Consider the following 57,671-nt stretch of genomic DNA (forward strand, 5'->3'; position numbering starts at 1 on the left):
CCAATAGATTGAGTCGTTGATCTCCAGCGTCAAATAGCCGCTGTACTGGTTGGCTTCCAGGGTGGCCAGGTAACCGCGCAGGGGCAGGTTGCCGTCACCGCAGATAAAATGCCCCGAGGGGTTTCCATCCGCAAAGTGAATATGCCGCACTTTGCCGGGCAGGCGGTCAAAGAAATCCTGCAACTCATCCCCCACCACCGCCATCGCCACCAGGTCCACACAGCATTGGAGAGCTGGCGAAGACACTTCATTGAGCATCCGCACCATATCGTCGCAGGTGGTCAGCAAATTGGATTCATACGGTTGAAGCTGTTCAATCACCAGGGAAACGCCCATTTTCTCAGCCCGCGCGCACAATTCCCCCAACGAATCCACCGAACGCCGCCAGGCATCTTCGCGCGGCTCGTCCAACAGGCCCCAGCCTGAGGTGATGAACACCCGGTCGGCGCCGAACAAGAGTGCATCTTCCATCGCACGGGTAAAGTAATCCAGCGACTTTTTACGGTAGCCCGCCTCGCGCCCGGCGATATTGATGGGATAATTCAACTGCTCTGGCGTCAGCATCACCACCTGCATCCCGCGCGCCTCGATCTGGCGGCGCATGGCGCGGATGTGCGCCTCGGCTTCGGCTCTCGTCTCAAAACAGTCGTAGCTGTAATGCGGCGCGCCAGCCCAAAGCTCGATGTTCTTCAACTGACAGCGCTCCATCGAGGATAAAAAATACTCAAACGAGGTATGCCAGTATTGAACGCTCATCACCGAGATGTTATCCATCGAAAGGGGGATCATTTTCAGCCTCGCGCAGATCCATAGATAAGTCGTGATGTTTGTTGTAATCGAGATAATCCAAGTATAGCATGGTATAAAAATTAAGTCAACTCATCTATTAACCCTTTTCCTCAATTCAACATTACACTCAGGCAGGTTTGAACTGACATTCATCATCAATTGGTATAAATTAGTGGCATTTGCCCCAATCAATACTATAATATTGGTAAATCACTTCAAAGGAGCTTCGCAATGCCTAAAAAATTGGTCTCAGTAGACGCCGTACAGGTTGAAAATTATAAGATCGAAACCCGCGCTCGCCAACACGTCGCCATCGTGGATCAGCCCCCCGCGGGCGGCGGCAGCGACGCCGGCCCCACCCCCCTGGAATATCTGTTCATCTCCCTGGCGGGCTGCGTGGTCACCATCGGCACCATCATCGCCAGGCAGCGCCACCTGCCCGTGCGCAAGATTGAAGCGCATGTCGAAGGCGAGCTGGATACGGATGTGTTGATGGGCAAGAGTACCGAAGTCCGCGCCGGTTTTAGCGGTGTGCGCGTGGTCGCCAAAATTGACGCCGACATGACCCAGCAGGAAAAAGAAGCCTTCCTGCATGAAATTGACGCGCGCTGCCCGATTTCGGACAACGTTTTCAACACCACCCCCATCGAACTGATCGCGGAGTAAATGCATGTCCCCCGCTGCGGCTGACCGGCCCTCCCCCTCCTCCCTCACCCCGGCTGAATTCCTGGTCGGGAAGCGCCTTCGCGAACTGCGCACGCAGCGCGGTTATTCACTGCGCGCCCTGGCCGACCGCAGCGGGCTGAACATTAACACCCTCAGCCTGATCGAGAACGGCAAAACCTCCGCCTCGGTCAGCACCTTGCAGCAGCTTGCCCGCGCGCTGGCGGTGCCCATCACCGCCTTTTTTGAAGAGGAACCCACCGAAAAGCACGTGGTCTTTACCCCCGCCAGCCAGCGCCCCCAGGCCGAATTTGGCCGCACGCAGATGCAGAACCTGGGCAAAGATCTGGCGGGGCACGCCGTTCAGCCCTTCCTGGTCACGCTCTCAACCGGCACAGGCAGCGGCGACCGTATGATCGTCCACACCGGGCATGAATTTGTCTTCTGCCTGTCCGGCAGCATCCATTATCGCATTGACGGCGAGGACTACCTTTTGCACAGCGGCGACAGCCTGGTGTTTGAAGCCCATCTGCCCCACTGCTGGGAAAACACCGGCGGCGAAACCGCCCAGCTTCTGCTCATCCTCTACCCCGCCGATGAGCGCGAAGAAGTGGGCGGGCGGCATTTTTCACCCGAAACCATGAAGAAGGAGTTGTTCATGAAAATCGCTGTCATTACCGATGATGGCAAAACCATCAGCCAGCATTTTGGCCGCGCCCCCTACTACCTGGTGCTCACCATCGAAGGCGGGCAGATCGTATCGCGCGAAATGCGCAGCAAATTGGGCCACAACCAGTTCAGCGCCGAGGCTCACGTCGAAGATCACCAGCACGGCCCCGAACACGGCACGGACGCCGCCTCGCACAACAAACACGTCAGCATGGCTGAAGCCATCTCCGACTGCAAGGTGCTGCTGTGCGGCGGCATGGGCATGGGGGCCTATGAGAGCATGCGCCGCTTGAACATCCAGCCCCTGGTCACCGACCAGAGCGACATTGACGCCGCCGTTCAGGCCTTTATCGACGGCAAATTGATGGACCACACCGAACTGCTGCACTAGCAGCACCGCCCCACCCAGGCCCTGCGGAACCACCTGCGGGGCCTTTTTCTTTTCCCCCGCCTCGTCATCAGAAAACCGCTGCCTCCGCGCGGGAACCGCCGACCTCACGGACCCGAACCGTGCATACTACGCGGCTTTTCTCAGGGGGATTAGCAGAAAAGCCCCCCTCCCCCGCCCCGGCTAATGCTGGCAGTTCGGGCAGGTATACACACTGCCGCCCATGTAGGCCTCTTTGACAATCGCGCGGCCGCAGGCCGGGCAGGGCGCGCCCGCGTTTTTCGCCGACATCACCGTCAAGTAACCGCCGGGGATACCGTACAGGTCCTTTTCGGTGTCCCGCCCGCGCAGACGGCTCATCTCGGCCAGGGTGCTCATCAGGCTGACGTACAGCTTCTGGGCCTCCTCCTCCGTCAGGCTGCTGATCTTGCGCCGGGGCAAAAGGCGCGCCTTCCACAAAATGTCCTGCAGAACGCCGTTGCCCAGGCCGGGGATGCGCTGTTCGGTAGCCAAAGCAGCCTTGGCGCTCAGCTTCTGCACATCCGGGCCGGCCAGCAGCTGCATAAAATAGGCCTGCGTGAACTGTTCCGGCTCCAGCGGGGAGGGCTTTTCCAGCGCGATGCGGTAATAGGGGTTGTCAAAGGTCTCGCGGCGGTCCCAGGCGTACAGCCCGCCGTACATCTGCACCGAAGCCGAAAGCGCGCTGCCGTCATCGAAGGTGAGCAGCAGTTGGTGTTTACCGGGCACAGGGCCGGCCGCCGGATGCAGGCGCAGGTTCACGCCGTCATGAAACAGCAGCAGCGCGCGCTGGGTGTGCAATTCCAGCATGCCGCCGTGCGCCGCCGCCGAAACCAGTGTGTCGCCTTCCAGCAGGGGCGCGTATCCGGCCGGGTCGCCGTGATACCAGGCGAATTTGTGCGCCGCGGCGCCCGCAAGCACCGTCACCACCCGGCGCCCCGTCAGCTCTTCACGGATCTGATGCCCCAGCGTGGCTGCCTCAGGGATCTCAATCATAGGAAATCTCCTTCGCGCTGTGCATTTCAATAAAAACATCCACAACGCACGGGTCCAACCGTTTTCCAGCCTGCTCCCGGATATACGCCAGGGTTTTTGGAACAGACCAGGCCTCGCGGTAGGGCCGGTCGGAGGTCAGTGCGTCGAACACATCTACCACCGCGAATATGCGCGCCGCCAGAGGGATTTCTTCGCCCTTCAGCCCGCGCGGGTAACCCTCGCCGTCCCAATTCTCATGGTGACAGTAAGGGATGTCCAGGGATGGGCGCAGATATTCAATCGGGTAAAGCATCTCATGGGCCAGATCCGGGTGCCGGCGCATGATTTTCCATTCCTCCGGGGTCAGCGCGCCCGGTTTCAGCAAAATTTGATCGGGCACACCCAGCTTTCCAATATCGTGCAGCAGTGCGCCGCGGCGGATATGCACCAATTGATCCTCGTGGATGTCAAAGCGCTCCGCAAGGCGCAGCGTCATCTCTGTCACCCGCTGGGTATGGTTCTCTGTCTCCTTATCCCGCAAGTCCATCGCTTTTGACCAGCCTTCAATGGTCAGTTCATAGGCTTCCAGCAATTCCTGGTGAGAATCCTGGATGTTGTCGTACAGCTGAATGGTATGGATGGCGACGGCCGCCCGGGCGGCTACAATTTCCATAAAGCGCAGCCAATTGGCATTTGGAATCAGCCTGCTGCTGTGCATAATTTCCAGGACCCCAATTAACTGAGAATCGGCGATCAAAGGGATGCCGTAATAATCCAGAAAACTTTTCGGGATAAATTCCTCTTTCAAAAAAGGTGGAGTATCCCGATCATCCAGGTTCTTATGTAATAATTGCCGGTCCAGGGCCACTTTTCCGGCCAGACTCTCACCCAGCTCCAGCCGCATTTGTAAAATATCGGGGGACAGATAGCCCACCTCAGCCGCACACGCCAACATCTGGCTTTTGGGGTCAAATAAAAGCAGCACAGCAGCGTCCACTTTCAGGCTGAGGGTCACTTGTTCCAGAATAACGGCATAGGTTCTTTCGGGCTCAAGGTGGGAGATCACCGCCGAATCGATGATGGCCAGGGTAGACAGCTCATCCACTTTCTGTTGAATTTCTGCAAAATACATCGCGTTTTGGATGTTCAGCCCGATCTGGTTGGCGATGGTGCTCAGCCATTCCAGGTCTTCGGGCAGAAAAGCGTTTTCATTCGGGCTTTGCAGTTCGATCAGTCCAATCACCTGATCATTCGCCAGCATCGGCAGGCTGCAAGCCGAACGAATCTCCTGTGCGCCGGAAACACGCAGAGCAGCCAGGGTCTTGCGAGTCTTGGTTAAGTTGCCAGTGGTGATCGGCCTTCGCTCTTGAATGGCCTTTAAGGGAATCTCATTAATCGGTGTGTCTTTCAATTTCAGGATCTGGTGGGAGTTCAGGTCAAGCTCAACGTCATCCAGGTTGGCATAAACGGCCTTAAGCTCATGGGTCTCGGCATCCATCAAGGTCACAGCAAAAAAAACGAGATCCATCATCTGTTTCAAGGTGCGCTGTGAGATGCGAAAGATGGTAGGCAAATCGCGTGTATTCGCCAGCTCGCGCCCGAACGCGGCAATTTGTGTCTGGCGCTGGAGGAGGGTTAACACTCTGGCTTCGGTTTGTTTTCGCTGGGTGATATCTTGTTTAATACCGATAAATTTTAGAATTTTCCCATCCGAGTCGCGTACCGGCGAAATGGTCTGCTCTTCATGATACAGACTGCCGTCTTTGCGTTTGTTCACCAGCTCACCCCGCCAAACCCTTCCCGCCAGAATGGTTTCCCACAACTGCTGGTAGAATCGCGGGTCCTGGTTTCCAGATTTTAGAATTTGCGGAGTGCGGCCGACAGCTTCCTGAAGGGTATAGCCGGTCAAGGTAGTAAACGCCGGGTTCACCCATTCGATCTTGCCGCCAGGGTCTGTAATCATGATGGCGTTGGCGGTGGAGGCCAGCGCGGCCGCCTGCAGTTGAATCTGGGCCTGGGCCTGTTTGCGCTCGCTGATATCGCGCGCCACCCAGATCACATCCTCATCCGACATGGGGGAGACAGAGGTTTCAAACCAAACAGGCCGGTTCTCAATCTGCAATTCATATTCAATGTAGTGGGTTTTCTGCGTATCCAGCACCTTATGGATCACGCTGAGAAATTCCACAGCCTGATCGGTTGGGAATACATCCAGCAGCCGCCTCCCCAGCAGTTCCTCCGCCGGCCGCACCAACAGGTCTGGTTGGGTGGGTGCGATCTTACAATAAACCCCTTCGCGGTCAATCACGATCACCACATCGCGCATGGAAGCAAACAAAGCCCGCAGCTCAGCTTCGGAAGCAGCCAAAGCCGCCGCGGCTTTCTGATACTCCTCCTGCAGCCGTTTCTGCTCCAGCGCGTTTTTCACCGCCTGACCCAGGCGGTCCATACGGTCTTTTTTGAGATAATCAGCCGCGCCCTGCCGCATCACCGCCACAGCGGTTTCTTCACCAATCCCGCCCGACACCAAGATAAAGGGAACTTCTAGACCGCTTTCTTTTAGCAGCTGGAGTGCGCGCAGCCCGCTGAACTGCGGCAAATTCCAATCCGAAAGAATCAGGTCACACGGGGTTTCCAGCGCCTTCAGAAAATCCGTCTCGTTCTCCACCCGCCGCCAATCCACCGAAAAGCCCTCATGGCTGAGGTTCATGAGCATCAAATCGGCATCATCGGGGTTGTCTTCCACAATCACAACCCGCAGTTTGTCGGTGAGGGGGTTTGTTTTTCTGTTGGTGCGGGCCAAGTTCGAATCCACAGCGCTACCTCAATGGTGGTGTTTGATTGACAATCAGCCAGTAGAGACCCAATTGCTGAACAGCTTCAGCAAATCTTCGAAATTCAATCGGTTTGCGCACATAGCTGTTGGCGCCCAGGCGGTAGCTGGAGAGGATATCCTCCTCTTCGCTGGAAGAAGTCAGAATGACCACCGGCAGCATCTGTGTGCGCAGATCGGAGCGAATACGCCTTAACACATCCAGGCCGCCCAGTCTGGGCATTTTTAGATCCAGCAGGATCACCTGCGGCAGGTCATTCACCCCAAGGCCAGGCGATTTATTGCTGCCGAAGAGATACTCCACCGCCTCAACACCGTCGTGCACCACCACAACCTCATTGGCAATATTGCTTTGTCGCAAAGCCATCAAGGTCAGTTCTTCGTCATCAGAGTTGTCTTCCACCAACAAGATGTATCGTTTTTTCATGCTTTTTCTCCCCCTAGCGTAAAGTAAAATGTCGTCTCATGGTTCACTTCCGACTCACACCAGATTCGACCGCCGTGGCGGTTGATAACCCTGCTGACGGTGGCCAACCCAATGCCAGTTCCAGGAAATTCCTGCTCGCTGTGCAGCCGCTGAAACGGCACAAAGAGTTTATCTGCATAAGCCATATCAAAGCCCGCCCCGTCATCGCGAATGAAATACACGGTTTCATCCGCATGACCGTCCACCCCAAATTGGATGTGGGCCTGTTCACACCGGCTGGTAAATTTAAACGCATTCCCCAGCAAGTTTTCCAGCGCTATCGTCATCAGGCTCGCGTCCGCCCGAACCAGCAGATCGGGCGCAATCTCAAACGCCACCTGCCGCTGCGGGTTTTGCTCGGCCAAATTCTCCGCGATCTGCCTGGCAATCTGGCTGAGGTCTATCACTTCGCGTTTCATTTCTCGGCGGGAGACGCGCGAGAGGTGCAGCAAATCCTCGATCAACTGCCCCATGCGGCGCGTGGCTCCCTGAATGCGCGTCAGGTAATGCTGGCCTTGCGCATCCAGCTGATCCTGATAATCCCGCAGCAAACCGCTGCTGAAGCCGTCCAGCGCGCGCAAGGGGGCGCGCAGGTCGTGTGAAACCGAGTAGGCAAACGCCTCTAATTCTTTGTTGGCGGCTTCCAACTGCGCGGTGCGATCCCGCACGCGCTGCTCCAATTCACGATTCAACCGCTGCACCTTCTCTTGCGCCAGCCGCTGGTCTTCCACCACGCTGAGCAGCGCCAGACGCAGTTGATTCGATTCTTCAAAAAGCCGCTGCAGTTCAGCATTGGCTGCCTGAAACTGCTGCGTGGTTTGAATGTTTTCTGTAATGTTCAGCGAGAAGGTTAAGATCTGGGTAATATTGCCGCGCTCATCCCGCAGCGGCGCGGCATGGATCAGGTAATCCTGACCCTGAAAGCTGCCCTCAAAATGGATCGTCTTGCCATCCAGCACCTGCCGGTATTCTCCGGCGAGGGATTCACCCAGCTCTGGCCCCAGCACCTCAAAGATGGTTTTGCCCACCAGCATCTCATTCGTCAGGCCCGCCTTTTGCAGCCCTTCACCAAAATTGGACACGTAGCGAAACTCGCGGTCGATGATATGGATGATGGCAGACGGAAGATTCTCCATGATGGCATTTTTCTGCTCTTCGCTGGTGCGCAGAGCTTCTTCGGCCCGTTTGTTTTGGATCACCTTCCAAACCCCATCCATCAGCAGGGTCAGCTGCAGGACGTCGGCTTCATCGTAATCCTCTTCTTTGTTGGCCACCCCCACCACCGCCACAATTCGCTCTGCGCTGAAAACCGGCAGAGTCATAAACTTGAGCAGCCTCACATGCCCGGCTGGAACCCCCTTTTTGAGGGGATGGGCAGCCTGAAAATCGTTGAGAACAATCGCCCTGCGCTGACGAACCGCCTCGCCCCAAATGCCGGTTTTATCCAGTTCGTAGCAGGTTTGCGGTTCAATCACCTCACATGCGTCCATGACCTCTTTGGACCAGGTGTTTAGCACAAATTCTTTCCGTTCTTCTGAATAATGATAGATGTATCCAATTTTGCTCTCGGTCAGCCGCATCGCCTGCTCCAGGGCAAAATCCAAAAATTCCTGCACCGATTCAACCGGCTTTTGCAGAATTTCTACCAGAGATCGCAGGCGAACTTCTGAGCGCTGCAAATCGTGTGCAAGCCGCTGACGGCGCAGACGGTTGACCATCAGCAGCCCCAATGCCATGGTGCCAACTGGATAGATGAGCAGAACCGGCAGGGTGATGGCGGCTAAGGTGGAGAGCGCGGTTTGCAGCGGAAGGGCAAACGTGCACAGCAGCATGGCGATATGAACTGCCCAGCCAAAAAGATATAACTCACGCCAGGTCAGTGTATCCAGCGGTTTATGCCGCCAGCGCCGCCAAAGAATGCCCATCGTGCCGGTAACCAGGATCACACTGACCCCCATCGGCACTCCCACCCCCCCTTGCAGAATGCGAAAAACAGCCAGCATGCCCATCGTGACCAGGGTGGGAAGTGTGCCGAAGAACAGCCCGGCAATCCCCAGCAGCACCGAACGGGTGTCAAAGAAAAGACCAGGTGCCAGCACCCAGGGGGGCAGCATTAAAACAATACCTAATCCTCCCAACAACAGGCCAATTAATACTTGCCAGATCTTTCGCTGGCTGAGTTGCCTGCGCTCCAGGCCCAAATCAAACAAAAAAGCCGTCGCCAGCAGCAGCGCCCCGTTCTGAATGAGGTCAAGATAGGAGGTTGTCATGTTGGCTCTCTCCCGAGTCTGGGCTGTGGTAGCGCGGCGGCTGTCCCATTTGAGTCAGCAGCTCGTTGACCTCACGTTTCAACTCCAGGACGCGGCCCTCGCGCCCCAGGGTGGCCTTTTGCCAGCGTTTCAATTCATTCAGCTGCTCATTGATTCTCATTTCTGCCTGCTTGCGAACGGTGATATCCTGGGCATGGACAGCAATATCTTCACCCATCGAGACGATGACCAGGCGCAGCCATTTCGGCCTTGAGAAATTGTCTCCCACATAGACATCTTCAATGATTTCAGGATTCCCAGTAAGGGCCGTATGAATATACGCCTGAAAAAAGGAGGTGCCCCGATACGTTGGAAAAAGATCCAGAACCCGTTTGCCGATGACTTCCTGCGGATCCCTTCCGTTGATCCGTGCGATGACCTGGTTTTCATAAATCCATGTGAAGTCAATAATCTCGCCTTTGTCGTTTTTCAGAGGATGAAGGATGGTAAACCCATCCGGAGACATTTCCTGCGCAACGCGGAAGCGTTCCTCACTGGCCTGCAGCGCTTCTTCAGCCTGATAACGCTCGGTGACATCCTGGTTGACGACAAAGGCTGCTTCTACCTGCCCGCTGCTGTCCAAAATGGGGGCGGAATAATTCAGAATGATCTTGGTTTTGCCGTCAAAGGCGTCAATTTCCAGAAGTTCATCCACAACGGTCACGCCCTCGTTCACGGTGTGCGCCAGAGCCCAATCATCCGGCGCGATTTCTGCTCCGGAAGGCAGCCGCCTGGCCTTGAAAACGCCGTAGTCGCTCTGAGAAACTTTGGGTTCCATCCCCCAAATTTTCACACCGGCCGGGTTACCCTGAATAAGCGTTCCGTCCTTATCCGCCAGCCACAAGCCGATGGGCAGGATTTCAAAGATTTTCTTGAATATGCTTTCGCTTTTCCGCAGGGCTTCTTCCGCCTGCCTGCGCTCAGTGATATCGTTGATGACCGCCAGAAAAACCTGCTCCCCTTCATATTCAAACAACTGCAAGTGCACATCCACCGGGTAACGGCTGCCATCTGCCCGCTGGTGGAAGGTTTCAAAAACCAGGTTTGCAGTGTCGTGGCTCAACAGCGGTTCCAGCTTTTGTCGAAAGGTTTCAGCGGTGAACTCGGGTTTGAGACTCAACGGGGTCATTCCGTGCAGTTGGTCCATGCTGTAACCCAGGTTTTTGATCGCACCGTCATTCGCAAAGCGGAAACGCAGGGTTTGGGCATCAAACAGATAAATTTCGTTGAGACTGGTGGAAATCGTAAAGTTGAGCAGCGCCCGCTCTCGCTGCGCGGCACGTTCTTCTGTTTGGTCGCGAAAAACCAGCACAACACCGGTGATCTTTCCCTCCGCGCTGCGGATGGGCGCGCTGCTGTCGACGATGGGGCGTTCGCCGCCGTCCCGGTGAATCAGGAGCGTGCGATTGGCCAATCCAACAATGCTGCCCTCGCGCAATACGCGTTCCACCGGGTTCTCGACCCGCAAACGCGTTTCCTCGCTAATAATGTGAAAGATCTGCGCCAGCGGTTTACCCTTCGCCTCCGCCTCGCTCCAGCCGGTAAGAGCTTCGGCGATGGGATTCAGCAGGGTAACCAGCCCTGCGCCGTCTGTGCAAATGACCCCATCGCCAATGCTGTAAAGGGTTGTGCGGGTTTCTTCCTGAGCCTGACGCCGCTGCTGTTCTTCCATCAGCAAGTTCTGAAGCAGAACCCGATGGCGGTGATTAAAAGTGTACACTGCCAGAACCGCGGTCATCAGCACAGAAAGCAGCACCACCAACAGCACAGTCAGCCCGAGCGAACGAACGCCAGTCAGGATTTCAGCTTGATCCACCTTGGCCACCATGAACCAGGGGGTATCGGGTATGGGAAGAAGATGCGACAGCACCTGCACACCGCGGTAGTCTAAGCCTTCAAATTCGCCGGTACGCCCCAATGCCGCTCGAACGGCCGGAACCTGGGTTTCGGTCAGTGGAATTCGGATGGTCAAAGGTGGATCTGAACGGAAGCGCAGTGTATTGAGGAATAAGACGTCCGTGCCTTGTTTTTGAACTAATAAAGTTTCTGCGCTTTGGCTGGGAACCGGCCAGGATTGGATCAAAGGATAAAGGTATTCCTCAGGGTCAATCTGAAACACAATCACGGCTGCCGGCGGTTGCTGCCCATCGGAAAACGGCGCAGCGATGGCCAGGGTAACTTTTCCGCTCACAGCGCTGCGCGCAAAATCTGCCATCCGTATTTCGCCGCTGGCCGCTGCCTGAGCCGCCAATTTTTGCGTGTCTGCCTCCAGCGAAGTCACCTGTGGATCTGCGGAAAGCAGCAGATTGCCTTGCGGGTCTGTGAGAATTACATTTTGGTATTCTTCCTGGACGGTGATCATCTGAAGGCGTTCCAGCAGCTCAGCCGTCAGCCTGTCATCCGTCGGGTCAGCCAGCCACTTTTGCAGGGCCTGATTGAAGAAGGGGCTGGTGGAATTCATGCGCGCGTCTGTCAGCCGTTCCATCCGCCACCGAATAATTTGCTGTACCTTTAAAGCCGCGATGGATTGCAGTTCATTGGTCTTCTGCGCGTGCAGCGACTGGGCCTGTTGGGTATAAAACCAGTACCCCGCGCTCACAAACAGCAGCGCCAGGGCAGTGAAGAGAAACACGAGCAGCGGGCCGGAAACGCGGCGGGAGTTAGGCAGATTAGATTGAAAACGCTGGGAAAATTTTGGAAATGTCATCGGCTCAACCGCCTTTCCTGCCGCATCAGCCAACAGGCCGAACCAATCGCAGTTATCTTGTCGGCAAGGTTTCGCAGTTGGCTAGCACATTACATTAAAACCTTCGAAAATCTTGTATACATATTATAGGGTGTTTGTCTTCTAATGCTGCTGTTTTTTCGTGGCAAATCAAAGCAAAATTCCCTACAATCTACAAACAATCGATGGAAACCTCACCATTCTTTGCCCAGGCTGCCGTTGCCTGTGAGTATGAGGCAGCTTTTATCCGCCTTCCCCGTTATCCACAAAGATACAGTTGCGGCCCGCATCTTTCGCCGCGTATAAAGCCCGATCTGCATGCTGCAGAAGGGTCTCAAGATCGCCGTTTTTCAGATCAAGCTCTGCAATTCCAATACTGATCGTGACCGTTAACGTCTGATCCGCGATCTGCATAGGCTGGGAGACCGCCTGGCGCATCCGCTCGGCAACCACGCAGGCACCCGCAGAAGACGTTTCCGGTAACAGGATGGCAAATTCATCACCGCCGTAACGGCCCAGAATATCCACCTTTCTTAACACAGAATGGCACCGCGCCGCTAACTCGGCTAATGCTTTATCGCCAACCGAATGACCGTAGGTGTCATTGATGGTTTTAAATTTGTCCACATCAAACATCATGGCGGACAAAGGATGGTGATAGCGCATGGCCTGAGCGACTTGCTGCTCTCCCTTATCAAAAAAGCCCATGCGGTTATTTTGGCCCGTGAGCATATCCGTGGACGCCAGCATTTGGATCGTGCGGTTGAGACTTTCAAGTTCGGCGTTTTTCTTCATCAGATCGCGCTGCAAATTAATTAATTCATTGTTCAGACGGCTGATTTGATCGTAAATGGATAATTGTTCCAGAGACTCGCTTTCATGGGATTCAAGGTGACTTTGGATCGCGGCACGCAGAAGGGCTGCTGGTTCTGGATCGATTTGGATCAATTCGTCACACATGCGCAGCGAATCGATCACATCCCGTGACCCCAAGATCATCAAACAGCCTTTATGACTGACCCCTGAGAATGGGATCGTTTCGGTACGCTCATCCACCAGGATGTTGACTTCCCATTGGACCGCGGCACCTTTTGCGCGCAAGTCCGCGATGAAATTTAAAACTTTGATGCGGCTTCCAGGATCCGCAATTCTTCCAATGAACTGGCCGACCGCCAAGGAACGCACGCCGATCTCGTCCATGAGTATGGTTTTGATAATCCCATGGGGATCGCAGATAAATGCCAAGCCAGCGGGTCGGTCATTCATGGTTAGTGTGTCTCCTTGGAGGGCGCTTGATGTTTGGGCACAGGTTTCACGTTAACGAAGCATGCCAGATCATAGGGGCTACAGCACCATTATACAAGGAGAACACAAGGTATCAGATGTGCAGACAGCGCCAGCTTTCTCCACCGCAGAGCCTCACTGTGCCTGCCAGCGCGCCGCCTAACGGAATAGTCGCAGCCCCAGCCAGGCCCCCAGGGTGCTGCCCAGCAGATCCAGGTCCAGGTCAGCCAGCTGAAACGCGCGCCCCGGCACGAAGTGCTGGTGAATTTCATCCAGCAGGGCGTACCCCAGGCACAGCAGAACCGCCCGCAGCGGCACCCGCCCGCCGTACGGCCGCCAGGCGCGCACGGCCAGCAGGAGTAAGTTCTCGCCCACAACAGCCAGACGATGCCAGCGATTTTGGTGATGGATGCGCTCTGATCCATTTGCCCTGCCCAAAGTGAGGTGTTGCGTTATTACATCCGTTCCAGCGGCTTCGTGTTTAAACCAAAAACGACCAGAAATGGTCGTTTGCAGCGGCGTTCTCTCACTGGATCGGCACAGGGCTAAATGCTGCGCTGCCTATCCCTTAACCCGCCCAAGATCAACGGCGCATGTGTGCCACCAAAACCCACTGGCCGTTGGCAAAAATTTCATTCTCTGCCAGGTGATTATAGCGCGCCATGAGCGCAGCATCCACATTCAATTGCTGCGCCAAGGCAGCCACCGATAGGTCATCCGCCGTCACCTGGTACACCTCAAAAAGAGGCAGTCCTGCCACGTCCTCAAATTGATAAGGCACGACCACCAGCCAGTTCTCCCAAAGGGGCACCGGCAGCATCAAGTTGATCGCACGGATGGCCGTCTCCGTGGTGCCGTAGCGCCGTGAGATGATCGTCAGGCTTTCCCCGGCCGTCACACGGTGAATCACAAAAGCCGGGTCACTGCCGATGGGGGTTCCCAGCCCCGGCAGAGGGGTAACGGAAGATGTTTCCTGCGGCGGCAGCGGCGTATGGGTAGGGGTTGGTGAAGGCAGAGCGGTTGCCGCAAAGCCTGCGACGGTCGGCGTGACCGCCGCCGAAAGCAGGCCCAGCGTGGGCGTGCTGATCCACTCCGGTGAGACAGGCAGTGAGCCTGCGAATCTGGCGTTGATGAGCACATCCCGATAGATCCAGGCGGCAAAGGCCAAAACTAGAAGAGCCAGGGCAGCCAGCACAAGAAGAATCAGGCGGCGGCTTCGCTGGCGGCGCCCCTGAGCATACAGCACCTCGCGGGCCAGGGCATCTTCTGGGTTCAGAAAAATTGGGCAGCTCTGGTGCGAACCCGACAGGCAGTACTGCTCCTGGTGACGGTTGATCACCGTTCGCAGCGGAATCACCTGATAGCAGCAATTCCGGTCGGTTGGGAACAGCGCCGGCGTTTTGGGGTCGTGCGTCAAGCCAAGGAAGGGGCAGATTTTCACAGCAGCGAACTCACCACAAAGGAAACAGCGGACTATTCTTGCCCAGATTCAGCGGTTTTTTCTTCTTGCGTCTGGTTCTTACGGGTTCGCCAGCGGAATGTTGAGTGCTTTTTGCCGTTGCCTCGCGCCTCATCGTCATAATAGCTGTATTCGCCCTTGTAATACCCGGAGTAATAGCGGTAGCCGCCGTAGTAATTGGGGCGGTTGCGCGGAATGCGGTTGAGCACCAGCCCCAGCACATTGGCCCCCACCCGGCGCATCTGTTCCAGGGTGGCTTGGGCAGCGTCCACCGGCGTGCGGCCCGGGTGGATCACAAACAGCACACCGTCTACCCGCGAAGCCAAAATGGAAGCGTCTGCCACCAGGAACGGTGGAGCGTCCACTACCACCACGTCCGCTTCTTCCAGGGCCGATTGGAGAACAGCCGCCATGCGGTCAGACGCCAGCAGATCAGTGGGGTTAGGGGGCAGCCCGCCGCTGGTGATCACCTGAAGGGTGGTTTCCTTCCACTGGCCCATCACCTCATGCAGCGATTTCGCGTCGCGGAACAGGTTGCTCAGGCCAACCCGGTTGGGCAGATTGAGGTATTGGTGCACGCGCGGACGGCGCAGATCCGCGTCAATCAGCAGGGTTTTCTTACCGCCCTGGGCCATGGTGATCGCCAGATTGGTCGCCACCGTAGATTTGCCTTCGCCAGGGTGCGCACTGACCACCAGGATGCTGCGGATAGGGCGGTCTACCCCCGCGAATTCCAGGTTGGTGCGCAGGGTGCGAAAGGCCTCAGAGACCGGCGAGCGCGGGTTCTCGGCCACATAGGCTTTATCCTGATCATGCTCCAGCTCGGCGATGAAGCCAATCACCGGCACGCCCAGTGCCGCCTCTGCCTGCTCCGCCGATTTGACCGTGTCATCCAAATACTCAATCAGGAAAACGATGCCAGCCGCCAACAGCAGGCCGACCGTCCCCCCCAGCAAACCCGTGCGCACGGGTTTCGGGCTGAGCGGCTCTTCCGGCGGGATCGCCGGTTCGATTGAAACGATATTAGACGTGCTGCTGAGGCGCGCCAGGCGGATGTTTTCATAGCTGGAGAGCAGGTTAGCGTGGATCTGGCGGTAAAGCGCCAGGGTGGACTGCATTTGCTCCTGCTCCACATTGGCCGAATTTTCATTGCGGCTCTCGCCCAAAACCACCAGGTTAGTATAGATTTGCTGGTACAGATCGTAGGTGGTCTCCAGCTCTTTAAGCTCCAGTTCTTTTTGGTTAATCTCCGCGCGGATCTCTGGAGAAGGGGTGGGTGTGGAATACCAGCCTGCCTCCGCTTTGGGGGAGCGCAGCGTATCCAGAGCGGTGCGAATGGCCAGGATTTCCGTTTGCAGGCGGTCCAGTTCCGATTTGGCTTTTTCAATCTGCTGTTCAGACTGTTCGGTGGTCGCGGCTGTGGAACGGGACTGCAGGGCTTCAATCTGCGCGTCAATCTGCGCAATCTGCGCCTCCAGGCTGCGTTCCGATTCGTTGAAGCGCTCCGCCTGCATGCGGCTGTTGCGTTCGATAAAGACTTCCACCAGGGTGTTGGCGATCGAAGCCGCGCGCTGCGGGTCGGTATCGGTGACAAAAATGTCAATTAATTGGGTGTTTTGAACAATTTGCGCGCGGATCTGCTCTGGGGTGATGGCAGTGTTGATTCGCTCCGCCACGGCATCCAACACAGGGCGGCTACGCAGCGTCTGCACATAGGTTTGGGCCAATTGGTTTTGCTCGACATACGAGTTGTAATCCATGTTGGGAACCGTTTTCACCGCGCTGACAATCTGCACACGGATGGAGCTTTCATAGATCCGGGTCTGGCTATTCGCAAAGAAGAAAGCGCTGACTGCCCCCAGGAGCAATCCCAAGATCAGCAGCCAGGCCCACCGCCGCGCAATTTGAAGATATTCTTTAATTTCCATTTACAGTGTCCTTATGATGGAGAACTTCACCACAAAATTATCAATAGTGGTTCTATGAAATGCCCCCTAGCTTATGATTATGAAAACCCTCTGACATTAAATATCTGGGAATGATCAAGGCTCCTGCAAACAAAAAGCGTCCAATCGATTCATTTCATGATCATATGAGGCAGGCTATCTTATTTTCGCACTCAAGGAGTGAGAAATAGGGAGAGGAACCAATGTTTTAATTGGAAATATTAACCATTCTAGTGATGTGATCAATAACAAATTATTGTGGTTTTCTCGCAATGCCTATCAGAGTCGGAGATTCTTCTAGTGCTAGTAACCGCTGAAATATGGTCTTAGATTCGCGAAAGGAAAGTTTCGTTGGAAAGTACAATCGCCTTTTATATACATTCACTTTTTCAAAACCGCTTTCTGTCAAAATACTTTCTAATGCTTTTTTTGTAAAGAAATTGATATGAACTGGTGGAGAGCCCAAAATTCCGAAATCACTTTTTTGGTATGCTGTACGGTAATAGTTGGGGGTACTTAAAAGATACATTCCGCCCGGTTTTAGTGTCCGATAAATTTCATCAAGGTAACCTTTTACGTCATAAACATGCTCAATAACTTCCCACATCACGACCAAATCATACTCAGCAGAGGGTAAGGAAGGAGGGTTTGCCGACGAAAAACAGTTGCTTTTAATCCCCAGATCATGCGCAAAATTTACAGCGGCCTCAGACACGTCAAAATCCGTGTAGTCCCATCCTCGCGATTCTGCATAGACTCCAAAGGATCCAATTCCGCCTCCAATTTCGAGCATTTTTCTCCCTTTAAGGCGGGTTTCAATAAATTTTAGTAAAAGATGTCGATATGGGCTGCGTGGAACTTTTCCTTGCTTTATTAGTCTAAATTCTTCACGATGCTGATCATACCCACCAACACTAAAAAGTTCATCGTATATTTTTTTTACCTGGTCAGGCGTTGGTTCACTCAAAACACCAATTGATTCACACTTTGGGCATGAAAACAGCTCGTAGCCATTTACGATGCGCCCAATTGAGGTGGGTTGTAAACTCTCCCCACAAAATCTGCAGTTCAGTTCAATCATAAAGACCTCAACCACGAAATGATTTTAATTACCGAAACTAAAATACCCCAATCTTTTGTAACCATTCTACTTGATCGTCAATAATTTTATTGATTTCAAACCTTCTTAAGAAATCTTCTTTAGCATTCTTACTCATTTCATATTGAAGGTTAGAATCCAATAAAATTTTGGTTATTGCAGATGCAAATCCGGCTTCATCCTCAGGTTCCACAAGATAGCCTGTTACTCCATCAATCACAATCTCGGGGATTCCACCCACTTTAGAAGCGACAACAGGAACGCATTCACTTAAAGATTCAATAAGAGCCAAAGGACAATTATCCATCCGGCTCGGTAATACCGACAGTTTTGACGATCTTAGTTGACTAATCACCTCATCTGGAGATACTCGGCCAAGAAATTTAATGGAATTATTCAATTCCAATTCAAGGACTAAATTCTCATATTGCTCCCGCAATTTTCCATCACCTAAAAGAATCAATTTCGCGCCAGGTACATCAACAATCACCTTCCTAAATGCCCGAATAAGAACATCATGTCCTTTTGTGTGATCAAACCTGGCAACGCAAATCAACTGATTTTCTTTACTTGCTAGACATAGTGATTCATACAATCGGTTCATTAATCCATTAAGAAAAACTTTGCTTTTATTATAAATCCTGTAGGTATGTTCAAAATCTTTCTTGGCAGCGTTTGATACTGGAACAATGCAAGTCGCTAATCTATATATGAATCTTTTTCTTTCTCGTAAATATAAGAATTTTAACTGAGAGTCAGACCAATCCAATCTCAATTGAGTATTTAATGTGTGATACCAGACGATTCGAAAAGGTATCCTCATTAGCCATCCGATTAAGACCATAATATTCGTTGCAGCAAATTGGGTGATCAAACAATTAGGATGGTATTTGTTGATCAGTTTGATTAGAAATAGAGCATCCTGTATTTTTGTCGGGCGCTTGGAGGGCCAGTTGTAAATATGCGGATAAACAGATTTCTCCTCATCCATTTTTCCCTGAACTAGAAGCACAACTTGCACTCCTTTCTCAACTAATCGATCCGCAAGGGCCTTAAATTGAGAGGGAACGCTTGAATTATTAAGCCAAGATCCGCCGACTGCTATAAACACACATGAGTTGTTCATAATTCCTCCTAATCACACTAAGTGGAGTATGTGAGGTCTTGTTATTATGAAATAATGGAATGACTACCTTCGGTCGTACTTCAAACTAAGTGCTTCTTTATAATTAGGCTGAATGAGCGCCAAATAATGGGTGTTGAAAACCTTCAAAGATTCAAGTAACGCTGCAGCCGTCCATGAGACAGGCACAATTTTCCGTGCAAGCGGGGGAGGTCAACTGTATCAGTCATTAAAACTAATTGCGGGCACCTTTCCCTGTTTGTCCCCCCAACGGTTCCAAAATTTGAACAGGCCGAGCAGAAAACCCAGGCCGTAACTCAGATGCAGGATGGCAAACGCGATAGGTAAGAGGAAATAGTGAGCCGAAAGCGGGGAGCGATTGGATTTTTTCGCGCGAAGGGCGGTGAGTACAGAAGCGCCCAGGTTGGCCGCAAGATAGGCTGTGGGAACAGCCAGAGAAAGCCAGCGCACCGCGGGGATGGCCGCCAGCAGCGCCGACGCCAGCAGCGCCAAAACAAAGGCTGGCGGCACAAATTGACGCAGACTCATTTGGCGCGGGTGCTTTTGCAGGACCCGTACTTTGTATAAGCCGTATTGGAAATATTGACGCCAAAGCTTATGCAAAGATCCGCGACTATAATATTTAGATCTCACATCAGCAGCCAGCAGAAGCTTCCCCCCGAACTCGCGAAGGCGGTAATTATACTCGTCGTCCTGGTTCCGAACAAGCTCCTCATCATAAAGACCAACTTTCTCAATGATCTTGCGCGTGTAGGCAGGGAATGGTACGGAATCCGCCAACATTGTCTTTGCACTGATGGTTCGAAAAGCGGAATTACCAACGCCAAAGGGCGAACTCATAGAAGTGGCAATCACTTCCGCTAACGGGGTTTCGCCTATTGTCACCATGGGGCCACCAACCCCATCCACGTTGTCTGTTTGAAGGTGAGCTACGCACTTACTGACATAATCCGCAGCAATCTCACAATGCCCATCCACGCGGATGATGATATCCCCTTTGGCAAGCGGGATCAGGCGGTTCAGTCCGGTAGGCACGATCTTGCCGGGGTTATCAATGATGTGGAAATTAGGATATCTTTGTCGATATGCCTCAACGATCTGCCGGGTGGCGTCGGTTGACATGCCGTCTGCCACCAGGCATTCCATCTCCCCGGAATAATCTTGATGGAGAACGGCATCCAGGCAGCGTTCAATGTACGCAGCTTCATTGCGGATGGGGATGAGGATGGAAACGTAAGGTTTTCTATTCATTGAGTTTCGAAACCACAGCCTTCATTTTTCCAGATTTTGTGCGAGGAATATGCTCCACCTGTTCCACCGTCACATCCACCGCTTTCCCCAACCGCTGCTGCACACGCGCAATAATATCTGCTTCATCTGCCGGATTATAACCCTCGGTGGGTACGATTTTGACCCGAATCTGGGTCAGCGCCTCCTGGATGATCTGCCCTTCCCGTACATGCGGTTGACCTGCAAAAATGCCGTGAAACCGCACCATCTGCCGGCCGTCTGGACCGATTACCACATCTTCAATGCGTCCCACGACCTCTTGAATGATCGGCATCTGTCTTCCACAAGGGCAATTTTCATCTGACAAGGCCGCCAGATCCCCCAACCGGTAGCGGATGAGCGGCTGGTAATCCCTGATCAAACAGGTGGCAACGACTTCACCCACCTCACCTGGGGCGCAAGAGGATCCGTCCGGTCTCAGGACCTCAACAATTCCAGCATCTGGGCTGATATGCAGGCGGCCGTGTTCGCATTCACTTGCGAACAGCGCATTTTCAACCGTGCTGTATTCTTCAAACACCCGACAGCCGTATGCCTTTTCCATCACCACACGCATTTCAGGCGTCAATTTTTCACTGGTGGTGATGATCGCTTTTAAGGGTGGAACGTCAATTCCTTGCTCCAGGATGAAATTTGCCAAAAGATAATAAGAAACCGCATACCCGGTCATCCACACGATATGGTGCTTCCATAAAGCATCTACGTAACGGCGGGCCGTATCTGGTTTCAGGTGAAACGCCGAAAAATACACCTGCCGTTCGATTGCATTAAAGCGATAGAACGGGCCCGGGCTTTCAGGATCTGGCTCCACCATGCGGCCAGAAAAGGTGGCACGCGGCATGGAAAATGACACACCGGCCCAATTGGCTGACCGGACTTCTCGCAACGCCAGTGATTTTCGGTTTTCCTGGCGCGTCCAAATGCTGGCAATCGGCGTTCCAGTTGTGCCGCTGGTAAGAAAAGTGTACTCCCTGGCAGAGATATCCCGGCGCACCAGTGCGCGCGGATCTTTTCTGATTACATCTTTTTCCAGAAGCGGTAATGAACTCAAATCGCCGTTACGCGCCGCTCGTTTTTGCGCATCTGTGTAGGTCTCAGCATAATAGGGAACGTTTTCCACCGCATGGGTCAGCAGCTTCGTCAGGCAGTTTTTGGTCCACACCCGCCATTCATCGGCTGAATAATGCTCGCGATCACGAAAATCCTGTACATACGCTGGATAGCCAGGCCCAAAACGCAGCCAATACCAGTATGCGCCGTAGCCAGAAACTCCGATATTTTGCGCCCAAACCGGCAGCTTGCCATAGAGCGAATCCAATTTACCCACGATCTGCTCCGCTTAAACATTTCTCAAAGAGGCTCTCCAACTGCGGTAAAATCACAGCCCAACTAAGCTCAATAATTTGCATTCTATCTTATTCATAAAGTCCGAGGTTAACCGTAAACCTCTTACTTTACTGTCTGTTGAAGAATTTGAGACAACCTTTTGCCAGTCTTCTCCAAATCGAACATCTGGCATGCCCATTCCCTCCCAGTATGAGCATATTCAAGCCGCAGAGATTCATCTGTCATTAATTTGAGTATGGCCTTCGATAAAGCATTTACATCACCACTTGGAACTAACACCCCACACTCGCCGTGGTTCAATAACTCAGGTATCCCTGCAACATCCGATGCAATTACAGGTAATCCTAAAGCTAAGGATTCTTTAATCACTGTTGGGACCGCATCTCCTAATCCCAGCGACGGATGCACAAGAATTGTGCTGTTTCTCATATAACCGATTACTTGATCAAAAGGGAGATGTCCCAATAAAATGACTTTTTCCTTTACCCCTAATTTGCAAATCAAGTGATCAATTCTCTTCCGCTCGGGTCCCTCGCCAATCAAGATTAAAACCAAATTAGGAAGTCGTTCAACAACCTGTGCAAAAGCCTTTATTAAGAGATGAAAACCTTTTGCTGGGAATAAGCTGCCAACCGCCAATATTGTAGTCTCTTGCCTTCCATCTGGGCAGAAAGAAAGGTCTTTTAGATTCACTCCTAAATGGTGTATTAAAACCCTTTCTTCAAAGAAGGGGTAACTTTGTGGGTACAATGTTTGAAGAAATTTCTTATTAAATTCACAAACGCTCAGAACCACTGACGCTGCAAGAATTTTTTGTTCTAAGAATATTTGATCCCGATATAAATCTGTACCCGCATGAAGGTAAAAAGAAAAAGGGGCTTGGCTCCGAGAAGCTTTCTTTGCCAAATAAGCGTAAGTGGCAGCGTAATTTCCCCAAAACGATAGGAATATTTGATATTTGTTTTCAACGCACTTTGCCCAATTAAGCGCCTGTTGAATCACATAATATGATTTACCCCACTGAGAAAGCCCAAAACGGCTTGAGTCTCTCAGAATTTGGGAAACATCCTTTCGTAAATAAGTGGGAATCCCCCTAATAGGATAAGGTGGCTGGTAGACTAATCCAGCGCTTTCTTTAAGAATATCTTGATATTTTTGCGGAACAAATTCCCAATACTCTTTTTTTATCGGATACACGGGAAAAATATCAACATCGAAACCGCCCTGCATTAGAGCAACAATATCACGAGCAAAAAAAGTATTCACTTTTCCCGGAAATTGATTGGTAAAAACTGCAATTTTTATTTTACTGGATGAGTTTTCAACCATAATTTGCTGGATTCTTTATTCGTATGGGCATTCAATGTATTTTGCGTAAAGAAACACGCAATTCAGATCAAATTTCCGTATAAAGCCTGATTACTTTGTAATACACTGTAGAATAGCTACCTATCAGCTCCGTATTAACTTAAGTTACCCTACCGTTAGAAAAGCTTATAGTCGAAGATAATTTCATAATCCATTCAAAGTAAACTAATCAAAATAAATACTAATTTGCAAAACCGATCCAATATTTTAGGGCTAGAAATAGCCTTATTATGTCCTCTCTAACCAAGATATGATCTTCTTAATCATCTCTTTTGCGCGAGCATCCAGCGTATTTTCCTGCGCCAATTGTCGCCCATTGTGAATTAACCGCTTACGTAAATCCGAATCAGAAAAGATGCGCATAAGGGATTCTGCCAGCTCAGCTGGACAATTTGGTGTAGCAAGAAGAGCATCCTGCCCGTTTTTTAAAAATATGGGAATTGAACCCACCGAAGTCGCAATGACCGGCGTACTCTGAGAAAATGCCTCCCAGATTGTTCTTGGAAATCCTTCACTGCTTTGGGATGCGATAATAAACACATCTGCCTGGCGATAATAAGAAAATAATTCCTCTCCAACAGATTTGAATCCGTGATACCGAATCCGGTCTCGAATTCCTGATTTCTCAGCATGTGACCATAGTTCTGGCATGAACTCTATGTTTTCCGGCATGCCGACCAGATCCAGAATAAAATCCACTTTTTGCTTACTTAATAAAGATAAAGCTTCTAAAATATCATATATTCCCTTCTCAGACGTTATTCTGCCTGAGAATAAAATGTGATAGGGAGGCCTTTGACAGGTATCTTCGCGAACAACGATATCCTTTTCGGAAATTGTTGTCGTCCTGGTCTGAATCAATTTTGGGACAGAACCGTGCAGGTTATTGTAAAGCCTGGCAGAATTTACGAAAGTCAGGCTTTGTTTTGCAATCTTCAACTGCTGCGATTCATTCCAAAAGGACCATAAACGGATCAATTCCTTGCGCCAGCGCGGTTGTGGAAGGGAATCCACTCCATCCATATAGCTGGCCACCAGCAGCAAGGCTTTCGGAAGTTCCGGCACGCGACGAGCCATGGCAGGAAGCAGCGGTGAAGGGCCGCGGATCAGCAACGCATCCAGTTCATCTTTCCTTTCAAACAATGGGGCGGTATGGCTTCTGGAATACAGCATACGCTGCGGTACAGAACCATGCAGTCCAATATTGACGAGTTCAACATTTTTAGACTGAATTTTACTGCTGCATTGATAGGCCTCTTCTGCGTGTGGAGAATGCAAGAAACAGATGATTTTTTCACAGTATGGAGCCAGACTGTCAATGAATACTGCCTGATATCCAGGAGTATAAATTTCATCCTCTTTTAATAATGCGGGAACGTGGTAATGAAACCCCAGCCTTAACCCCATGCTCACCTCCTGGAAAGCTATGCGTTCTTTCGATCATAGCAACATTCAGCGCATAGATAAACCAGTTTGCCGTATTGGTCAGCGAAGAGATGCTCCACATATGCACACTCATGCTGATAAAACATAGGTAAACCCCCAAGGCCCAATATTCACCCGCCCGCAGCAGCCGAATGCAGCCAATGCCCCCTGATACAGCAAGGGAGATCACCAGCATAGCGAAAGGAATGCTGGCGATGAGCCCACCTTCTGCCAAAAAACCAATATAGGAGTTGTGGGCGGATAGCCTATTAAAGTGTTCCTGGCTGCCGTAAGACAAATAATCTGGCAGGTCAAGCTCGACAAACTCCCATCGAAACCTGCCTGGACCAACCCCCACCAAAGGGGATTCCGAGAATAAACGCAGCCCTTTTTGAGTTTGCAGCAAACGGATCCCATAGGATTTATCCGTATCCAGGGTGTCGAAGGTGCCAAAACGAGAGTCAAAGGCCGCCACCACATTGTACGGCATCAAGTTTCGAAAGCTGAGGTACCCCACGGATATCACCAGCAGCACCAGCAAAAATGTTCCCAATGGTTTGACGGAGCGCATGGAAATCACAGCCAGAATGAGAAAGGCCGCCAAAGAGATCCCCAAGGCGATCCAGGAACCGCGTGAACCGTTGACCAGCACCGCCAGTAAAATTACCAAAAGTCGAATCACCGCAAACCACTTTTCCCTGCCGCGCTTTTCCAAGATTAGATAGTAGTTGGTTGGCACAAACATGGAAAACAAAAAGCCATAGGTATTCTGAGGGAAAAATCTCGTCCCCGTCCAGGCGCCAATTTTCCCTAAAAAGGCCAGCTCAAAAACACGCAGCAGCGCCAGGATAAAGACTGACATTCCAAGGATTTCAACAACCTTTTGAATCGAAACTACTCCTTCAGACAGCAGGTACAGCACCACCACAAACAGGAACAGCCAGTACAGGTAATGCACGGCGATACTTGCGCCTTCAATGTCGGTTCCCCCGCTCAGGAAGCCGTTCAGGAAGAAAGAAAGCAGAACGCCAAACGCAATCCACACCGCCAGCAAAAGCCAGCCCTGATATTTTGAGAAAGAGTATCGTTTACTTCGGATGGATAACAGGAATATCAACGCAAACAGCACGGCTGAAAGCGAAAAGCCAAACACCGGAACATCCACCAACGGCAGCACCAGATAAATCGAAAAAAGCGCGAAGAGAACGCGCATAGTTTTACCTGCATCGCGTGGCGTGCTGCGGCTTTTGATGTACGATGTTGAAGAATCTCTACTCATTCAAATTTCCTAGATATAGCTGCTCTCAGCGGTCGACATGCTGCTGCCAGGAAAAACTCTCCACGATGCGCTGAAGCGGCTTGCGCCTCCATCGTTTCGCGCAGGATATCTTTATGTCTTCTTGGCAAAAAGAGAGAACTCATTGGTTTCTGCTTACTTTTTCTCATAAATTGAAATCTCTTGCCTGAAATGATTAGCGATTGTTTTTCCATCAAAATACCTTAAGGCAGCAATTGTATTTTTTGAAAGATTTTCTCTTAAATGACTGTTGTCTTGCAATCGAAGAAGAGCAGATCTTATTTCACCAGCTCCACCATTTACACAATACCCACAATGATATTCTTCAAAAAACCTTGAAACAAAATAATGCTTTTCACTATGCACCAGAATGGGTTTTTGACACACCAAATACTCAAGTGTTTTCGTTGGAAAACCAGTAACACCTTGTAATTCTCTTTCCTTATGCTTGGTGGAAATCATTACTGGTAAGAATAAAATATCACATTTTGACAGCTCTTCCATAAGTTTTTCATTACTCGGTATAAACCGACATTTTGAATTGGGTACCAACAATCCCTCATTCTTTAAAAGTTCAGTTGGTGAAGGTGTGAAATAATCAATTTCAAATTGATCATCACCACCAATTGCCTCACACAATACTTTCAATGATGGGAGCCGATCAATGTTCACAATACCCAAATACCCAATTTTCAATGGGGGCGACGCCATCGAAAAATTTTGAGTAGTAATATTGGCATCATTAATACAGTGAGGAAGAACGACCGGCCTTAAACCATATTGATTTTCAAAATACTCTTTCATTGCCTCTGTCAATACAAAAACCCGGCTGGCATTCTTGAAAATCCTGGGTTGGAGCCACTTTGCCAAACTATTATCAAAACCTTTGGGATAATTTTCCAAATAAATATCACAAAAATAGGCATGTAAAGGTAGTTTAGTAAGTTTATGTAAGATATATCCCGTAAAAAGTGAACTTTGATCCCGATAAAATACCAGCAAAGCTTTTATGTTATGAACTCTTACTGCATATAAACCAGTAAAAACACCCATGATAACCGAAAGAAAACGCCATAATCTTTCTCCCCGAAAGCCAACGGGGGGAACTGGAATCTTGTATATCGGATACTGGAATTGAATATTGTTAACTCTCTCTGTTTTTAAAACTGGGCGTCCCATTAGAACGACTTCATCGCATTCGAAATTTTCCAAAAAATTTCGAATAACAACAGGTGTGCCAGATGCTCGATTCGGGATCGAATACGAGACTACAAGAAAAGGTTTTTTGGCCATTTGATTTTTTAAGAGTAATTTTTCTTACATTACACTTCTTAACAGTTGATCAAATTTCTTCGACAATGTTTCCCATGAATATTTTTCTTTATTAATAACCTTTATTTCATGTCCATTCATACACTCGACAATAAAATTAGCAATTTTTTCTACTTCATCATGGGAAAAAGATTTCACTCCAACCTCAGTTAAAACGGATTCAACTGCGCTTCCCTTTGGAACGATGGACAGTATGGATGCTTCCATTCCAATCAATTCAAAGATTTTTCCTGGTATTACTCCTTTGTCTTCAATAGTTGGCACACCCGCATCAGAAGAAAGCACTACATTAAGTGAAGCCCCCTTTGCGTATGACAATACTTCTTTTCTTGGACAATTTCCATGGATAACAGAATCTTTTTGCAGTCCCCATTCTGCGATCTCATTCTTAACGACATCGGTATTTACTCCAAAATAATGAAATTTCCACTTGGGAGTCCTTTCTTTTTGTTTAATTGTTCGTAGGACTCTAAAAATTGTTGCAAGGGTCATTTTTGCAGATATCAAACTTCCTGAAAAAATGATAGAAAAGTGATCAAACGATTTAGCCTGAATATTTTGAATATCATTAATATCATATCCATTTGTAATAGTGAAAACTTTTCCAGTTATCCCATATTTATTTTCCAAAACGGTTCCAGAGATGGGGGAAACAATTGTAACGGCTGCGCTTTTTTTCAGTAACTTTCTTTCTTGTTTCATTACCCACTTTCTATTGATCGGGCTCCAGGGATTATTCGTCCATAAATCTCGATAGTCCATAATGTACGGCTTATTCAGTCGTTTGGATAATCGGTATGCTACTTCAAAGCCCCAAAATGGTGCACCCGTCGCAAGTATTACATCCACATCCGCAGGTTTTAATTTCCGGCATGCATGCAACGCACTTGGCACCCACCCTATCCAGTTTTGAATTCCCAATGATCGCGTTACGACTCTTAAAACTCCACCAAAGAACCAAAATAGTTTACCTTGAGGGAGTTTGTACCTCCACGGAGCCAAACATTTAAGAAGATGATCTGTATAGATCATCCTAATTCCCATCTTTTCGATATCATTTTTTATGCATTCAACATTGTCCAGGTTGCTCAGATCCCAAATAGAGATTTTTGGCGTTACCACGGTTACATCCCAACCTAAATCAATCAGGCAACGAGCCAGATTCCAGGGACGGATGCTTCCGGAAGAGATACGAACAGGAGGAAAATATCCTGCAAGCAGTAAAAGTTTTGGCCGACGAGTCATCAATTTTCCTGTTTCAGGCAATTACTGTTTTCAAAATATGCAATCAAAGTTTGTTGGGCAAATCGTTCGGGAGTGAATTGGGATAGTTTATTAAAAGCTTGCTGTCCTACTCCCTCCACATCCTGCGACGCTGCTTTCTCCATAACTTCAGCCAGGCAGTCTGGATTATCTGGCTGAAACAACCATCCAAAGTCAGGAGTTACTAATTCAGGTAGGCACCCCATTCTGGGAACAATCACCGGGCGGGCAAAAGACATCGCAAGATTTGCAGTTCCAGAAGTTAAGATCTTTGCAAAAGGCAAAACGATAATATCCGATGCATTGATATAAACCTGAATTTCATCATCAGGAATTGGCTTTAAATAGAGTTTAATCCGTTCATCTCCTGCTGCCATATCTTGAAGCGATTGAGCATACGCTTCAGGCGGAAATATATCTCCGGCTATTACCAAACGATAATTATCATTCTTAAGCTTGAGGAAAGCCTGAATCAAAATATCAACCCCTTTGTTTGGGCGTACTCCCCCAAAAAATGCAAAAGTTAAAGAAGTATCAGGAAGATGAAGTCTTTTCCGTGCTGCCTCTTTTGAAATTCTATTAGGATAATGATTGATTAAATTTGGATGATCAACATAATAGATACCTTTACGCCGGCCGTACCTTTGTGCCAATAATTTTCGAGCCTCATTGCAATAAACAATGACTCGGTCTGAAAGATTCGCTGCAATCCAATGACCCAAATAGTCCATCCAGGCTGGTTGAACCACATAAGTTCCTTCAAGATTATGGAGTGTGAATACTGTGCGATAGCCTAACACACGAGCAGCAATCATATACCATGCAAATAAGAATAATTTGATCAACTTCTTAATATTTGTCGATGATTTATAAAATTGTTGAACAAAATGAAGATTGAGTATCTTAACATTATGGCGGTTATCTATCAACCATTTCAAGTTAAATGAATCTGGAGTATGGGAACAGAAAATTACGCCTGTCTTCTCCAACTCTCTTGCAAGCATCGGCCAATAAGGGTTTCCCGATAACTTTTCAACGTTTGGAAAAAACGCTACCCCTTTTTCTCTCAAAGACATTTTTTTAACCATTCACCCTCGCATTTAATGATGGGCTTTCTGTGCATAAACTTTATCTGCTTGCAGGCTTTCGACTAAATATTCCTCAATTGAATCTATATACCGGTCGAATTCATGCTCCTGCTCGATTTGACGTCGTGCGCTCATCACAATTTTTTTATATTTTTCTGCATCGGTTATCAAATTCACTATCACATCTGCTGCTTCAACGAAATTACCCTCTGAAATCACAAAACCTGTTTCATGATCGTGAATAATCTCTTTCGAACCTTCATTGCCATAGGTTATGAGCGCACATCCACTTGCCATTGCTTCAAGCGAAATGCGTGAAAACCCTGTCTGAAAGTAACTGGGAAAAAAACAAATATCTGAATTACGATAAAATTCTGCCAGCTGCAATTGAGGTACCATTGGCAAATATTCGATGACATCATCAAGACCATCTTTCTTGATCATGGTTTTGATTTCAGTAAAATATTCTTCTGATTGAATTTTGCCAACAATCCTGAGCTTTACCTTTATTCCCCTCTTCAAGAGTTCTTTTACCAAATCCAATGAATCTTTTGTGCCTTTGATTGGCTTGATCCTACCGGGAAGGAGAATGTGTACAGGTGAACCCACTCCCTCCCGCAATTGAAAAGGGAATTTTTGCACATCAATACCCGAATAAATAACCCTTGCATTTTCAACCGGAACACCGCCTTCTTGAGAATATTTCAATGCAGAATTACAGTTAAAATAAATCCGCATACTTTGAGGCCAGGTCCAATGTGGTACGATTAGGTTAGCAGTAACGAGGCTGACAAGCAGGTAAATAAACTCTTTCAACGTATTCTTAATGAAGGAATCCTTCTCGTTCTTATAGAAATACAATCCTCTGTTGTGGATTTTAGTTAAATAAAGAAGTCCCCCGCCACCCTCATCGTAAACAATTTGAATATTCTGACGTGAAAAATAGGGCAATATTGCATTTGAGAGGGGTTGAATTCCCCATAAATAAATGATATCAGGTTTATACTCTTTTACTTTTCGATCTATGAATTTCAGGTCATTCGCATCCTTGTAAATTTGACTTAAGATATTCCGGGATTTAGATTTTAGGTGCAATTTCCTTTCAATCAATAACTCTTCTTCGTGAGTCTCACAACTCTTCTCTGAAACTCGGGAAGTAAGTATTAAAATTTCATGTCCTCGTTTTGAAAGGCTATCAACTACATCTTTACACCGAATTTCATACCCTCCCACTTGATATGGAGGGTAGGATGCAGTTATTACCAATAGCCTCATTTTCGCCCTGCCGCGCTATTTTTCTCTACCTGTGCTTTGATCCAGGGATAGGTTTCAGCAATACCATCTTTAAGAGAGTATTTCGCTTTCCAGCCAATGGAATAGATCCTTGCATTGCTGAAATTTCGAGAATGCACACCGACAGGTCCATCAATACTTTTCGTATGCACGTTTTTTCCAGCAATTTCACAAACCGTTTCAACTAATTCATTAACACTAACATATTGTGGACAGCCAATGTTCACCGGCCCTTCCAGGTCAGAATGCATCAGCAAATAGATTCCCTCTATCATATCAGCGACATACGTATAAGAGCGAATCGCTGAGCCATCACCCCACACCTCAATTTCCCCACCATCATTCGCTTCTGCAATCTTCCTGCAGATTGCAGCAGGAGCCTTTTCTCTTCCGCCATGCCATTCCCCTTCGGGGCCGTAGCAATTTTGAAACCTGGCGATCCTGACCTTCATATCACTTTTTTTACTGTACGCTATTGCCATGAGTTCAGAATATAGTTTCTCCCATCCATATTCATTATTAGGTTTGGCAGGAATCGCTTCAAACTCGTGCATTTCCGGCTCGCCCGGCTGCATATCCCTGTAAACACAAACCGAAGAGGAAAAGAAGTACCTGGGAACACCAAATGTTGCGGCGTTGTGGGTCATGTGAGTATTGATCAATATATTGTTATGCATGATCTGTGTTTCGGCTGAGTGAATAAAACCCAATCCACCCATATCTGCAGCCAATTGATAAACTTCGTCAAAGGTACCGTGATCAACAGATAATGCTTTTTTGCAGTTCTCCTCTTCGCGAAGATCAAGAAGAAGAAATTCATCTGCTTCAGAGGTAGAAAATTGGTGCTGATTAATATCAACTCCACGTACCCAGTAACCCTCTTTTTTTAACTTTTTAACCAAATGACCACCGATGAAACCTCCAGCGCCATTAACTAATGCTCTTTTCATAAAACCTCGCTCAACGAAAAAATATGCGATTTTGATAACTAATTAGTTAATCATCCATTTACTTTCAGCAAAAAACCTACCCCTTGTGGTTAATAATTCTCGGTTCAATTCTTTTTGCTTTAGAACTCTAAAATTGAAGCATCTCTCCACTTTGTCCACCCTGGTGTGATGAAGTCCTACCCAAAGATTGATCACATAATTATCTGGGAATAAATGGAGGGGTGGAATTATCGCTGTTACAATCGGATTTTCGTTCGAGATCTTATTTGCCATCTCAATTTGGGGTTCATATTCACTCTCAAAATGATAAAGGGGGTAATCGTTTTCATCTAATATTTCGATTGCATAGTTTAAGTTAAGTCGTAAAGGATTGCTAACTCTAAATTCAATTTTGATTTCTTTATCCATTTCAAAACTGAGAGATGGGTTATTTTCAGAGTTTATCATTCGCGCCCAGGTTATTCTTGCTTCTCCACTACCAGAATGAGGCAAATCACTACAATCGATCTCGCCAGGGGTGCTATTTCCAATACCTTCTTTTGTTGATTCGAGGTATTTGTTTATTACCTCCGTTGAATCACCAGTATATTGGATCACTCCTCTTTTTATTATTAAGGATTTCGGGCACAAATTTCTCACCGCACCCATATTGTGGCTCACGAAGAGTACTGTTCTCCCCTCTTTGGATGCCAAGTCGCCCATCTTGCCCAGGCACTTTTTCTGGAACTCGGCGTCGCCCACGGCCAATACTTCATCAATCAGTAGGATTTCAGACTCTAGGAATGCGGCGACTGCGAATGCAAGCCTTACGAACATACCGGTGGAATAACGCTTGACGGGTGTCCCTATGAACTGTTCGATCCCTGCAAAAGCCACAATCTCATCAAATTTGCGGCGCACCTCCTGGCGGGTCATGCCCAAAATGGCCCCGTTCAGGTAAATGTTCTCGCGGCCGGTCAGCTCGGGGTGAAAGCCGGTGCCCACCTCCAGCAGGCTGGCGATGCGCCCGCGCACCTTCACCTGGCCGCTGGTGGGCGCCGTCACCCGCGAGAGAATTTTGAGCAAAGTGCTCTTACCCGCCCCGTTGCGGCCAATGACCCCCAATACCTCACCCTGATCCACCGTGAAGGAAACGTCCCGCAGCGCCCACATTTCCTCACCCATGCGGTTGCCGTGGTCGGTTTCGCCGATGCGCAGCAGCGGGTTGGGCTTGCCGCGTACCCTGGCCCACCACACCGACAGGTCGCGCGCAAAGGTGCCCGTGCCGATCTGGCCCAGGCGGTAGGATTTGGATAAATGTTCAACGGAGATGACAGGGGGCATAAGTGAGAGAAACCTCAACAACTTTCATTGGAAAAATCATTTTCGAACCGCTAAGCAACAAAGCACGCCAGGAATGAATGGTTTAATGCTGATGGACCATTCGCTTGATGCCCTGTTTGATTAAGAGCACATTCCAATTGATCAGAAATCCTAGAGAGCAAGCCTGCAATTTCATGTAGGTCAGCAGTTGAGCTTCATGGATGGGCAAAATAGCGGCGGATGTTTTGTTTTCAACGATTACACATTCCTCGACCAGCATGTCGATCCGGTAGCCTGCATCGATGAGAATTCCATCATAAGCCACTGGCAAGGATACTTCGCATTCTACTTTCAGGCCGCGTTTACGCAGCTCGTGAGCCAGACAAATTTGGTAGGCAGATTCAAGCAGGCCAGGGCCTAATGCCTGATGGACTTTTAGCGCCGCATCCACAATTTGCTTGCCAATTTCGTCTTTTTCTTCTCTTGTTTTCATATTCACTGCCGCAAGCTTTTTCTTTTTCGCCGCCAAGAAGCCAAGGACGCCAAGGTTTTTTACCCGATCTTTCTTTGGACCCTTCGCGCCTTCGCGATTCTCCAATACGAAGGCACTCTTTTTACCGCCAAGACGCCAAGAACGCTAAGGTTTCTACTTCATCTTTCTTTGCGTCCTTTGCGCCTTCGCGGTTCTCCAATACAAAGACGCTTTTTTTACCGCCAAGACGCCAAGAACGCTAAGGTTTCTACTTCATCTTTCTTCGCGCCCTTTGCACCTTAGCGGTTCTCCAATACAAAGACGCTTTTTTTACCGCCAAGACGCCAAGAACGCTAAGGTTTTTTATCAGATCTTTCGTTGCGCTCTTCGCACCTTCGCAGTTCACTACTCACCGCGAAAATATCCGGCCTACACCGTGTCCATAAACGTGGCCTCGACTCGGTTAAAAATCACCGCGCCCAGCAGCACCACCACCAGCATAAAGCCAAAGCTATACAGCAAATGCCACAGATCCACCGTGCCCGCCCCCAGGAACGCATAGCGGAAAGTCTCCACAATCGGCGTCATAGGGTTGATCTGAATCACCCACTGCCAGCCCTGGGGGATCGAAGAGACCGGATAAATCACCGGCGTGGCGTACATCAGCAGCTGCACCCCAAACTGCACCAGAAAGCGCAGGTCGCGGTATTTGGTGGTCAGCGACGAAATGATCACGCCAAACCCCAGGCCCAATCCAGCCATCATCATAATCAGCAGCGGCGAAAACGCCACCCACAGCCAGTTTGGCGAAATCTGCGACCCTTGCACAGCGAAGAACAGGGCAAAGATCAGGAACATGCCAAACTGGATGACGAAAGTGATCAAATTGGAAATCAGAATAGAGACAGGCACCGCCAGGCGCGGGAAATACACCTTGCCGAACAGGTTAGCGTTCTGCACAAAAGTGTTGGAGGTTTTATTCAGGCAGTCGGCAAAGTAAGACCAGACCACCGTGCCGGACATGTAAAAGAGAAACTGCGGCAGGCCGTCGGTGGGCAATTGGGCAATGTTGCCGAAAATCACCGTGAAAGTGATGGTGGTCAGCAGCGGCTGGATCAAATACCACAGCGGGCCAAGAATGGTCTGCTTGTACACAGCCACAAAATCGCGCCGAACAAAAAGCATCACCAGATCGCGGTATTTCCACAATTCACCCAAGCGCAAATCGAACAGCCCGCGCTGCGGTTCGATAATTAAATCCCAAGAAGCATCTTCAGGAGGGGTTTGCATCAACGTTTCTGTCATTCGGAAGGATCGTTCGCCTTTTTCCATGCATCCGCCCCGCCGACATCCGCTTCGGATCTCAGCCAGGGTAGAAATGTAGATAACCGCGCCGCGCCTGCTGCCCTTGCCGGGGCCTTCAGGCAATTTGCTTTTTCTTCTGCACAAAACCGGTGGGCAGTTCCACCGGGATTTGCCGTCCGCGCAAAAACTGGATCAAAACGCGCACCCGCTCCTTATCGGAGAGGCTGGCGTCAAAAATGGCCTCATAGCCGGCAAACGGCCCACCATCAATGCACACCCGGTCCCCAGCCTTCAGCTCGTGCAGCTGCTCGCCGCCCGAATCCTGAATGGCAGACACCCGCTGGCGGATCGCGCCGATCAACCCCTCCGGCACGCTGGCCGGCTCAGCGCCAAAACACACCAACCCGGCCGAACCCGGCATCCAATGGAAAGTGGAGGAACTGACCTGGTCCAGATCGACATGTACAAAAAGGTAACCCGGAAAATACGGCTTCACCTTTCGCGCGCGGGGGTTAACCGTGCGCACCGGGATGCGCGGCAGAAAGGCTTCCAATTGGTGAGCCGCCAGTTGACTGAAAAAGAAACTTTCTTTATTCGGTTTACTGCGCAGCACATACCATGATAGGGCCATTGAGGCTTCCTCACAGAGGGTCACTCAAAATCAACAGCGAAAACCAACAGCTATGCACAATTATAGGATGATTCTACACGATTCGAGTCAAGCAGTCTTTTCCCCCACAGAATGTCATCTTACCGTTACCGCCAGAGGGTGACTCCTCATCAGCGTTATTATACTATCATGTTATGATTTTAAAGAAGTAATATTCGACCGAAATTAATCGTGACAGTTGTTAAAAGGCAACCTTCCCGGTGCAAGCTTCCCCTCCTCCCCCACCTTCGACACGCTCTTTCTATTCCGTCCTGAATCCCATAAAATAAACACATCAAAAAAAGCGAAACGGACAGGCACACCCATGACATTCCCCACCGTGAGCGGCTCCAATTTACTCCGCGAAAAGAAAACCCTCCCCCAGGATTTTCTGGGCGAGCTCAACCTGCTGTTCATCCCCTTCCAACAGTGGCAGCAGCGGGAAGTGGATTCCTGGTTAGGCCTGGCCAGCCAGTTGGAGCAGCAGCACAGCAGCCTGGCCGCCTACGAGCTGCCCACCATTGAAGACCGCAATGCGTTTTCCAAACTGTTCATCAACGAAGGCATGCGCGCCGGCATTCCCAACCCGAAAACCCGCCAGCGCACCATCACCCTCTATCTGGATAAGGCCGATTTCCGCGCCGCGCTGAACATGCCGGATGAGGAGCATATTTACGTCCTGCTGGTGGACCGCCAGGGCAAAGAGCTGTTTCGCGCCCGCGGCCCCTACAGCCCCGAGGCCGAAACCGCCTTGCGCCAAATCCTTGCGCAGGGATAACCCCAGAAAGGTCGCCGTGTCCATTCATTCCACCCTTAACCCCGGCATCTATCACGGTTTCAAACGAAAGCCGCCCTTTTTTGAAGGCTGGTATTACAAGCTGGTCAGCGCAGATGAGCGCCATAAGGTGGCCGTCATCCCTGGGGTGATTTTGGGGCGGGATGAGCATGCCTTTGTGCAGGTGCTGGACAGCGCCCAGGATACGGCCGGCTATCTCAAGTTCCCCGCTGCGGATTTCCGAGCAGACGACCAGCGCTTCGCGATCGAGATCGGCGAAAACCGCTTCGACGACCGCCACCTGCACCTCGCGCTGGATCATCCCCACTGGCAGCTCACCGGTGACGTTCACCTGGGCCCCCTCGACCCTTGGCCGGTGACCTGGTCTTCGCCCGGCATCATGGGCTGGTATGCCTGGGTGCCGCGCATGGAATGTTATCACGGGGTGCTCAGCTTTTCCCATTCTCTGCAGGGCACGCTGACCCTCAACGGCAAAGTCATGGATTTCAGCGGCGGCCGCGGCTACATCGAGAAGGACTGGGGACAGTCCTTCCCCGCCGCCTGGATCTGGTGTCAGAGCAACCATTTCGCCAACCCCTCCGCCTGCCTCACCGCCTCCGTGGCCGTTATCCCCTGGGTGGGCAGAGCCTTCCGGGGGTTCATCGTCGGCCTGATGCTCGACGGCCAACTGCACCGTTTTGCCACCTACAGCGGCGCGCGCATCGAATCTCTGGCCATTTTCGACGAGCATGTGGATTGGGTGCTGCGAAACCGCCAATCCCGCCTGATCCTCAAAGCCTGCCGCGTTCAGGGCGGCTTGCTGCGCGGACCCACCCGCCTGGATATGGGCCAGCGCGTGCTGGAAACCCTGAACGCCACCGTCCACGTGCGCCTGGAAACCCTGCAAGGTCAGGTGCTGTTTGATGAAGTCGGCGCCCACACCGGCCTGGAAGTGATGGGCGACCTGCCGCGCCTGCTGCGGGGCTGAGCGATACGGTCAACACCGCGTCTTGTCATCGGCGCCCAGCCACCCATAAATTCTCCTTCGGTTTTCCATATCCCGCTGCAAATCGGCGCGATGTATAATCAAGCTCAGAATGTCCGCGCCCATTTTGGCCACAAAACTCTATATCCCCCCACCTCGCGTGGGAATGGTCGCACGCCTGCGCCTGATCGAGCGCCTAACGGCCGTCCTGACGCCCGGCTGTAAATTAGCCCTCATCTCGGCCCCCGCCGGCTTCGGGAAATCCACCCTGGTCAGCGAATGGCTGGCTGCGGTGAAAATTCCCATCGCCTGGCTGTCATTGGACGAAAGGGATGGGGACCCGGCGCAGTTCATCACCTATCTCGTCGAGGCCTTACAGAAGGTCACCCCAGGTATCGGCGGCAGCCTGCAGGCAGCGCTCCAATCCCCGCAGCCCCTGCCCATCGAAAACATTCTGACCCTGCTGATCAATGAAATCTCGCTGATCGAAGGTGATTTCCTGATCGTCCTGGACGATTACCACTGGGTCGATTCGCCGCCGGTGGATCAGGCCCTGGCTTTCCTGATCGACCATCAGCCGCCGCAAATGCACCTGGTTATCACCACTCGCGAAGATCCCAACCTGCCCCTGGCCCGTCTCCGCGCCAGAAGGCACTGCATCGAGCTGCGCGCCGCCGATCTGCGCTTTTCTGCCAGCGAAACTGCGGAATTTCTGAATCGCATCATGAAATTGAGCCTTTCTGAACGGGAAATCAACGCGCTGGAAACCCGCACCGAAGGCTGGATCGCCGGGCTGCAAATGGCCGCGCTCTCCATGCAGGGGCAGGCAGACACCGCCAGTTTCATCAAATCCTTCACCGGCAGCCACCGCTTTGTCCTGGATTACCTCATGGAAGAGGTGCTCAACCGTCAGCCTCCCGCGGTTCAGTCCTTCCTGCTGCGCACTTCCATTCTGGATCGTTTATGCGGCCCCCTCTGCGGTGCGGTGCTGGGCGCCTCCCCCGCCCTGGGTCAGGAAACGCTGGAGTATCTCGAACGCGCCAACCTGTTCATTGTCTCCCTTGATCAGGAACGGCGCTGGTATCGCTACCATCACCTCTTTAGCGACCTGCTGCGCCAACGGTTGGGTCAGCCCCAAGAGCTTGCCGAGGATCATCTGCGTGCCAGCGTCTGGTATGAAGCCAACCATGATCTGGCCGAAGCCTTTCAGCATGCTCTGGCCGCGGGTGATTTCGTCCGCGCCGCCCACCTGACAGAAGCGGCTTGGCAGGGCATGGAACGTAATTTCCAGACCACCGCCTGGTTGGGCTGGGTGAAAAAGCTGCCCCCGGAGGCCGTGCGTTCCCATCCCTGGTTGTGCGTCCATATTGGATGGGCCTATTCGGACATCGGCGAGTTGGAACCCAGCGAAACCCATCTGCAATACGCCGAGCGCGCCCTGGCAGAAGCCGCAGAGTCTCAAGATTTCCAGGCCATCCCCACCAACATCGCCCTGATCCGCGCGGGGAACGCCCAGATCGAAGGCAACCTGCCCGAAACGGTGCGCTATGCCAAATTGGCCCTTCAGCTCATTCCCAAAGGTGAACTGTTGATCCGTTCGCAGGCGGCCATCACCTTGGGCTTCACCCAGTGGGCCGTCGGTGAGGTAGAAGCCTCGCTGCAGGCCATGTTGACCTGGATGGATGAAATGCAGCAGCTGGGCAATCAAATGTATGTGATCGCCAGCGCTTTTGTGGTGGCAGACATGCAGGGGATCTTGGGACATCTGGGCGAAGCGGAAAAAGCGCTTCAGCAAACCCTACAAAAAGCTGCGGCGCTGGGGCCTGAGGCCGAAGTGGTGACTGCCCATCATCACCTGGGGCTGGCCATGCTTGCCCATGAACGCGGCGACGATGCCGAAAGGGATCTGCGCCTGCAAAAAGCCGCCGAGCTGGGGCCGCACACCACCCTGATTGACTGGCAGTACCGCTGGGGGTTGGCTCGGGCTCGGCTCAAAGAATCCGCCGGGGAATGGGATGCCGCGCTCCAGGCGCTGGACGAAGCCAGGCAGGGGTACATTAAAAATCCTATCCCCATCCTGCAGCCCATCGAGTCTCGCAAAGCGCGCATCCATCTCAAACAGGGGCGCGTGGATCAGGCCCAGGCATGGGCGCGCGAACGCGGCCTATCCGTAACAGATCCGGTGAATTATCTCTGTGAATATGAAGTTCTCACCCTGGTGCGAGTTCGCCTGGCAGAAGGCTCTCTGCAAGGGGTCGGCGGATTGCTGGAACGCCTGCTTGCCCTGGCTGAAACGCAGAAACGCACAGGCAGCCTGATTGAGATTCTGCTGACTCAAGCCCTCGTGTACCAGGCGCAGGGCAGCCCTCCCCAAGCCAGTCTCGCCCTGGAGCGTGCCCTGACCCTGGCGGAGCCAGAGAGCTACTTGCGCATCTTTATAGATGAAGGCCAGGCCCTGCGCGCATTGATCGAAAAACTGCCGCGCAGCCGAGACTATCCGCTGAAAAGCTATGCGGATTGGCTTTTGGTTGCCTTTGCCTCATCAGCGGCCGCGCCAAAATCAACAGCCGCGCGTCAAAAATACAATACCGCCGAGCCTTTGAGTGAGCGGGAGTTAGAAGTGCTCAAGCTGCTCCGCAGCGAACTGAGCGGCCCAGAGATGGCCGCACACCTGGTGGTGTCGCTGAACACCCTGCGCACCCACACAAAGAACATTTTCAACAAATTGGGGGTCACCAACCGACGCGCGGCAGTGCGCCGCGCCGAGGAACTTGAACTGTTCTAGCTGATTCAGCATCGTTTCCGCAGCCCTGGCCGGTGGCTTCTGCCGCCCGCCGGGGCTTTTTTGATTCAACAATCACCACATGCCTCACAACATATGGTGATGACGCCTCACCACATCCGGCAGTATCCTATCGGCAGGTCAAAAACGATTGAAAGCAGGCCGCTTGATACCTGGATTTTATCCAGCAAAGCAAGGATAGGAAATGGACACCAGCACCACCCCTGCAAATATCTCTGCAATGAACGGCCCACAGCCTTCTTTCCGATCAATCCTCTATCGGACGGTGGTTACGCATACGGTCACGTATTTTGCGGTCGGGGTGGCCGCCTCGCTTCTCTTTGGATATGCCGATCGGATGATCCGGCCCGATGTAGCCCCGATCGTCCGAAAAATGACGGATCCAATCCTCATCGCCAGCCCATTGTTCCAGCCCTTGCGGGCGGCATTATTCGCGGTTGTGTTTTACCTGCTGCGAGATGTCTTATTCAATAACCGAAAAGGCTGGCTGATCCTGTGGTGTATGCTCGTCGTTTTTGGCGTCCTTGCACCGTTTTCAGCCAGCTGGGGAGGCATGGAGGGGATGATCTTTTTCAATCTGCCTTTAGGCGATCATCTCGCCGGTTGGCCGGAGGTGTTTACACAGACCTTGCTTTTATCCGTGCTTCTCACCTATTGGGCAGATCATCCCCAGAGCAAGCGTCTTCAGGTCATTTTGCTGGTGGGTTTCGTTCTGACCGTGCTGCTGCCGGTATTGGCGTTGTTAACGGCCGGATAAGCAGCTTCTGCGGCCGTCATCCCATGCTGCGCTTTTTCAGCGAACTGCCTGGGAAAGTCCTCGCTCTACAGATGACCGCCGGCAATGGATTCAAAAACAGGTTCTGACCTCAACCAGCAGTTCGATTCACATCAAGTCATGTAAATTGCTTCACAAAAGGAGAAAAAATGAACACAAGCACAACCCCCGCTAAAAAACTGGATACCAAAGTCCTGCTTTCCACCCTGTGGATCGTGGTGATGATCAACATGCTGAAAGCGGATATCCTCGGCGGGTTCATCCCTGGTGCTCTTGAAGAGGTGGAGAAAACCGCCGTCAGTGTGGGCGCATCCGTTCCTCAGCTGATGCTGGGCGGAGCCGTCATGGGTCAGCTCGGCATCGCCATGATCCTCCTGTCCCGCGTGCTGGACCAGCGCGTCAACCGCTGGGCCAATATCATCGTGAGCATTATCACCATCGCTTATATCTGGGGCGGCATGTCGACCTATCCCCACTACCTGTTCATCGCCAGCGTCGAGACCCTCTGCCTGCTTTTCATCCTCTGGACCGCCTGGAAATGGCGCGGCGCCGAAATCGAATCCCAATCAACCAAATAAGGAGAAGAACATGAAAACCTTACAAAAATCGGGCGGTATCGCCGCCCTGTACATGGCCGTCAGCCATCTGATCGGAATCGTCATCTTTCTCGTCCTCCTGGACTACCTCAGCCTCACCGACCCGGCCCAAAAGGTGGCTTTGAACGTTGAAAAGCAGGGGATTGTCTTCTCGACCAACCTGCTCATGTACGTGTTCTTTGGCTTTGCGCTCATCGTCCTGTCGCTGGCGCTGTACGACCGGCTGAAATCGGGCGCGCCGGCCCTCATGCAGGCGGCGGCCGCGGTGGGGATCGTCTGGGCCGGGTCGCTGATTGCCAGCGGTATGGTGGCTAATGCCGGTCTGTCCGCCGTCGCCGCGCTCTACGCCCAAGATCCTGCCCAGGCGGTTTTGACCTTTCAGGGGGTTGAAGCGGTCACCAACGGGTTGGGCAACGCCAATGGTGAAATCCTGGGCGGCGCCTGGACCCTGCTGGTCAGCCTGGCCGCCCTGCGCAGCGGGGGGCTTCCCAGAGCCTTGAGTATCTTCGGCCTGGTGGTCGGCGCAGTGGGTGTCGCCACGATCCTGCCTGCGCTGAATGCTGTGACTGGCGTCTTTGGCCTGGGTCAGATTCTCTGGTTCGTCGGTCTGGACATTCTGCTGCTGCGCAGCCCTTCGCGCGCGGCAGCGTAGATGAATGGGGAGCCTCTAATGACAACCTACCGAAAGACAGCCGTGCTGATCGGTTCCGCGTTCCTGTTTTCCAACATCACCTTCATCCTGGGCACCATTGGGATGGTGGAACCGGCCCTCGGCTCACCCAACGACCTCAGCCTGATTTCCGCGAGCCGGGCGCCGGTGGTGTTGGGCGTGCTTCTCAGCTTTGCCAATGGGCTGGCGTATGTGGGCATCGCCGCCCTCCTCTTCCCAATCCTCCGGCAGCGGTTTGAAAGCCTGGCTGTGGCCTATGTCGGCTTCAGATGCATGGAGCTGATCACCCAAATTCTAGCGGACATCAGCCCGCTGGCGCTGCTCACCCTGGCCGAGAAGGCCGGTGCGGCGGTCACGGCGCAAGGGTTGGGTGCAGTCCTGCTCGCGGAGCGTTTCTGGGCGTTTCAAATGCTCAACCTCATCTTCAGCCTAAGCGCCCTGCTGCTGAACCTCATGCTTTTCCGTTCTCGACTGATCCCTGGGTTCATTTCCATCTGGGGGTTCACCGCCGCGGCGTTGGTGCTGCTCAGCACCGTGCTGGGTTGGTTCAGCCCCGCCCTGGGCGAATCGTTGGGCATGGTCACTGGGCTGCCCATGCTTTTGAACGAGGTCTTCTTGGGAATCTGGCTGATCCTCCGGGGTTTCAGCCCATCTGCTATACTCAAACCAGCCTTGCAATCATGAATGGAGCGTTGAGATGAAAGCTGTCGTTTACACGGAATACGGCCCGCCGGAAGTGCTGCGGTTTCAGGAAATAGAAAAACCCACCCCGCGAGACCGTGAGGTGTTGGTGCGGGTGCAGGCCACCACTGTTACCATCGGCGATACCATCATGCGCAGCCTCAATCTGCCCGTCTCGGGCTGGCAGAAAATCATGGGCCGTCTGATCCTCGGGTGGCGCCGGCCTCGGCGGCCCATCCTTGGCATGGAACTGGCCGGAGAAATTGAGGCCGTCGGGCGGAAAGTGACCCGCTTCCAGCCCGGTGACGCCGTGTTTGCCTCAACCTTCGCCGTCCATTTCGGCGGCTATGCCGAATACAAATGCCTGCCAGAAAATGGCATGCTGGTCCTCAAACCCGCAAACCTCACCGCCGAACAGGCGGCTGGCGTACCCGGTGCAGGCATGACGGCCTGGCATTGTCTCCAGAAGGCAAAGATCCAGCCTGGGCAGAAAGTGTTGATTTACGGTGCATCCGGCGCGGTGGGAACCTATGCGGTGCAAATTGCCGGCCGCCACTTTTGTGCGGATGTGACCGGGGTGTGCAGCGGTGCCAATGCGGGCCTGGTCCAATCCATCGGGGCCAGTCAGGTGCTGGATTACACCCGGCAGGATTTTGCACTGCCCGATCAAACCTACGACGTCATCTTTGATGCGGTCGGAAAACTTTCCCCTGCGCGGGGCAAAGCGGCGCTCAAACCTGGCGGGGTCTATCTCAATGTCCATGCCGATTCAGACGGCGGCGAAAAGCGCGAATATCTGCTGCTGCTCAAGGAGCTGATCGAGGCGGGCAAAATCAGGCCTGTCATCGATCGGGTCTATCCCTTCAGCCAGATCGTGGAAGCCCACCGCTACGTGGACACGGGCCGCAAAAAAGGCTGCGTCGTTATCCAAATCGCCCAGCCTCCTGCCAAGCCGTGTCAACAGGAGAGTTGACCCTCCAGAAATGGGCCGTTGAATTCGGCGTTTTGTGCGTGTGATCTCTGATCACGGCGGCCAAGGCGGCCTTTCGATAAATTGTCATCGGGCGCCGCACATTCTCATATGGCGGCAGCATGAACCGGCTGAAAGGCTCACATGAAAGCAAAGTCAAGCGAACCCGAACCCCAATCCACTCCAGATCAACCCGCGGTCTATGAAATCCGAATCATGGGGCATCTGGACAGTCAATGGGCAGACTGGTTAGGCGGCCTGACCCTCACGCTGGATCAGGATGATACCCTCATCACCGCTGTGGTGGCAGATCAAGCTGCGTTGTTTGGGCTGCTCCGAAAAGTGCGCGATTCTGGCTTACCGCTCCGATCTGTAAACCGGATGGCCGCCCCAGCGGACCGCCCCGAGGATCCAATTGAGTAAAGGATAGAAAGCCCACAGCCCTCACGATCTGCGCATGGCCCGATCCGCCAATCCCGCCAGATCCTCAAAGCCTGCCGTGTTCAGGGCGATTTGCTGCGTGGCCCCACTCACCTGGATATGGGCCAGCGCGTGCTGGAAGCCCTCAACGCCACCGTACACGTGTGGCTGGAAACCCTGCAAGGTCAGGTGGTCTTTAATGAGGTCGGCGCCCACACCGGCCTGGAAGTGATGGGTGACCTGCCGCGCCTGCTGCGGGGCTGACCGAGCAGACTTTTTCCATGCGTGCATGTCCAGAACAGTTGATTTGGCGGCATGAGAACCATCTCATGTCCGCCTCTTTTGCTTTTTCCCCATGACGACTTGGATCCCAAATGCTTTTGCTACAGGGAACGGGTTGCTCTCTTGACAGATCCCGCGAAAACGGTATAATCCACACAACTTACCGACCGGTCGGTAACTCAATCAATCATAATGGTTTTTCAGGAGACTGAAATGGAGCCGCGTCAACGCAATTTAATCCTTACCGTTTTGTTTATCGGCGTTTTGATGGGCGCACTGGACATCGCCATTGTCGGCCCAGCCTTGCCCGCCATCCGCGCTCAGTACCAACTGAACGAGCGCTCTCTTTCTTGGATCTTCAGCTTATACGTGCTGTTCAACTTGATCGGCACCCCGCTGATGGCCAAATTCTCGGATCAGTTTGGGCGGCGCAGCATCTACGTTCTGGATGTGGCCCTCTTTGCTGTTGGTTCGCTGGTGGTGGCCCTGGCCCCCAGCTTTCCTTTCGTCCTCATTGGGCGCGCCGTGCAGGGTTTTGGCGCAGGGGGCATTTTCCCGGTCGCCAGCGCGGTGATTGGCGATACCTTCCCGGCCGAAAAGCGTGGCGGCGCCCTGGGCCTCATCGGCGCAGTTTTCGGCCTGGCCTTTCTGATTGGTCCCATTTTAGGTGGCGTCATCCTCTCGCTGGCCTCCTGGCAATGGCTGTTCTTAATCAACCTGCCCATCGCAGCGGTGGTGATGATCTTGAGTCTCAAATATCTCCCCGCAACCCGCCCCGCCGAAAGCAAGCGTTTTGATTGGGCAGGCGCCCTCACCCTGACCTTGATGCTGGCCAGCCTGGCGCTGGCTGTCAACCAGTTGGATGTGCAGCGCTTCTTCGCCAGTCTGATTTCCATCACGACCCTGCCCTTCCTCGCGGCCTTTGTAGTCTTGTTTGTCATTTTGACTCGTTTTGAAAAAACAGCCGAAAACCCAATCGTTCCGCCCAGCCTTTTCGACCGCCCACAACTGCGCCTGACCTATGCCTTATCCGCGGGCGCAGGCTTTGCCGAGGCCGGGCTGGTCTTCCTCCCCTTGCTGGCGGTGATCTCATTGGCAGGGTCGGGCATTCAGGAAAAAAACGCCTCCTGGATGCTGATGCCCGTAGTTTTGGCCATGGTGGTAGGCTCGCCCACCAGCGGGCGCATGCTCGACCGCTTCGGCTCCCGCGCCGTCATCTTGGCCGGCACCAGCCTGTTGACGGTTGGCATGGTGTTGGTGGGTCTTTTCTCCAGCAGCCTGGCCATGTTCATCTTCTCCGGCGTGCTGATTGGTCTGGGTCTTTCGGCCTTGCTGGGCGCGCCGCTGCGCTATATCATGTTAAATGAATCCCGTCTGGAGGAACGTTCCGTAGCCCAAGGGGTGGTGGCCATTTTCTCCAGCGCCGGGCAGCTTTTGGGCGGCGCGCTCACCGGTGCGATTGCCTCCTCGCGCACCAGCGCTGGCGGAGCAGGCGCGGGCTACAGCCTGGCCTTTCTGGTCATTGGCGGGATCAGCCTGTTTTTGGCGGTGACTGCGCTGCAATTAAAGAGTCGTAAGGCAGAACAGGCCGCCGTTCAAGCGCCTCAGACAGCCGGGTAGACAGCCCCACGGAGGAAACCGCATGGAATCAACAAACGATGCCGGAATGCGCCATAAGATCTTACAAACAGCGGCCGCCTTGTTCACCGCGCATGGGTACGACGGTGTTTCGATGCGCGAATTGAGCGAGGCCTGCGGTCTCTCAAAACCGGGGCTGTACTACTATTACACCGATAAGGAAGCCCTCTTCCTGGCTGTGTTGGAAGACCATCTCAGTGAGCTTTCTGCGCTGCTGGACCGGCTGGAAGCTCAGGCGGGGAGCGCGCGCGAAAAAATTGCCGCCTTCATTCATGCTGTGCTGGTGGAATTCCCAGCGGAACAGCGCGCCGTCACCCGGCTGGCTTCTCAGGAGCTTGGCAAATTGAGCGAAGCCAACCGCCTGTCCTTCAATCACCAGTACGAGGCGCACTTCACGGGGCGTCTGGCCGGGCTGATCGCCGCCGGGAAATCCTCCGGCGAGTTCCGTCCGCTGGATGCGCAGATGAGCGTGTGGGCCTTGCTGGGGTTGATGTACCCATTCTTCAATGTGCGTTTTCCCATGAAAGGCATGGACTCCGCCGCGGCAGCGCAGCTGGTTGAGACCGTCTTTTTCAACGGCATTTCCGCTGGGGATGGGGCGGTTGGATAAACGATCTTGGATTGCGCCCAGGTGCGCCCTCTGCCCCGGCAGCGCACCAGGAGATGGAAACCGGCAATCGGATGGATGCCATATGGAACATAGGAGTGACAGGGATGCCAGAAAATGTACGTGTTTGGGTTGAGGTTGTGTTCAATGTGAGCTATCTTGTGGTCATCTGGGGGTTGGTGCTCAGGATGACGCAGCGGCGCGGCGAGGTGGCCGAAGCAGACCGCGCGGTTGCTAACCGCCTGCGGTGGGCCTTTGCCCTTTTGGCCCTGGGGGATACCGGGCACGTGGGCTTTCGCGTGGTAGCCTACGCGCTGGGTGGGTTGGAAGCCAACCCCGCGTTGGTGGGCCTGGGGGCGCTTTCCACCGCCTACACAGTCACCCTGTTCTACATGCTTCTGGTGGATGTCTGGCGGCTGCGCTTCCAACACAGTTTGGGCTGGTTTGGCTGGCTGCTGCTGGCCGCCGGCACTGTGCGCATGCTGGTGATGGCCTTCCCACAGAACCAATGGCAGCTGATTGTGCCGCCCTACGACTGGAGCCTGCTGCGCAACGCCTTCCTCGTTCTGCAAGGCCTGGGGGTCATGGCGCTCTTCTTCCGCGACTCAGCCCGGGCGGGCGACCGCACCTTCACCGCGGTGGCCTGGATGATCGCCCTGTCTTTCGCTTTTTACACACCGGTCATCCTGTGGGTGGGGCAGCTTCCACTGCTGGGCATGCTCATGATCCCCAAGACCTGCGCCTACATCGCCGTCGCGGTGATTGCCTACCGCGCGCTTTATCCGCGCCGCCCAACGCTGGCAACAAAACCCGCCTGAGAACACCCTGATCTGCAAAATTTAAAGCTAGCCGCCGCCCCCGCCAGCACATTGGCGGGGGCGGGGCGATTAATGAAATTGGCAGAGGGCGAATACCGACAAGCTGGGAGTGGAGCAGGCGCATTGAGGCGGCTTGGGTTCGCCGAAATCCACTGAATCCATTGGAGCCTGCGGTAAAGAAACGGTGTGAAATCATGGATAAGGCCATCTTCTCGGAGTGAGGATTGGGAATTTTCGGCTGACCTTATGCATCGCCGCTAATCCGCCTATCTGCAGAAGTTGCCTCAGCGTATGTTCTATGCTATCCTCTCAGTAGAAAGAAAAGTGCTTGATGTTCAGTTCAGATCAATCACAGGGCTCATCATGCGTCTTTCGAAAGCTCCCCGCCCAACAATTGGCATACTAGCAGGCTGGCAGTTCTACCGCACGGCTACAAATTTGAGCTATCTCATGCCCATATTTCGAGGGATGAGCCGGGCGGCCCAAATTTTAGATTGCAATGTATTATTCGGCTGCGGAATTGGCCCTTCTGCGAGCCCCAGTGACCCCTACCGTCCGGCGTGGCCAGAAGCTGCGGATGAACAGGATTTTGTGCCGATCGGCCCGTGGAATGTACACGCTCTCATCGTTGCCGCTCCCTTACATTCCCCGGCCCGAGCGAAATACCTTCAACAGCTTCGTTCCGCCGGACTGCCTGTTTTATTTATCGGTTCTGGCGAGCCAGGGCCAACCATTCAGGCGAACAATACGGCCGGAATTTTTGCGGCCGTAAAGCATCTTGTAGATCATGGGCGCCGGCGAATAGCCTTTCTGGCGGGCTCATCGGATGATCTGCTAGGGGATTCGGGACAGCGGTTGAATACGTTTCGGCAAGTCAGTGCAGATTTTGGCCTGCCGCAAGATAACCGCCTGATCGTGTATGGCCGGCATGTTTATGATGGGGGTTTTGCCAGCGCCCAGCAAATCCTGGCCAGCGGGGCAGATTTTGAGGCGTTAATTGCCAGTAATGATGAATCGGCGATTGGCGCAATGGATGCATTAAGTCAGGCTGGCCGGCGCATTCCAGAAGATGTGGCTGTGATTGGTTTTGATAACCGCCTGGAAGGAGCGGTACACCAACCTGCTTTAACCAGCGTCCATGTCCCGCTGTTCAATATGGGATATCAGGCGGTAGATCAAATGTACCGGCACCTTACCTTGGAGCAGCCTTTAGCGGAATCTACCGAGGTAGATTCCTATCTGGTCATTCGATCGTCTTGCGGTTGTGGAGGGGGCACCTCCACGCAAATGTCCATCACCACACAGCAGCCCTTATTCCAGCAAATCGCCTCAAAAATCCAAAAGCAAGCTTTTGACCTTTCAGAAAACGAAACGTTGACCTTATGCCAAAACCTAACCGAAGCGTTTGAAATCAGCTGCAATTCAGACAGCAGGGGTGCATTTTTTGCGACATTGGACGATGTGTTAGAGCGCACTGTCAAAAGCCAGGACGGGGCTCACATCTGGCAGGATGCGATTTCGATGCTGGGAATGAGTCTCAAGGAATCTGATTCCGCGCCGCTCGGCCGCGATATGCTGGATGAAGCCCGCGTAGCCATCAGCGCGCAAATGCAGCAGCAATACCGACAGCATGTACTGAATGAACGCTGGAATTCGAGCCGATTAAGCTTGCTCACGGCCCGTTTGTTAACTGCGCTGGAAGAAAAGCAAATTTATGAGATTCTTGCGCGCTATTTGCCAGATTTAGGCATTGAGCTGGCAAATGTAATTATTTTTGAAGGCGAAGGGGATGACCCGTTTGCCTGGAGCGTTCTGCGCAACGCACTCAACGCCGAAGAACCCATGAGACGTTTCCGAAGTCAGGATTACCCGCCTGAAGGACAATTCTCTGAGGATTGCTCCTACCAGCTCACGCTTGTACCGCTGACAGATCAAACCGGCCAAATTGGTTTTATGGTATTCGATACAGGGCAGTTGAATTTGTTTGGCGCAATTGTCCAACAATTAGGAAGCGCCCTGAATACCGCCCGTTTATATCGGCAGGCCACTGAAGCGCGTCAAGCCGCCGAAGAAGCCAATCGCCTTAAAAGCCGCTTTCTTTCTACAATCAGCCATGAATTGCGCACGCCGTTAAATCTGGTTGTTGGTCTCAGCGGGTTATTGCTAGAAGAAGGTGACGAGGAATTTTCCTCCCTGCCAGAGCGCACGCGCCGTGATATTGAGCGAATTTTTGCCTATGCCCAATATCTCGGCGGACTGATTAATGACGTCATTGATCTGGCATCCAGCGGGGCGGGTCGGCTTCGCCTGCAATGGGAAGCCGTGGATCTCAATGAAACCCTACGCATCATTTCAGATAGCGGCGCCCAGCTGGCGCAGGATAAGGGGTTGAAATGGCGCACCGAATTTCCTGACGAACCAATTTGGGTGTGGGGTGACCGTACGCGCCTGCGTCAGGTGACTCTCAATCTGGTCAGCAATGCAGTCAAATTCACCGCGCATGGTGAGGTTTGCCTAAAACTGACGCGCGCAAATGGTCAGGCTCGAATATCCGTACGCGATACCGGCTTAGGCATCCCTGAGGAAGAGCGGGATCGCATCTTTGAGGCTTTTCACCGCTCAGAGCGCAGTCTGGCAGGCGGTTACCCTGGCTTGGGGCTGGGTCTTTCGATCTGCAAGACCATCATCGAAATGCATGGGGGTCAGGTCGGCGTTCAATCAAGCGGCGTAGAAGACCAGGGCGCAGAATTTTGGGCTGAGCTGCCTGAATTCACAGCACACGAAACCCAACAGCCCAAAGTGATCGCGGCAGAGGAAGAAAAAACCATTCTGCTGCTGTTCCAATCCCCGGCAGACCACCAATATTTACGAGAGCGTTTGCATCAGGAGCAAGTAAAACTGCAAGAAGCTCCTCTGGATCAACCCCAGGAATGGCAAACGCTTTTAGCAATTTCCCCGCCGCAAGCCATTGTGTTAGAAATTGATGACAATTCCAATCTTGCCTGGCGTGCCATGAAGATGATCAAAGGCCTGCCCTCTGTACAGGACATACCTGTCATGTTTTACAACACTTCGGCCCAGGGCGAATCCTTACTCAAACTCGATTATTTAACCAAACCCATAGAGCCAGAAGTTCTTCTACGCGCACTTGATCAAAATCTGACCCTGGCCGAACCTGAAGCCCAAACGGTGCGCACCTTCTTGGTGGTGGACGACGATATCAACACTTTGGAAATGCATGCTCGCCTGTTGCGTTTACATTCGGACGCAAACCGTGTGCTGGCAGCGCAGAACGGGCGCGAAGCCCTTAACCTCTTGCTTAAAGAAAAGGTGGACCTGGTGCTTTTGGATTTGCAGATGCCAGATATGGACGGTTTTGCTGTCCTGCAAGCCATGCATGAAGCCCCCTGGACGCGCAACATCCCGGTCATTGTTATTTCAGGTAAAGATTTGACCGAAGAAGATCTGGCTCGCCTAAACGAAGGTGTTGCGGTGGTGCTGCGAAAGGGAATATTTGCCGCCAATGAAACCATTTCGCATATCAATGCAGTGCTGGAGCGAAAACGCCGCCTGAGCATGGATGCACAGCGCCTTGTACGAATGGCCATGTTGTTCATTCATGAAAATTATACTCAACCGATCACACGCAGTGACATCGCTCGACACATCAACATTGCCGAAGATTACCTCACCTTCTGTTTCCGACAAGAATTAGGTACCACCCCGATCAAATATTTACAACGCTATCGGATCCATCAAGCTAAAAAGATGTTAAAAGAAACCACGCTCAGCGTGACAGAGATCGCTTTGGCTGTTGGGTTCAGCGACAGCGGATACTTCAGCCGCGTTTTTCACCGTGAAACCGGCTCACCCCCCGAAACCTTTCGACGTATTTAAATCCTTAGCCCTGATCCATTCTTCGCGACTGCCCCAGATTGTGCGATCTTATGATCTTCACAATCTGTAAGGCTTTCTATTCATTCAACCGAAATTTAGCGTAAGTTTCTGGGGGCTATCTTTCCGATCCACTGGATTCTATGTTTTATCCATTCATTTCTCGCTTTTCTCCAAGACCCCGCCGCGCCCTTTACCGTATTGTTAACCATGTGCGTCTCAGTGCGTCAGGACACAATTCACTTAAATTCTTAAAAGGAGAAATACTGATGTCCAAAAAAATGTTTTCATTCTTAAGTCTGTTGGTGGCGTTTGCCATCCTTCTGGCTGCCTGCAGTTCCCCCGCAGCTACTGGATCTCAGACGGAGCCGGCCGCCGCTGCGGGTGGCGATAAGGTGACTTTGCGCGTGCTGGTTCACCAGAATCCGCCGATGGTCGCTTTCATGGAAACCTTCAACCAGAAATTCCAGGAAAAGCACCCCAACATCACTGTAGATATGTCCGTTGTGAACGCCAACGACCTCAGCACTGTTTCGCAAACCCGCCTATCGGCCAATGATATCGATGTGCTGGATATTTTTGGCTTCGCCAACGGCGCCCAGCCCTACATGAAGATGGTTGATTCCCCCAACTGGCAGCAATTGATCGAAGCCGGTCTGCTGATGGACCTGACCGGTCAGGATTTCCTCAAGAATTACGATGAAAACGCCATTAAGGATGCAGGGTCCTACAATGGCAAAGTCTATTCCATCAATCTGGGGCGCGTGATCTACAGCGGTATTTATTACAATAAGCAGCTCTTTGAAGAAAACAAAATCGCTGTCCCCACCACCTGGCCTGAGCTTGCGGCCGCCTGTGAAACCTTCAAAGCGAACAATATTCCCTGCATGACCGCCGGCGGTAAAGATGGCTGGCCGATTTTCGTGGGCGCCTATGGGCTGATCGGAGCCATGTACCCCGATCAAGCTGCGCTGGTTGAGGGATTGTGGAACGGCACCATCAAATGGAACGATGCGAAATCCCTGGAAATGTGGACCAAGATGCAGGTTTACGCTCGCGACATGATGGAAGAAGGCGCCAGCGGTATTGCGGGCGATGCCGCCCCCGGCCGTTTTGCCTCCGGTGCGGTAGCGATGTTCCCCGGCGGCAGTTGGTATGCTCCTGCCATTGAAGCTGCGCAGCCCGCGTTCGATTGGGGTTACATCCCCTTCCCCGGCTCCGATACTGCTGCGGATAACCAGTACTGGTTCGGCAAATATGACCAGGGTTGGGCGATTGCTTCCAATACCCCCAACAAAGACGCTTCCGTGCTGTATCTGAAGGAGTTCTCTGACCCCGCTAACTATCAGGCATTTGTGGATGCCGTTGGCTTCATCCCGACCCAGCCCACTGCAAAACTCAACACCAAGATTGGGGCGGATATTGCCCCCTTCCTCGGAAATTTCCGCGTGGGTTATGAACAGTACTGGATTGCGCCCAAAGGTGCTGGCCAGTTCGCGAACCCTTGGGCGTCTTATTTCAAGCCGTTCGGCACGGATGACGACCCCAAAGTTTTGGCAGATAAAGTGCAAGCCGATCTGCAGGCTGGATTGGACGCTGTAAAGTAACAGGCTTCTCTCCCATTGGGCTTCCTGCTTCGGCAGGAAGCCCAATCCTTAGTTTAGAAAGGAACAGGTGCTGTTATGTCCTATCATTTTGGCCGCGGAAAGTCGAAGTGGATCCCTTACCTAATGCTTTTGCCGGGGCTTCTATTCTACTTCTTAATTGCGCTTGGTCCTTCCATGGCAACAGCTGTCTATTCTTTTACGGATGCCACTGGAATTAAGGGCGCTCCGATTCGGTGGATTGGCCTGGATAACTACCGTGAGTTTCTCTTCATGGGGCGCGCCTCGGTGGACAACCTGGCGGCTCTTCAAAGAACTTTGATCTTCTGCGCTGCCGTCACCTTGATCCAATTCACGATGGGTCTGATCGTGGCGCTTCTTGTGAATCAAAAACTCAGAGGGACGAATATCTTCCGAACCCTCTATTTCATGCCAGTCATTCTGGGCGTGGTGATTCAAGGTTTGATGTGGTCGCTCTTTCTTTACCCGCTGGGCGGCCCTGCTGCCAAGCTGCTTTCACTGCTCGGAATGCGTTCAGAATTTCTGGGGGGGCAGCCTGCCGAAGCATTTGCATGGGTCATCTTCATTCAGATTTGGGCTAACATGGGCACAACCATGATGATCTTTATTGCGGGCCTGCAAACCATCCCTAGCGAGATGTATGAGGCTGCTCGCATTGACGGTGCAAACTCCTGGCAGGTTTTCCGCAATGTCACCTGGCCCCTGCTCACCCCAAGTGTGAATACCAACCTGCTGCTGAACATCATCGGCAGTTTACAGGCATGGCAGCTCTTTTTGGTGCTGGTTGGCTATCGAAATGGAACGCAGGTGCTTGGGTATCTCATCTACGCTACTGGCTTCGGGCAGACTTCCGGCAGCGTCAGCAGCAGTTTCCGTCAGGGTTACGCTGCGGCTGCTTCCATCATTCTGTTCCTGCTGGTTCTCGTCATCGGCATGTCGGTGCAATATATTCTGCAGCGCAGGGAAGCGAGGATTTTAGGATGACCTCCCAAACGAAAGGGTTTCGAAAAATAAACTGGAGTAAGGTGGGCTCGTATGCCATCTTGATTTTGCTTGCGGTACTCTACGTGGGGCCGCTCTTCATGCTGGTCAATACCTCGCTAAAAACCATGCCGTCGTTCATGAAAGATGCCACCAGTTTGACGACATCTCTTAATTTTGAAAATTTCAGCGAAGCCTGGACCAAGGCCAACTTTCCCAAGTATCTGCTGAATTCCGTTCTCTACACAGTCGCAGCGACAACCATCTACATCATCACGGCTGTTTTTGTGGCTTTCCCCATTGCGCGCAAGTACATCAAGTTCTCTGGAGCGGTTTTGACCCTGTTTGTCATTGCCCTCTTTTTGCCGCCTGCGCTCATCCCGCAGTTCCAGCTCATCCTTAATTTGGGCTTATATAACAACCCCATTGGATACATCATGCTTTTCATTGTCAATCCAATTGGAATTGTGATTTTGGTTAACTACATCAAAACTGTTCCCAAAGAGTTGGATGAAGCGGCTGCCTTGGATGGCTGTGGCTACTTCCGTTTTGTCTGGTCGATTGTGCTTCCATTGATCCGTCCGGCCATCGCCACCGTTGTGGTGATGCATTCCATCGGGATTTGGAACGAGATCATTGCCCCGACCATTTACCTGACCAATAAAGATTATTATCCCATCACACGCGGGTTAATCGTCTTTCAGGGTGTGTACGGCAGCAACTGGCCCACTTTAGCCGCCGCCGTTCTTCTGCTGACCCTGCCCATGCTGGTTTTGTTCCTCGTTCTGCAGCGCTACATTGTCTCGGGGCTGACAGCCGGTGCGGTCAAGGGTTAGACTTTTTTCCAGGAAATTTGCATGAAACGCATTTCCGTCTTCACATTAGCCCTCATCTGCATCAGCCTGGTTGTGAGCACTTCTGGCTGTGCGCAGGCTTTGCTTGCACCCACCCCTACCCCGGCTCCAACGGCCACGCCCATCCCCCCGCTGGAGGGGTGGACCCTCGTCTGGCACGATGAGTTTGACGATGCGCAAATTAACCGTCAAAACTGGACTTTTGACCTGGGCGGAAACGGTTGGGGCAACGGAGAAATGCAATACTATACCGACCGGCCCGATAATGCCCGGGTCGAAAACGGCCTTTTGGTGATTGAAGCCCGTCAGGAAAAATATGAAGGCTCTTATTACACCTCGGCCCGCTTAAAAAGCCAGGGACTGCAGGAGTTTCAATACGGACGGCTGGAGGCCCGCCTGAAAGTGCCGGAGGGAAAAGGATTTTGGCCGGCGTTCTGGATGCTTGGCTCCAACTTTCCTCAAGCGGGTTGGCCCGATTGCGGTGAAATTGACATTATGGAATATGTCGGCAAAGATCCAGACTTGATTATGGGCACGCTGCACGGCCCAGGGTATTCGGGCGCTCTGGGCCTTAGCAAGTGGAATCGTCAGACGTATAACATTGCCGATGACTTCCATACTTATGCGATCGAATGGGACAAGGATCAGATTACCTGGTTTTATGACGGCAGCGCATTTCACACGGTAACCCGCGAGGATGTGGGCGACCGCCCGTGGGCATTTGATCAGCCGTTTTTCTTCATCCTGAACCTGGCGGTTGGCGGCACATTGGGCGGTATGGTCAGCCCACAGACCGTATTTCCGTCTCAATATCTGGTAGATTATGTTCGCGTTTATGAAAAGCTGCCCTGAAACGATCTTCTTTGACGATTTCACTGCGCCGTATCTCAATCGAGATCGTTGGAATATCGAAATTTCAGGGAATATCCACAACCAGGAGCAGCAAGCCTATGTGGATTCAATCGAAACGGTATATGTTTCGCAAAATGAGGTGGATTGTGAAGGCGCTCTGGTGATCCAGGCGCGCTGCCAACCAGGCTTCTGTACACAGCAAGGCGACGTATTCGACTTTATCTCTGGGCGGATTCATACTCGCGGGAAGGTTGCTTTCCGGTATGGGTGTGTTTCCGCCCGGTTGAAGATGCCAGCCATTGAAGGGCTGTGGCCTGCCTTTTGGGCGCTGGGCACTTCGCGCGCATGGCCTGCCTGCGGTGAAATTGACATCATGGAGACGGTCGGTGAACCCGACTGGATCAGTGCGGCTGTACATGGAACGAATTTTTCTGGGGAAGCCGCTCTGGTAAATAAGAAGTATTTCTGCCCGCCCCACAATATCGCTGAATGGCATGTGTATGCCGTCGAGTGTTCACCTACCGGCCTGTCCTTCTTTGTGGATGAAGAACTGATCTATCGAATTACCCGCCCAATGGTAGATTTTTTTGGTCCTTGGGCCTTTGATGTGGATAAATTTATCATTCTCAACCTTGCGCTGGGCGGCACGTATCCGTTTAAAACCAACGGGGTACTCCAACCCTATTACGGCCTTCCTGCTCATTCTGTGCAGGCAATTCAGGCCAATAAGGCTCGCTATGTGGTAGATTGGGTTAAAATAACCACGCTGAAGCGCGATGGAGAATAAATCACATGCCCTCAAAATACGCACCGACTTATCTTGGCGAAAGCTTGCTTACCCCCCCACCCGTTGAACCCACCGGGGGCTACGTTAACGTCCTTGGCGAACCATTTTACAGAATCCAGCATTACGATGCCATGCCGCCCTTCTTCATGAGCATCGTCAGCGGTGCGGATCATTGGCTGTTCATTGCTTCAACCGGCGGGCTGAGCGCTGGGCGGGTGAATGCTGAGCATGCGTTGTTCCCCTATTACACCGAGGATAAGCTCACCGAGAACAGCGAAACCACGGGGGTGAAAACCATCTTACGGGTGACGCGCGGTGGCCAAACCTGGCTTTGGGAGCCGTTTTCCATTCGGCAGCACGGACAATATCAAGTTGAACGCAATCTCTACAAGAATATCCCCGGAACTGCTCTGATCTTCGAAGAAATCAATCATTCTCTGGAGCTGGTGCTGCGCTATGCCTGGCGTACCAGCGACCGCTTTGGTTTTATTCGCACCGTCTGGCTGCGGAATATCAGTCCCTTAAAAACCCCCTGTGATGTCGAATTGCTGGACGGCTTCCAAAATATTCTCCCGGCAAACATCAGCTCGGCCACCCAAAACATCTTCAGCTGCCTGCTGGATGCTTACAAGCGCAGCGAGCTGGACGAAGAAACCCACCTGGGGTTGTATGCGTTGAACTCTCGCCTGACAGACCTGGCGGAACCCAGCGAATCCTTGGCCGCCAATGCGGTGTTCCAGGTCGGTCTAAAACCCCTGCATGTGCTGCTTTCTTCCAAACAGTTAGATCATTTCCGTTTCGGGGGAAGCCTGGAAACCGAGACGGAAGTTCGAGGTGTGCGCGGCGCATACTTCGTTCACGCTAAGCTGCATTTGGAAGCCGCCCAAGAGGTCAGCTGGTACCTGGCAGGGGATGTTCACCAGGATCACGCCGCTTTGGCGCGGCTGCGAGATTTTCTGAAGACATCCCCGGAGGCCCAGCAGCAGGCCATTGAGCAGGATATTGACTTCAGCATGTTTAACTTGCAAAAAATTGTGGCGAACGCTGACGGTATTCAGGTTTCTGATAAACTGCTTGCCAGCACCCACCATTTTGCCAATGTGCTGTTTAACGTCATGCGCGGCGGCATTTTCGCCCAATCCTACTGGATCGAAAAATCTGACCTGCTGGAATATGTTGCCGTCCACCAGCACAGCCTGCCAGCGGATCACGCTGAGTTCTTTGAAAGCCTGCCCAAGCGCTTCACCCTCGCGGAGCTGCGCGCCCGCGCCGCTGAATTGGACGCCCCCAACCTGCGCCGCTTGCTGAACACCTATTTACCCCTCACCTTCAGCCGCCGGCACGGCGACCCCAGCCGCCCGTGGAACCGGTTTTCCATCAACCTCAAAAAAGCTGACGGCTCTCAGCGCCTGGATTATGAGGGCAACTGGCGCGATATTTTTCAAAATTGGGAAGCGCTGGTCTATTCCTACCCACAATTTGTTGAATCTACATTGGATACTTTCTTATG

Annotated in this window: 48 protein-coding genes (2 of these 48 running past the window's edge); 22 read left to right on the forward strand and 26 right to left on the reverse strand. The window is 52.2% G+C overall.

All coding sequences use genetic code 11. From position 1 onward, the window contains the following. A protein-coding gene (locus ADN01_RS16440) for a sugar phosphate isomerase/epimerase family protein (protein WP_062419133.1) crosses the window boundary here: on the reverse strand, positions 1 to 789 show its 5' portion. 81 nt of this gene lie to the left of the window's left edge; 789 of the gene's 870 nt are visible here — the first part of the coding sequence; the start codon lies at positions 787 to 789; the stop codon falls past the left edge of the window. Between the two features lie 231 nt (positions 790 to 1,020). Between ADN01_RS16440 and ADN01_RS16445 the strand changes: the two genes are divergently transcribed. After that, positions 1,021 to 1,455: an OsmC family protein gene (locus ADN01_RS16445; RefSeq protein WP_062419134.1), complete on the forward strand. Its 435-nt coding sequence runs from the start codon at positions 1,021 to 1,023 to the stop codon at positions 1,453 to 1,455. A 4-nt stretch (positions 1,456 to 1,459) separates the two neighbouring features. Continuing rightward, positions 1,460 to 2,512, forward strand: coding sequence for a cupin domain-containing protein (locus tag ADN01_RS18905; RefSeq protein ID WP_082142882.1), 1,053 nt, complete (start codon positions 1,460 to 1,462; stop codon positions 2,510 to 2,512). Between the two features lie 180 nt (positions 2,513 to 2,692). Here ADN01_RS18905 and ADN01_RS16465 read toward each other — a convergent pair whose 3' ends face one another. From ADN01_RS16465 to nusG, 25 genes are all read right to left on the reverse strand, one after another. Continuing rightward, positions 2,693 to 3,523 carry a formamidopyrimidine-DNA glycosylase gene (locus ADN01_RS16465; RefSeq protein ID WP_062419135.1) on the reverse strand — a complete coding sequence of 277 codons (831 nt, stop codon included), beginning with the start codon at positions 3,521 to 3,523 and terminating at the stop codon, positions 2,693 to 2,695. Then, positions 3,516 to 6,317, reverse strand: coding sequence for an HD domain-containing phosphohydrolase (locus ADN01_RS16470; RefSeq protein ID WP_062419136.1), 2,802 nt, complete (start codon positions 6,315 to 6,317; stop codon positions 3,516 to 3,518). The genes ADN01_RS16465 and ADN01_RS16470 overlap by 8 nt, the downstream gene beginning before the upstream one ends. A 4-nt stretch (positions 6,318 to 6,321) precedes the next feature. After that, a complete protein-coding gene (locus ADN01_RS16475) occupies positions 6,322 to 6,762 on the reverse strand; it encodes a response regulator (RefSeq protein ID WP_062419137.1) in 441 nt (146 codons plus the stop codon). After that, positions 6,759 to 9,071 (reverse strand): LytS/YhcK type 5TM receptor domain-containing protein, encoded by a 2,313-nt coding sequence (locus tag ADN01_RS16480; protein WP_062419138.1) that lies wholly within the window; start codon positions 9,069 to 9,071, stop codon positions 6,759 to 6,761. Before ADN01_RS16480 ends, ADN01_RS16475 begins: the two co-directional genes overlap by 4 nt. Further along, entirely contained in the window at positions 9,052 to 11,817 is a 2,766-nt protein-coding gene (locus tag ADN01_RS16485; RefSeq protein ID WP_062419139.1) for a PAS domain-containing protein, read from the reverse strand. Before ADN01_RS16485 ends, ADN01_RS16480 begins: the two co-directional genes overlap by 20 nt. Before the next feature lie 261 nt (positions 11,818 to 12,078). After that, on the reverse strand, positions 12,079 to 13,101 hold the full coding sequence (locus ADN01_RS16490; RefSeq protein ID WP_062419140.1) for a GGDEF domain-containing protein: 1,023 nt from the start codon (positions 13,099 to 13,101) through the stop codon (positions 12,079 to 12,081). A 177-nt stretch (positions 13,102 to 13,278) separates the two neighbouring features. Next, positions 13,279 to 13,494 carry a VanZ family protein gene (locus ADN01_RS19740; RefSeq protein WP_062419141.1) on the reverse strand — a complete coding sequence of 72 codons (216 nt, stop codon included), beginning with the start codon at positions 13,492 to 13,494 and terminating at the stop codon, positions 13,279 to 13,281. Between the two features lie 208 nt (positions 13,495 to 13,702). Then, positions 13,703 to 14,476, reverse strand: coding sequence for a LysM peptidoglycan-binding domain-containing protein (locus ADN01_RS16500; RefSeq protein WP_160318453.1), 774 nt, complete (start codon positions 14,474 to 14,476; stop codon positions 13,703 to 13,705). 116 nt (positions 14,477 to 14,592) lie between these two features. Then, positions 14,593 to 16,506, reverse strand: coding sequence for a polysaccharide biosynthesis tyrosine autokinase (locus tag ADN01_RS16505; protein WP_062419143.1), 1,914 nt, complete (start codon positions 16,504 to 16,506; stop codon positions 14,593 to 14,595). Positions 16,507 to 16,777: 271 nt separating this feature from the next. After that, positions 16,778 to 17,605, reverse strand: coding sequence for a class I SAM-dependent methyltransferase (locus ADN01_RS16510; protein ID WP_075071290.1), 828 nt, complete (start codon positions 17,603 to 17,605; stop codon positions 16,778 to 16,780). A 37-nt stretch (positions 17,606 to 17,642) separates the two neighbouring features. Continuing rightward, positions 17,643 to 18,749 carry a glycosyltransferase family 4 protein gene (locus tag ADN01_RS16515; RefSeq protein ID WP_075071291.1) on the reverse strand — a complete coding sequence of 369 codons (1,107 nt, stop codon included), beginning with the start codon at positions 18,747 to 18,749 and terminating at the stop codon, positions 17,643 to 17,645. 219 nt (positions 18,750 to 18,968) lie between these two features. Continuing rightward, positions 18,969 to 20,018, reverse strand: coding sequence for a glycosyltransferase family 2 protein (locus tag ADN01_RS16520; RefSeq protein WP_062419144.1), 1,050 nt, complete (start codon positions 20,016 to 20,018; stop codon positions 18,969 to 18,971). Then, the gene (locus ADN01_RS16525; protein ID WP_062419145.1) at positions 20,011 to 21,384 is read right to left on the reverse strand and encodes a phenylacetate--CoA ligase family protein; all 1,374 of its coding nucleotides are present in this window, start codon (positions 21,382 to 21,384) and stop codon (positions 20,011 to 20,013) included. Before ADN01_RS16525 ends, ADN01_RS16520 begins: the two co-directional genes overlap by 8 nt. Positions 21,385 to 21,506: 122 nt before the next feature. Next, the gene (locus ADN01_RS16530; protein ID WP_082142885.1) at positions 21,507 to 22,733 is read right to left on the reverse strand and encodes a glycosyltransferase family 4 protein; all 1,227 of its coding nucleotides are present in this window, start codon (positions 22,731 to 22,733) and stop codon (positions 21,507 to 21,509) included. Between the two features lie 267 nt (positions 22,734 to 23,000). Beyond that, positions 23,001 to 24,179 (reverse strand): glycosyltransferase, encoded by a 1,179-nt coding sequence (locus ADN01_RS16535; RefSeq protein WP_082142886.1) that lies wholly within the window; start codon positions 24,177 to 24,179, stop codon positions 23,001 to 23,003. Next, a complete protein-coding gene (locus ADN01_RS16545) occupies positions 24,124 to 25,476 on the reverse strand; it encodes an O-antigen ligase family protein (protein ID WP_082142887.1) in 1,353 nt (450 codons plus the stop codon). The genes ADN01_RS16535 and ADN01_RS16545 overlap by 56 nt, the downstream gene beginning before the upstream one ends. A 153-nt stretch (positions 25,477 to 25,629) precedes the next feature. After that, positions 25,630 to 26,787 carry a glycosyltransferase family protein gene (locus ADN01_RS19425; protein WP_147239098.1) on the reverse strand — a complete coding sequence of 386 codons (1,158 nt, stop codon included), beginning with the start codon at positions 26,785 to 26,787 and terminating at the stop codon, positions 25,630 to 25,632. Between the two features lie 24 nt (positions 26,788 to 26,811). Further along, on the reverse strand, positions 26,812 to 28,071 hold the full coding sequence (locus ADN01_RS16555) for a glycosyltransferase (RefSeq protein WP_075071295.1): 1,260 nt from the start codon (positions 28,069 to 28,071) through the stop codon (positions 26,812 to 26,814). Beyond that, positions 28,071 to 29,177, reverse strand: a complete 1,107-nt coding sequence (locus ADN01_RS16560; RefSeq protein WP_082142888.1) for a glycosyltransferase family 4 protein — start codon at positions 29,175 to 29,177, stop codon at positions 28,071 to 28,073. Before ADN01_RS16560 ends, ADN01_RS16555 begins: the two co-directional genes overlap by 1 nt. Before the next feature lie 12 nt (positions 29,178 to 29,189). Continuing rightward, positions 29,190 to 30,452 carry a glycosyltransferase family 4 protein gene (locus ADN01_RS16565; protein ID WP_075071297.1) on the reverse strand — a complete coding sequence of 421 codons (1,263 nt, stop codon included), beginning with the start codon at positions 30,450 to 30,452 and terminating at the stop codon, positions 29,190 to 29,192. After that, on the reverse strand, positions 30,449 to 31,420 hold the full coding sequence (locus ADN01_RS16570) for an NAD-dependent epimerase/dehydratase family protein (protein ID WP_062419150.1): 972 nt from the start codon (positions 31,418 to 31,420) through the stop codon (positions 30,449 to 30,451). The genes ADN01_RS16565 and ADN01_RS16570 overlap by 4 nt, the downstream gene beginning before the upstream one ends. Positions 31,421 to 31,462: 42 nt before the next feature. Next, positions 31,463 to 32,743, reverse strand: a complete 1,281-nt coding sequence (locus tag ADN01_RS16575) for an ABC transporter ATP-binding protein (protein WP_062419151.1) — start codon at positions 32,741 to 32,743, stop codon at positions 31,463 to 31,465. 82 nt (positions 32,744 to 32,825) lie between these two features. After that, a complete protein-coding gene (locus ADN01_RS16580; RefSeq protein WP_201778699.1) occupies positions 32,826 to 33,320 on the reverse strand; it encodes a GxxExxY protein in 495 nt (164 codons plus the stop codon). Positions 33,321 to 33,623: 303 nt separating this feature from the next. Next, positions 33,624 to 34,499, reverse strand: a complete 876-nt coding sequence (locus tag ADN01_RS16585; RefSeq protein WP_062419152.1) for an ABC transporter permease — start codon at positions 34,497 to 34,499, stop codon at positions 33,624 to 33,626. A 115-nt stretch (positions 34,500 to 34,614) separates the two neighbouring features. Beyond that, entirely contained in the window at positions 34,615 to 35,130 is a 516-nt protein-coding gene (gene nusG, locus ADN01_RS16590) for a transcription termination/antitermination protein NusG (RefSeq protein ID WP_062419153.1), read from the reverse strand. Positions 35,131 to 35,347: 217 nt separating this feature from the next. On the opposite strand from nusG, the gene ADN01_RS19430 reads away from it, so the two are divergent. The 20 genes from ADN01_RS19430 to ADN01_RS16685 form a co-directional block, all read left to right on the forward strand. After that, a complete protein-coding gene (locus ADN01_RS19430) occupies positions 35,348 to 35,926 on the forward strand; it encodes a hypothetical protein (protein WP_113918884.1) in 579 nt (192 codons plus the stop codon). Between the two features lie 16 nt (positions 35,927 to 35,942). Next, positions 35,943 to 36,911, forward strand: a complete 969-nt coding sequence (locus tag ADN01_RS16600) for a tocopherol cyclase family protein (RefSeq protein ID WP_062419155.1) — start codon at positions 35,943 to 35,945, stop codon at positions 36,909 to 36,911. 109 nt (positions 36,912 to 37,020) lie between these two features. Continuing rightward, positions 37,021 to 39,693, forward strand: coding sequence for a LuxR C-terminal-related transcriptional regulator (locus ADN01_RS16605; RefSeq protein ID WP_062419156.1), 2,673 nt, complete (start codon positions 37,021 to 37,023; stop codon positions 39,691 to 39,693). Between the two features lie 202 nt (positions 39,694 to 39,895). Continuing rightward, the gene (locus tag ADN01_RS16610) at positions 39,896 to 40,468 is read left to right on the forward strand and encodes a hypothetical protein (RefSeq protein ID WP_062419157.1); all 573 of its coding nucleotides are present in this window, start codon (positions 39,896 to 39,898) and stop codon (positions 40,466 to 40,468) included. Positions 40,469 to 40,635: 167 nt separating this feature from the next. Next, the gene (locus tag ADN01_RS16615) at positions 40,636 to 41,064 is read left to right on the forward strand and encodes a DUF6326 family protein (RefSeq protein WP_062419158.1); all 429 of its coding nucleotides are present in this window, start codon (positions 40,636 to 40,638) and stop codon (positions 41,062 to 41,064) included. Between the two features lie 10 nt (positions 41,065 to 41,074). Continuing rightward, a complete protein-coding gene (locus ADN01_RS16620) occupies positions 41,075 to 41,734 on the forward strand; it encodes a DUF4386 family protein (protein WP_062419159.1) in 660 nt (219 codons plus the stop codon). Between the two features lie 18 nt (positions 41,735 to 41,752). Beyond that, the gene (locus tag ADN01_RS16625; protein WP_062419160.1) at positions 41,753 to 42,436 is read left to right on the forward strand and encodes a DUF4386 domain-containing protein; all 684 of its coding nucleotides are present in this window, start codon (positions 41,753 to 41,755) and stop codon (positions 42,434 to 42,436) included. A gap of 13 nt (positions 42,437 to 42,449) precedes the next feature. After that, a complete protein-coding gene (locus ADN01_RS16630) occupies positions 42,450 to 43,406 on the forward strand; it encodes an NAD(P)-dependent alcohol dehydrogenase (RefSeq protein ID WP_062419161.1) in 957 nt (318 codons plus the stop codon). Positions 43,407 to 43,547: 141 nt separating this feature from the next. After that, positions 43,548 to 43,826 (forward strand): hypothetical protein, encoded by a 279-nt coding sequence (locus ADN01_RS16635; protein ID WP_062419162.1) that lies wholly within the window; start codon positions 43,548 to 43,550, stop codon positions 43,824 to 43,826. A gap of 90 nt (positions 43,827 to 43,916) precedes the next feature. Beyond that, positions 43,917 to 44,087: a hypothetical protein gene (locus ADN01_RS19745; RefSeq protein WP_160318454.1), complete on the forward strand. Its 171-nt coding sequence runs from the start codon at positions 43,917 to 43,919 to the stop codon at positions 44,085 to 44,087. Positions 44,088 to 44,318: 231 nt separating this feature from the next. Beyond that, the gene (locus ADN01_RS16640) at positions 44,319 to 45,725 is read left to right on the forward strand and encodes an MFS transporter (RefSeq protein ID WP_062419163.1); all 1,407 of its coding nucleotides are present in this window, start codon (positions 44,319 to 44,321) and stop codon (positions 45,723 to 45,725) included. Between the two features lie 22 nt (positions 45,726 to 45,747). After that, positions 45,748 to 46,353: a TetR/AcrR family transcriptional regulator gene (locus ADN01_RS16645; RefSeq protein ID WP_062419164.1), complete on the forward strand. Its 606-nt coding sequence runs from the start codon at positions 45,748 to 45,750 to the stop codon at positions 46,351 to 46,353. A 104-nt stretch (positions 46,354 to 46,457) separates the two neighbouring features. Further along, complete coding sequence (locus ADN01_RS16650) at positions 46,458 to 47,168, forward strand: hypothetical protein (RefSeq protein WP_062419165.1); 711 nt, start codon at positions 46,458 to 46,460, stop codon at positions 47,166 to 47,168. A gap of 291 nt (positions 47,169 to 47,459) precedes the next feature. Then, entirely contained in the window at positions 47,460 to 51,065 is a 3,606-nt protein-coding gene (locus ADN01_RS16655) for a substrate-binding domain-containing protein (RefSeq protein ID WP_082142891.1), read from the forward strand. Between the two features lie 140 nt (positions 51,066 to 51,205). Further along, on the forward strand, positions 51,206 to 52,669 hold the full coding sequence (locus tag ADN01_RS16660; RefSeq protein WP_082142892.1) for an ABC transporter substrate-binding protein: 1,464 nt from the start codon (positions 51,206 to 51,208) through the stop codon (positions 52,667 to 52,669). 75 nt (positions 52,670 to 52,744) lie between these two features. Then, positions 52,745 to 53,671 (forward strand): carbohydrate ABC transporter permease, encoded by a 927-nt coding sequence (locus tag ADN01_RS16665; RefSeq protein WP_062419168.1) that lies wholly within the window; start codon positions 52,745 to 52,747, stop codon positions 53,669 to 53,671. A gap of 41 nt (positions 53,672 to 53,712) precedes the next feature. Then, a complete protein-coding gene (locus tag ADN01_RS16670) occupies positions 53,713 to 54,504 on the forward strand; it encodes a carbohydrate ABC transporter permease (protein ID WP_062419169.1) in 792 nt (263 codons plus the stop codon). A gap of 21 nt (positions 54,505 to 54,525) precedes the next feature. Next, the gene (locus ADN01_RS16675) at positions 54,526 to 55,374 is read left to right on the forward strand and encodes a glycoside hydrolase family 16 protein (RefSeq protein ID WP_062419170.1); all 849 of its coding nucleotides are present in this window, start codon (positions 54,526 to 54,528) and stop codon (positions 55,372 to 55,374) included. Then, positions 55,358 to 56,161 (forward strand): glycoside hydrolase family 16 protein, encoded by an 804-nt coding sequence (locus ADN01_RS16680; protein ID WP_062419171.1) that lies wholly within the window; start codon positions 55,358 to 55,360, stop codon positions 56,159 to 56,161. The genes ADN01_RS16675 and ADN01_RS16680 overlap by 17 nt, the downstream gene beginning before the upstream one ends. A 131-nt stretch (positions 56,162 to 56,292) precedes the next feature. Then, positions 56,293 to 57,671: the start of a hypothetical protein gene (locus ADN01_RS16685; RefSeq protein WP_062419172.1), read on the forward strand. 1,963 nt of this gene lie beyond the right edge of the window; 1,379 of the gene's 3,342 nt are visible here — the first part of the coding sequence; it begins with the start codon at positions 56,293 to 56,295; the stop codon falls past the right edge of the window.

Source organism: Levilinea saccharolytica, from assembly GCF_001306035.1.
GTDB classification, from domain to species: domain Bacteria; phylum Chloroflexota; class Anaerolineae; order Anaerolineales; family Anaerolineaceae; genus Levilinea; species Levilinea saccharolytica.

Coding starts and splice junctions, on each gene's coding strand:
- ADN01_RS16445 (WP_062419134.1), top strand. CDS start 1,021: ATGCCTAAAAAATTGGTCTCAGTAGACGCCGTACAGGTTGAAAATTAT.
- ADN01_RS18905 (WP_082142882.1), top strand. CDS start 1,460: ATGTCCCCCGCTGCGGCTGACCGGCCCTCCCCCTCCTCCCTCACCCCG.
- ADN01_RS16465 (WP_062419135.1), bottom strand. CDS start 3,523: ATGATTGAGATCCCTGAGGCAGCCACGCTGGGGCATCAGATCCGTGAA.
- ADN01_RS16475 (WP_062419137.1), bottom strand. CDS start 6,762: ATGAAAAAACGATACATCTTGTTGGTGGAAGACAACTCTGATGACGAA.
- ADN01_RS16480 (WP_062419138.1), bottom strand. CDS start 9,071: ATGACAACCTCCTATCTTGACCTCATTCAGAACGGGGCGCTGCTGCTG.
- ADN01_RS16485 (WP_062419139.1), bottom strand. CDS start 11,817: ATGACATTTCCAAAATTTTCCCAGCGTTTTCAATCTAATCTGCCTAAC.
- ADN01_RS16490 (WP_062419140.1), bottom strand. CDS start 13,101: ATGAATGACCGACCCGCTGGCTTGGCATTTATCTGCGATCCCCATGGG.
- ADN01_RS16505 (WP_062419143.1), bottom strand. CDS start 16,506: ATGGAAATTAAAGAATATCTTCAAATTGCGCGGCGGTGGGCCTGGCTG.
- ADN01_RS16510 (WP_075071290.1), bottom strand. CDS start 17,605: ATGATTGAACTGAACTGCAGATTTTGTGGGGAGAGTTTACAACCCACC.
- ADN01_RS16515 (WP_075071291.1), bottom strand. CDS start 18,749: ATGAACAACTCATGTGTGTTTATAGCAGTCGGCGGATCTTGGCTTAAT.
- ADN01_RS16520 (WP_062419144.1), bottom strand. CDS start 20,018: ATGAATAGAAAACCTTACGTTTCCATCCTCATCCCCATCCGCAATGAA.
- ADN01_RS16530 (WP_082142885.1), bottom strand. CDS start 22,733: ATGGTTGAAAACTCATCCAGTAAAATAAAAATTGCAGTTTTTACCAAT.
- ADN01_RS16535 (WP_082142886.1), bottom strand. CDS start 24,179: ATGGGGTTAAGGCTGGGGTTTCATTACCACGTTCCCGCATTATTAAAA.
- ADN01_RS16545 (WP_082142887.1), bottom strand. CDS start 25,476: ATGAGTAGAGATTCTTCAACATCGTACATCAAAAGCCGCAGCACGCCA.
- ADN01_RS19425 (WP_147239098.1), bottom strand. CDS start 26,787: ATGGCCAAAAAACCTTTTCTTGTAGTCTCGTATTCGATCCCGAATCGA.
- ADN01_RS16555 (WP_075071295.1), bottom strand. CDS start 28,071: ATGACTCGTCGGCCAAAACTTTTACTGCTTGCAGGATATTTTCCTCCT.
- ADN01_RS16560 (WP_082142888.1), bottom strand. CDS start 29,177: ATGGTTAAAAAAATGTCTTTGAGAGAAAAAGGGGTAGCGTTTTTTCCA.
- ADN01_RS16565 (WP_075071297.1), bottom strand. CDS start 30,452: ATGAGGCTATTGGTAATAACTGCATCCTACCCTCCATATCAAGTGGGA.
- ADN01_RS16570 (WP_062419150.1), bottom strand. CDS start 31,420: ATGAAAAGAGCATTAGTTAATGGCGCTGGAGGTTTCATCGGTGGTCAT.
- ADN01_RS16575 (WP_062419151.1), bottom strand. CDS start 32,743: ATGCCCCCTGTCATCTCCGTTGAACATTTATCCAAATCCTACCGCCTG.
- ADN01_RS16585 (WP_062419152.1), bottom strand. CDS start 34,499: ATGACAGAAACGTTGATGCAAACCCCTCCTGAAGATGCTTCTTGGGAT.
- nusG (WP_062419153.1), bottom strand. CDS start 35,130: ATGGCCCTATCATGGTATGTGCTGCGCAGTAAACCGAATAAAGAAAGT.
- ADN01_RS16605 (WP_062419156.1), top strand. CDS start 37,021: ATGTCCGCGCCCATTTTGGCCACAAAACTCTATATCCCCCCACCTCGC.
- ADN01_RS16610 (WP_062419157.1), top strand. CDS start 39,896: ATGGACACCAGCACCACCCCTGCAAATATCTCTGCAATGAACGGCCCA.
- ADN01_RS16615 (WP_062419158.1), top strand. CDS start 40,636: ATGAACACAAGCACAACCCCCGCTAAAAAACTGGATACCAAAGTCCTG.
- ADN01_RS16620 (WP_062419159.1), top strand. CDS start 41,075: ATGAAAACCTTACAAAAATCGGGCGGTATCGCCGCCCTGTACATGGCC.
- ADN01_RS16625 (WP_062419160.1), top strand. CDS start 41,753: ATGACAACCTACCGAAAGACAGCCGTGCTGATCGGTTCCGCGTTCCTG.
- ADN01_RS16630 (WP_062419161.1), top strand. CDS start 42,450: ATGAAAGCTGTCGTTTACACGGAATACGGCCCGCCGGAAGTGCTGCGG.
- ADN01_RS16635 (WP_062419162.1), top strand. CDS start 43,548: ATGAAAGCAAAGTCAAGCGAACCCGAACCCCAATCCACTCCAGATCAA.
- ADN01_RS16640 (WP_062419163.1), top strand. CDS start 44,319: ATGGAGCCGCGTCAACGCAATTTAATCCTTACCGTTTTGTTTATCGGC.
- ADN01_RS16645 (WP_062419164.1), top strand. CDS start 45,748: ATGGAATCAACAAACGATGCCGGAATGCGCCATAAGATCTTACAAACA.
- ADN01_RS16650 (WP_062419165.1), top strand. CDS start 46,458: ATGCCAGAAAATGTACGTGTTTGGGTTGAGGTTGTGTTCAATGTGAGC.
- ADN01_RS16655 (WP_082142891.1), top strand. CDS start 47,460: ATGTTCTATGCTATCCTCTCAGTAGAAAGAAAAGTGCTTGATGTTCAG.
- ADN01_RS16660 (WP_082142892.1), top strand. CDS start 51,206: ATGTTTTATCCATTCATTTCTCGCTTTTCTCCAAGACCCCGCCGCGCC.
- ADN01_RS16665 (WP_062419168.1), top strand. CDS start 52,745: ATGTCCTATCATTTTGGCCGCGGAAAGTCGAAGTGGATCCCTTACCTA.
- ADN01_RS16675 (WP_062419170.1), top strand. CDS start 54,526: ATGAAACGCATTTCCGTCTTCACATTAGCCCTCATCTGCATCAGCCTG.
- ADN01_RS16680 (WP_062419171.1), top strand. CDS start 55,358: ATGAAAAGCTGCCCTGAAACGATCTTCTTTGACGATTTCACTGCGCCG.